We start from the raw sequence: 55,269 nt of genomic DNA, 5'->3' as shown, positions 1-55,269 counted from the left end.
TTGCAAAATACCCCACCGCCGCCGCCGCAGTGTTTACCTCGCTGCAACCGCAGGGCAGCTAGGCCCGTGTCAGCGACAGATTTGGGTCTATGCATTTCGAAAAGGACATTGGATGAGCTCTGCCTCCGAATTGCCGATCGATACCTCAGCTTCTGCCTGGCAGATGGCCAATGCCATGTTCGGCAACGGCATCGTCATCATGTCGGCTGATTACACCGGGGCAAGCTCGGCGTCGGGGATCTATTCCAACGGTGATTCGGCCGCCCCGGAGCTCACACCGTCGGACAGCGGGGTAATCCTGTCGACCGGCCGTGCGCAGGATGTGACCAACAGCAGCGGCGACGTGAACTCCCGTGCCAATACCACTACCCAGCACAAAACTGCGGGTGATTCCGATCTGTCGGAGATCGCTGGCGGCGCAACCTACGACGCCGCCGTCTTCGAAGCAGACTTTGTGCCGGCCGGGTCGGTGCTCTCGATGCAGTTCGTGTTCTCTTCCGAAGAATACCTCGAATATGTCAACTCCGGTTTCAACGATGCGGTCGGGGTCTGGGTCAACGGGGTGCCGGCGCAGCTGACAGTGGGAGAGGGCGACATCTCGATCGACAACATCAACAACGTGTCGAATTCCAACCTCTACGTCGACAACAGCCACAAGGACGACTCCTACAACACCGAGATGGATGGCTTCACCGTGACTCTGAAGCTCACGGCGCCGGTCAACCCGGGGCAGGTCAACACTATCAAGATCGGCATCGCCGATGCGGGCGACGCGAAATACGATTCCAATCTGCTGATCGCCGGCGATTCGATTCAGACCGAGGTGATCGCGGCAGACGATTGGGTTTCGGTGCAGGAGGGTGACAGCGAAATCATCGACGTATTGGCCAACGACACCCACGCCGCCGGCGGCACGCTCCACATTACTCATATCAACAACCAGCCGGTCACCGCGGGCGATACCGTCACCCTGGCCGATGGCGAGACAGTGACCCTGAACGGGGACGGCACCTTTACCGTCACCGGCAAGGAGGACGTCGCCAGCGACGAGGAGACCACTTTCACTTACACGGTGGCGGACGATGCGGGCACCTCGGACGTGGGCTTCGTCAAGATGACGACGACGCCCTGCTTCACCGAGGAAACGCTGATCGACACGGTGCACGGGCCGATGCCGATCCGGGAGATCCGCCCCGGCACCCTGGTGCTGACCCGTGACGACGGCCCGCAGCCGGTGCGCTGGATCGGCCGCAGCCGCCGTCTGGCGGAGGGGCGCGACGCGCCGGTGCAGATCACCGCCAATGCGCTGGGGCAGCACGACGCGATGGAGCTATCGCCCTGCCACCGGGTGCTGATCGCCTCGGGCAGTGCCGAGCTGATGTTCGGCGCGCGCCAGGTCCTGGTGGCAGCGAAGCATCTGGTCAACGGCACCACTGTCCGGGTGCGGGAGGACCGCCGGCCCGTCACCTATCTGCACCTCCTGTTCGACCGCCACCAGATCGTCCGCGGCAACGGGCTGGAGAGCGAAAGCTACCACCCCGGCGCGCAAAGCCTGGAGGGGCTGGACGAGGACACCCGGGCCGAGTTCATGGCGCTGATGGGCGGCAGCTGGCGCAGTTACGGGGCTGCCGCGCGGATGTCCCTCAAGGCGCATGAAAGCCGGCTGCTGGCGGCGGAGCTTCAGTAGCGGGCTTCAGTAGCGGGTCTGCATCCGGTAGCCAGGGTGGAAGGTCATCCGGGCAAATGTCACGGGCTCTTGCTGGAACCAGGTGGTGCGCTCCATCTGGAACAATGGCACGCCTTCGCCGCTGCCCAGGAACCCCGACAGCCGCGCATCCGCCGCCACCGCCGCCAGCGAGATCTCGGCGGTGGAGAAGGGCACCTCCGCCAGCAGCCATTCGTTCGGCCCCGTATTGTTAAAATCCGCCTCCGTCACATGCGGCACAGCGGCGGTGCTGATCCAGCGCTCCTCAAACTGGAAAGGACGGTTGTCGGCGTAATGCATGCACTGCAGGTGCAGCACTTCCGCCGCCGCGGGCAGCCCCATCTGCGAGGCAAGCCAAGGCGGCGCCGGCATCTCTTCCCGGTGCACCAGCGCATAGCGGTAATCGGCGTTCATCTCCTCGACCATCTGCCGCATCACCAGGATCTCCAGCTTGGCCTGGCGCACCGGGCTGACGGCTACCCGCGTGCCGCTCCTGCGCTTGCGGTCGATGATGCCGCGGGCGGCGAGCTCCTGCAGCGCGCGGTTCACGGTGGCGCGGGCGCAGCCGAATTCCTCCGCCAGCTCCTGCTCGGTCGGCAAAAGCGCGCCCTGCGGCCAGACCCGGTCCTGAATGCGCCGCAGCACCTCGTCGCGGACGTCCTGAAAGCTGGTTTTCTTCTGCTGCTGCACCGGGTTGCCTGTCCTGTTGTGCCGTTTTCCGGCTGGCGGGACTATGTCCGCCGCCCGTCGGGAATGTAAAGCCGCGCCGCCGGGGCAGCGCGGCGGTTCAGAGGCTGTCCAGGAGGTCCTTCACCGCCGTCCGGTAGGCCGCAATGATCTCCGCCCGCGCCACGTGGTGGCCGTCACGCACCACGTGCCGCCCGGCGCTCCAGACGTCGGTGACGGTGTCGTCTCCGGCGGCAAAGCACAGCCCGTCCAGCAGTTGCCCCGGCCGCAGCGCGCAGAGCGCGGGCGCGGAGCTGTCGATGGCCACCAGATCGGCCAGAGCGCCAGCTTCGATCCGCCCGGCATCGCGCCCCAGCGCCTGCGCCCCACCCGCGGTGGCGCCGAGGTAAAGCGTTTCCCCGACCGAGCCTGCGCCCGGTACCAGGACGTTGCGCGCAAGGTCGCGAAGGCGCTGCGAGTATTCCAGCGTCCGCAGCTCCTCCACCAGCGAGATCCGCACGTTGGAATCCGAGCCCACCCCGAAGGTGCCGCCATGGGCCAGATACTCCGGCCCGTTGAAGGGGCCGTCGCCCAGGTTCGCCTCGGTCACCGGGCACAGCCCCGCCACCGCGCCCGAGCGCGCCGCCGCCCGGGTCTCGGCACTGGTCATGTGGGTCGCATGAATGAGGCACCACCTGCCGTCCGCCGGGGCGTTGTCCAGCAGCCATTCCACCGGCCGTGCGCCCAGCCAATTGCGGACATCCTCAACTTCCTTCGGCTGCTCCGCGATGTGGATATGCACCGGCTGGCCGTCTTGCAGCGTCAGCACTTCTGCCAGATCCCCGGGGCAGGTGGCGCGCAGGGAGTGCGGTGCAATGCCCACGCGGGTGTCCGGCGGCAGGTCGCGCGCTGCAACCTCTCGCGCCTGCGTTACCAGTTCAGCGAACCCCTCGACGCTGTTGCCGAACCGCTGCTGCCCGCCGCTCAGCGCCTGCCGCCCCGCGCCGCCGTAGGTATAGAGCACCGGCAGATGGGTGAGGCCGATGCCCGCCCGCCGGGCCGCGGCAAAGACCCGTTCGCTCAGTTCCGCCGGAGAATCGTACCGGGCCCCTCCTCGCTGATGGTGCACATAGTGGAATTCGCCCACGGCGGCATATCCCGCCTCCAGCATTTCCATGAAGACCAGGGCCGCAATGGCTTCGTACTGATCGGGCGTGAGGTGGTCCATGAAGCGGTACATCAGGCTGCGCCAGGTCCAGAAACTGTCCTTCCCGGCTGCGCGTACCTCGGTCATGCCAGCCATCGCGCGCTGAAAGCTATGTGAATGCAGATTGCCAAGAGCGGGCAACAGCGTGTCCACCCTCCAGTCCCCGTCCTGCGCCGCAGCACCAGTTTCGACCGTGGCGATGCGCCCATCTGCAACCGTCAGGCGGAGGTTTTCGGCCCAGCCCTCGGGCAGGCGGGCGTGCCGGGCAAAAATCGTCTGCATCTGATCCTCATATGTATAGACATAATGAGTTTAATGGCATACTTTTCCGGCAGCAAGCTTTTTGAGGGAGTGAGATGCCCGAACCGTCTGAAACCGTTCTCCACAATGCCAATCTCGCCACGATGAATGAGGGCGGGCCGGCTTACGGGCTGATTCCCGATGGTGCCGTTGTTCTCTCGGACGGCAGAATCGCCTGGGCCGGGGCAGCGACTGATCTCCCGGCGGACTTCGCGGACTGGCCGCGCCGGAACCTTGGCGGGCGCCTGGTGACGCCTGCGCTGATCGACTGCCACACCCATATCGTCTTTGGCGGCAACCGGGCGATGGAATTCGAGATGCGGCTCAATGGCGCGTCTTACGAGGAGGTCGCGCGGGCCGGCGGCGGCATCGTCTCCACCGTCTCGGCCACCCGGCAGGCCTCGCTGGAGGATCTGGTGCGGGGCGCGCTGCCGCGGCTCGATGCGCTCCTGGCAGAGGGCGTGGGCACGGTGGAGGTAAAATCCGGCTACGGGCTCGACAACGACACCGAGCTTACCATGCTGCGTGCCGCCCGCCGCCTGGGAGAGCTGCGCCCGGTGACGATAAAGACCACCTTCCTCGGCGCCCACGCCACGCCTGCCGAGTACAAGGGCCGCGACGACGCCTACATCGACGAGGTCTGCATTCCCGCCCTGCGTGCCGCCCATGCCGAGGGGCTGGTGGATGCGGTTGATGGGTTCTGCGAGAACATCGCCTTTGCGCCCTCCCAGATCGAACGGGTGTTCAAGGTTGCTCAGGAACTGGGCCTGCCGCTGAAATTGCACGCCGAACAGCTGAGCCATCAGGGCGGCACCAAGCTGGCCGCGGCCTATGGCGCATTGTCGGTTGATCACGTGGAATACGCCACCGGGGACGACGCCAAGGCGATGGCCGCCTCCGGCTCCGTTGCAGTGATCCTGCCCGGTGCGTTTTATACCATCCGCGAAACCCAGGCGCCGCCGATTGAACACTTCCGAAGCCACGGCGTGCCGATGGCGCTAGCGACCGACTGCAACCCTGGCTCCTCGCCGCTGACCTCGCTGCTGCTGACCATGAACATGGGCTGCACCCTGTTCCGGATGACGCCGGAGGAGGCGCTGGCGGGCGTCACCCGCAGCGCGGCGCGCGCGCTGGGGCTTGCGGACCGCGGCCGGATCGCCGCCGACATGCGCGCGGACCTGGCGGTCTGGGACGTGGAAATGCCCGGAGAGCTGGCCTACCGCATCGGCTTCAACCCGCTTCACACCCGCATCTATGAGGGCAAACAATGATCGAGAGGATTCAGATGGTTCCGGGTACAGTGACTTTGGCCACGCTGGAAGATATCTACCGCAACCTGACCCCGGCCCGGCTGGATAGCTCGGCGCGTGAGCCGGTGGAGGCTGCAGCAAAAATGGTGGCGGATGCCGCGGCGGGCGAGGAAGCCGTCTATGGCATCAACACCGGCTTCGGCAAGCTGGCCTCGACCAAGATCGCGCCTGCCGACACCGCCACCTTGCAGCGCAACCTGATTCTTTCGCACTGCTGCGGCGTGGGTGAGCCGCTGCCGGAGGATAAAACCCGGCTGATGATGACGCTGAAGCTGTTGTCGATGGGCCGCGGCGCCTCTGGCGTGCGCTGGCTGGTGATCGAGCAGATCGAACAGATGCTGGAACGCGGTGTGGTGCCGGTGATCCCGTCGCAGGGCTCGGTCGGCGCATCGGGCGACCTGGCGCCGCTCGCGCATATGGCGGCGGCGATGATCGGGGCAGGGGAGGCGACGTTCGAAGGCACCCGCATGTCCAGCCTTGATGCCCTGAAAAAAGCCGGGCTGGAGCCTATAGTACTGGGCCCCAAGGAAGGGCTGGGACTGATCAACGGCACGCAGTTCTCGACCGCCTGCGCTTTGGCCGGGCTGTTTGACGCCTGGCGCATGGCCGAAGCCTCGATGGCAATTGCAGCGCTCTCCACCGACGCCATCATGGGCTCCACCGCGCCGCTGATTGCGGACATCCACACCCTGCGCGGACATGCCGGCCAGATCGACGTGGCACGGGAAATGCGGGCGATCATGGACGGGTCCGAGATCCGCGAAAGCCACCGCGAAGGCGACACCCGCGTGCAGGATCCCTACTGCATCCGCTGCCAGCCGCAGGTGGTGGGCGCGGCGCTGGACGTGCTGCGGATGGCCGCGAAAACACTGGAGACCGAGGCTAATGCCGTTACCGATAACCCGCTTGTGCTGGTGAATGAGGGCCGGATTGTCTCGGGCGGCAACTTCCATGCTGAATATGTGGGCTTTGCCGCCGACCAGATCGCGCTGGCAGTGGCCGAAATCGGCGCCATCGCGCAGCGCCGGGTGGCGCTGATGGTGGACCCGACGCTGAGCCATGACCTGCCGCCGTTCCTGACACCCGACCCGGGGCTGAACTCCGGCTTCATGATTGCCGAGGTGACCACCGCGGCGCTGATGAGCGAGAACAAGCACCTCGCCAACCCCTGCGTGACCGACTCGACCCCGACCTCGGCCAACCAGGAGGATCATGTGTCGATGGCCGCCCACGGCGCGCTGCGGCTGACAAAGATGAACGCCAACCTGTCGGTGATCCTCGGCGTGGAAATGCTTTGTGCTGCGCAAGGGGTTGAGGCGCGGGCGCCGCTGAAAACCTCCGAACGCCTGCAGGATGTGCTGGCGATGCTGCGCGTGGAGATCCCCGCGCTGGCAGAGGACCGCTATCTGGCGCCCGACATCGAAGCCGCCAGCGCCATGGTCCGCGCGGGCCGCGTCGCCAAAGCCGCGGGAGTGGAGGTGCGGGCATGATCGACGTCAGCCAAGGCGCCTCGCCGCTGGTGCTGGGGCTGCCCCACACCGGAACCGATGTGCCGCCGGACATCTGGGAACGCCTGAACGAGACCGGCCGGGCACTCGCTGATACAGACTGGCACATCCACGACCTCTACGCAGACCTGGTGGAGGAGGTGACAACCGTGCGCACGCCCATCCACCGCTATGTGATCGACGTGAACCGCGATCCCAGCGGCGCCAGTCTCTATCCCGGGCAAAACACAACAACTCTGGTGCCGCTGACCGACTTTGACGGGCTGCCGATCTGGCGCGAGGGACAGGAGCCCGACGAGGCCGAAACCGCCCGCCGCCGAGAGGCCTGCCACGCGCCCTATCACGCGGCGCTGGCGGCGGAACTGGAGCGGGTGAAGGCGATCCACGGTTTTGCCATCCTGTATGACTGCCACTCGATCCGCGGCGACATTCCCTTTCTGTTCGAAGGCCGCCTGCCGGATTTCAACGTCGGCACTAACATGGGCGAAACCTGCGATCCGGCGATCGAAGCGCTGACCATGGCCCATTGCGAGAAGGCAGAGGGGTACACTTCAACCTTGAACGGCCGCTTTAAAGGCGGCTGGACCACCCGCCACTATGGCCGCCCGGCGGAGGGGCTGCACGCCATCCAGATGGAGCTGGCGCAGGCCACCTACTGCCAGGAAAGCCCGCCCTGGACCTATCTGCCGGAGCGCGCTGAACAACTGCGCGCCCATCTCACCCGTATTCTCACTGATCTTCAGACCTGGAGGCCCGCATGAGCGATCCCCGCAAGAACACCCGCGACATCTTCCCGCCGACCGGCCCGGAACTTACCGCCAAGTCCTGGATGACCGAGGCGCCGCTTAGGATGATGATGAACAACCTGCACCCGGATGTGGCGGAAAACCCGCATGAGCTGGTGGTGTACGGCGGCATCGGCCGCGCCGCCCGCACCTGGAAGGACTTCGACCTGATCGTCGAGACCCTCAAAGGGCTGGAGGAAGACCAGACGCTGCTGGTGCAGTCGGGCAAGCCGGTCGGCGTGTTCCAGACTCACAAGGACGCGCCGCGGGTGCTGATCGCCAACTCCAACCTGGTGCCGCATTGGGCCAATTGGGACCACTTCAACGAGCTCGATAAGAAGGGCCTGATGATGTACGGCCAGATGACGGCCGGCTCCTGGATCTATATCGGCACGCAAGGCATCGTGCAGGGCACCTACGAGACCTTTGCCGAGGCAGGCCGTCAGCATTATGGCGGTGACCTCAAAGGCAAGTGGATTCTGACCGGCGGCCTCGGCGGCATGGGCGGCGCGCAGCCGCTGGCGGCTGTGTTTGCCGGCGCCTGCTGCCTGGCGGTGGAGTGCAACCCCGACAGCATCGATTTCCGCCTGCGCACCAAATACCTCGATGAGAAGGCCGAAACCTTGGACGAGGCGCTGGAGATGATCGAGCGCTGGACCAAAGCGGGAGAGGCGAAGTCCGTGGGTCTTCTGGGCAATGCGGCAGAAATCTTCCCGGAACTGGTGAAACGGGCCAAGGCAGGCGGCCTCCGCCCCGATATCGTGACCGACCAGACCTCGGCGCACGACCCGGTCAACGGCTACCTGCCGCTGGGCTGGACCATGGGCGAGTGGAAAGAACGCCGCGAGACCGACAAGAAAGCGGTCGAGAAAGCCGCCCGCGCCTCGATGAAGGTGCAGGTGGAGGCGATGTGCGCATTCCATGCAATGGGCGTGCCCACCGTCGATTACGGCAACAACATCCGCCAGATGGCACTGGAGGAGGGGCTGGAGAACGCCTTTGACTTCCCCGGCTTCGTCCCTGCCTACATTCGTCCGCTGTTTTGTCGCGGCATCGGCCCGTTCCGCTGGGCCGCCCTGTCGGGCGATCCGGAGGATATCCGCAAGACCGACGCCAAGATGAAGGAGCTGTTCCCGGAGAACGAGGGCCTGCACCGCTGGCTGGACATGGCGCAGGAGCGGATCGCCTTCCAGGGCCTGCCAGCGCGGATCTGCTGGATCGGCCTCGGCGACCGCCACAAGGCCGGCCTCGCGTTCAACGAAATGGTCCGCAACGGCGAGCTTTCGGCCCCGGTGGTGATCGGCCGCGACCATCTGGACAGCGGCTCGGTGGCCTCGCCCAACCGCGAGACCGAGGCGATGATGGACGGCTCCGACGCGGTCTCTGACTGGCCGCTGCTGAACGCGCTGCTGAACACCGCCTCGGGCGCGACATGGGTATCGCTGCACCACGGCGGCGGCGTCGGCATGGGCTTCTCGCAGCATTCCGGCGTTGTGATCTGCTGCGATGGAAGTGAAGACGCAGACCGCCGTATCGCCCGCGTGTTGTGGAACGACCCGGCCACAGGCGTGATGCGCCATGCGGACGCAGGCTATGACATCGCCAAGGACTGCGCGCGCGAGCATGGCCTGAACCTGCCCGGTATCCTCAAGGCGGAGTAAGGGGCGCTGCCCCTCGGCCTGGCGGCCTCACCCAGGAGTATTTGAGGAAAGATGAAGAAACGGGTCTTTCATCTTTCTGAAAATACTCTTGGGTCCGGGGCAAAGCCCCGGCCGCCGGAGGCATAGGAAAACGCGCCCCGAAGGGCGCGTTTCTTGATGGGGGGATCGGGCAGCGCGGCTCAGTCGCGCAGCAGCTCGTTAATGCCGGTCTTGGAGCGGGTCTTCTCGTCCACGCGCTTCACGATCACCGCGCAGTAGAGGCTCACGTTGTTCTTGGACGGCATGGAACCGGCCACGACCACCGAGTAGGGCGGCACTTCGCCGTACATCACTTCGCCAGTTTCACGGTCAACGATCTTGGTCGACTTGCCGATGAACACGCCCATGCCAAGCACCGAGCCCTCGCGCACGATGCAGCCTTCAACCACTTCCGAGCGGGCGCCGATGAAGCAGTTGTCCTCGATGATGGTGGGGCCTGCCTGCATCGGCTCCAGCACTCCGCCGATGCCGACGCCGCCGGAGAGATGCACGTTCTTGCCGATCTGGGCGCAGGAGCCGACGGTGGCCCAGGTGTCGACCATGGTGCCCTCATCGACATAGGCGCCGAGGTTCACGAAGGAGGGCATCAGCACCACGCCGGGCGCGATATAGGCGGACTTGCGCACCACGCAGCTGGGTACCGCGCGGAAGCCTGCGTCCTTCCACTGGCTGTCGCCCCAGCCTGCGAATTTGCTGTCGACCTTGTCCCACCAGCCGGAGCCCTGCGGGCCGCCGGACTGCTGTTCCATGTCCTTGATGCGGAAGCCCAGCAGCACCGCCTTCTTGGCCCATTGATTCACGTGCCAGTCGCCGTTTTCCTGCCGTTCGGCGACGCGCAGGGAGCCGGAATCGAGCGCGTTCAGCGTATCCTCGATGGCCTCTCGGGTTTCGCCCGTGGTGGCGGGGGTGATGGTGTCGCGCGCCTCCCAGGCGGCCTCGATCGCTGCTTCCAGCTGGGCGTTGGACATGGATGTTCCTCCGGCGTCGTTAGGATTCGCTGCTTTCTAGCGGCAAAAGCCCGCCCCGTCATGCGCGGAATGCGGCGAAACAGTTTCCCGCGCCGCCAGCCAAGGCCTGATCAGCGTACCCGGCGCAGGTGCCGGCGCAGGATTTCGCAGGCGGCGGCCGGGTCGCGGCGGGCCATCGCCTGCACGATGGCGGCGTGGTCGCTGTCCACCCGGCGGCTCCACTGGTGCTGCCAATTGGCAAAGAGGTGCCGGGCAGAGGCGATATGCAGATCGTCAATTGCCGACAGCAGCCGGGGCATCGCGCAGGGTGCGAGGATCACCCGGTGGAAAGCGCGGTTCAGCCGTTCCCATGTGGCCATGTCGGCGGCCGAGTCGCAGGCGGCGCGGGCGGCCTCGGCCGCAGCCACGTCGGCGTCACTGATACGGGCAAAGGCATGCGTCAGCGCGAGCACTTCCAGCGCCACCCGCATCTCGATCACCTCACGGATCTCGGCCGGGTCGAGCGCGCTGACCCTTGTGCCTCGCCTGGGTAATGATTGCGCAAGCCCATGTGCCTCCAGCCGCAGCAGTGCCTCGCGCACCGGCACGTGGCTGGTGTCGAATTCGCGCGCGATATGGTCCTGGCGCAGCTTTTCGCCCGCGGGCAGGGCGCCGGTGATGATGCGCTCGCTGAGGGCGCGGTAGATGGTATCGGCGATGGTTGCGGACATGGGTCTGGCGTCAGGTCTACGGCGCGCAGTAAGCGCTAACCGAGCGGGTCCGGGGCAATGTTGCCGCCGCAATTCAGGACCGCAACCCGTTCGCCGGCGGCGGGCCGGTAGGCACCGGAAATCAGCGCCGCCAGCGCAGTGGCGCCGGCCGGTTCCACGAGTATGCGCCGCTCCTGCCATAGCGCCTTTTGCGCCGCGGTTATGGCGCTGTCGGGCACGGTGAGCGACTGCACTCCCCGGGCTTGCGCGAGATCGAAGCAGATGCTGCCGATCCGCCGCGCGCCAAGCGCGTTGGCGGCAACGCCCGAGACATCCACGTCCACCGGCTCCCCGGCAGCCAGCGCCGCATGCAGCGCGCAGGAGGTTTCCGGCTCCACCGCGACGATCTTGCGGCGGCTGCCGAGCCAGGCCAGCGCGCCCGCAATCAGGCCGCCGCCGCCGACCGCGATCAGCACGGTGTCCGCATCGAGCCCCTGCGCCTCCCATTCGGCAAAGCAGGTGCCCTGGCCCGCGACGGTGCCGGGGGCGTCATAGGCGTGCACCTGCATGGCGCCGGTCTCCGCCTCATAGGCGCGGGCGGTCTCCAGCGCGTTGGCATAGGCGCCGGGCACCACCTGCAAATCGGCGCCGCTGTTCCTGATCAGGGCGATCTTGGCGGGGCCGGCCATTTCAGGGACATAGATCCGCGCCTTGTGGCCGAGCTGCGAGGCGGCATAGGCCACCGCCGCGCCGTGGTTGCCGCCCGAGGCGGCCACCAGCCCGGCGTCCGGCACCGGAGCGGAAAGCAGCGTGTTGAAAGCGCCGCGGGCCTTGAAACTGCCAGTGTGCTGCATGTGCTCGAGCTTTAGCGAGACCGGATAGTCCAGGCCGAAACCCCGGGCCTCCAGCACCGGCGTCTCCTGGATATGGCTCCTGATCCGTTCCGCCGCGCTTCTGATCTCGTCCTGCCAGTGCATCTCCATCCTCCCGCAACAGCCCGGCGCAGGTTAGCGGGGGCGGCGGCGGGCACAAGCGGTTTCGCGCAGAGGGCGCAGCGCGGCCGGGAGGCTTCAGCAAACTTGATTGGCGCTGCGCTCGAAGGAAGGGTACAAAGGTATTCCTGTTTTATCATTGTCTGGATTACTCATGAACGAAGACCGCCACAGCCGCTTCCGCGATGCCCATTCCGACCGGGACCGGGCCGAACACGTCCCCTCGACGCCGCAGAGTTCGTCGCAGGCCTATCGGCTTGCCTTTGCGGATGAGGAGTTCCTGTGCCGGGACGAGCTGCGGCCGGTGCGCCTGCAGTTGGAGCTGTTGAAGCCGCAGCTGCTGCTGGATGAGCAGGGCATCGACAGCACCGTGGTGATGTTCGGCGGCGCCCGCATCCCGGCGCCTGCGGAGAAGCACACGGCGCGCACCCAGACGCTGGCGGACCTGTCGCATTTCTATGACGAGGCGCGGGAGTTTGCCAGGCTGATGACCGAGACCTCGCTGAAGGACGGCGGCCGCGACATGGTGGTGGTGACCGGCGGCGGCCCCGGCGTAATGGAGGCGGGCAACCGCGGCGCGCATGAGGCGGGCGGGCGCTCGGTCGGGCTGTCGATCGTGCTGCCGCATGAGCAGGCGCCGAACAGCTATGTGACACCGGACCTCAGCCTGAACTTCCACTATTTTGCCATCCGCAAGATGCATTTCCTCATGCGGGCGCGGGCAATCACCGTCTTCCCCGGCGGCTTTGGCACGCTGGATGAGATGTTCGAGAGCCTGACCCTGATCCAGACCGGCCGGATGGAGCGGGTGCCCTTCCTGCTGTTCGGCCGCGCTTTCTGGGAGAAAATCATCAGCTGGGACGCGCTGGCCGATGCCGGTACCATCTCGGACCAGGATCTCGACCTGTTCCGCTTTGTCGAAACCGCGCAGGAGGCGGTGGAGATTATCGAGAACTGGGAGCCGGCCCCGCCGCGCGAAAGCATCCCGGGCCGAGAGGGCTGAACACGCGCCTGCGGGCGCGAATCGCGCCGCGCAGGGCCCACGGCGGCGGAGTTCCGCCCTTCGTACCGCGGCGTAGTTCGCGGTAGGAACCGGCTTTCGGTACATCCCCATCCAAGTGGAATGTCCATGGTCCTGCGGCGGTGGAAGTGACGTAGGATATAGAAATAAAACACTTTTTTGCGCATCTGCGGGCCGGGTTAACACCGGCCCGGCTGCTTGCGCGCGCAAGCAGGCTTGGCATCCGGGTGCAGCCGGGGATCCTGACCGGCGGGTTCCCGCCCGGCTGCAGGGGCATCATCAGCGAAAAGCTGCGTTTTGACTAAATTGCGTTTCTACTGGAACGGTTTCTGCCGCGAACCGGGCCAGCGTTGGCCACATTTGTGAACGAAGCATTGCGGGGCAGACGCAATGGAGTAGAGAGTATGACTGTGGTTTCTGATTACACCGCCCTTTTGCGTTACACTTCGGAAGGTGGAGAAAACGCCCGCTGGAACTCTCAGGTGCCGGTTGGGACACCGACGGTAGTCACCTACAGTTTCACCGAAACCGCCGGTCTCGCCGATGTCTCCAAAGATCCATATGGCGCAAACAGCTATTGGGCGTTCGACAGCACTCAGCGCGGTTATTTCCGGCAAGCGGCGGAGGCCTACGAGGAGGCCGCCGGCCTGCTGTTCGTCGAAGTTGACGGGCCTGCCATGATCAATGTGTTCGGCTTTACCGGCGGCACGGCGGGGGGGTGGGCCAATTACCCATGGGCCAGCCAATACTCCACCAGCCAAGGTGATCTGGCGATGGGCAGCAGCGATTTGGCGCCGGGTTCCTATGGGTATGAAACGCTGCTCCACGAACTGGGCCATTCGATGGGACTGAAGCATCCGCATGATGGCGGCCCGACGCTGGCGGAGCATCTGGATACTCAGCACAATACGGTCATGACTTATACCTACGGCGGGTACAACGTGGACCAGCTTGGCACTTTCGACCTGCAGGCACTGGAGCATATCTATGGCAGTGCTGCAGGCGCCGCGGGCTGGACTGCCAAGGCGATCCCGGGCGGGCGGGTGCTGATCCGGGCCACCAGAGACGCGGATACGGTGCTGGCAACGGACCAGAACACCGTGGTGAGGGCCAAGGGCGGGGATGATACGCTGATCGGCCGGGAAGCTGACGACCTGCTGCTTGGCGGCGGTGGGGACGATACGGTGTCCGGGAGCTACGGCGCGGACACGCTGGCCGGGGGCGGCGGGCATGATCTTCTGATCGGTGGCCTGACGAGCGATGCCTATTCGGGTGAAGCCGGGGAAAGCGATTTGCTGCGCGGCAACCGGGGCCGGGATACTCTCCACGGCGGCGAGGGCGATGACACGCTTGAAGGCGGCAACGGTGCCGACCGGCTGGTGGGCGGAAAGGGCTCCGACGTGCTGACCGGCGGCAAACACGCCGATGTCTTCGTCTTCGTGGTGGCCGATTATTGGGAGAGCGAGCGGGTCACGGATTTTGGCAACGGCCAGGACAAGATCGAGTTCGAGGATGCGTTCTTTACCGGCGGCTTCAGCGCGCTGACCGTGAGCCAGCAGGACGGAAATACCTACGTGTATTACAACGGTGAGCACGAAATCGAACTCACCGGCTTCACCGGCGAGCTCACCGCATCGGATTTCATCTTCAGTTAAGGCAGCCGAGCAAAGTGCTGGACGGGCGGGGGGCCGGGGTTACTTCACCCCGGCATCGGCCTCGATCTGCTTGCGGCTCTTGCGGGCGCGTTCGGTTGCCGACTTCAGCTGCCCGCAGGCTGCCAGGATGTCCTCGCCGCGCGGGGTGCGGATCGGGGAGGCATAGCCAGCCTGATATATGATGTTTGCAAACGCATGGATGCGGTTGTTCGAGGACCGCGTGTAAGGCGAGCCGGGCCATTCGTTGAACGGGATCAGGTTCACCTTGGCCGGGATGCCCTCGATCAGCTTGACCAGCCGGTGCGCATCCTCGTCGCTGTCGTTCACCCCGTTCAGCATCACGTATTCAAAGGTGATCCGCTCGGAGTTGGTCAACCGCGGATAGGCACGCAGCGCTTCCAGGAGTGCTTCGATGTTCCAGCGCTTGTTGATCGGCACCAGCTTGTCACGCACCTCGTCCGTGGTGGCGTGGAAAGAGACCGCAAGCAGGCAGCCGATCTCCTCGGCGGTGCGGGCAATTTCCGGCACCACGCCGGAGGTCGACAGGGTGATGCGGCGGCGCGACAGGGAAATGCCTTCGCCATCCATCGCGATCTTCATCGCGTCGCGCACGTTCTCGAAGTTGTAGAGCGGCTCACCCATGCCCATCAGCACGATGTTGGACAGAAGCCGGGTCTCGTCCTTGGGGGCGCCCGGCACCGGCCATTCGCCAAGATCGTCGCGCGCCATCATGATCTGGCCGACGATCTCCGCCGCGGTCAGGTTGCGCACCAGCTTCTGCGTGCCGGTGTGGCAGAAAGAGCAGGTCAGAGTGCACCCCACCTGCGAGGAGATGCAGAGCGTGCCGCGACCCTCTTCCGGGATGTAGACAACCTCGACCTCGTGGCCGCCGGCAATGCGCACCAGATACTTGCGGGTGCCGTCCGAGGACACCTGTTTGCTTACCACTTCCGGAATGCGGATTTCAAAAACCTCGGCCAGCTCGGCGCGGTAGGCCTTGGCAAGGTTGGTCATCTCTGCAAATTCGCGCTTGCCCCACTGGTAGATCCATTGCCAGATCTGGCCGACGCGCATCTTGGCTTGCTTTTCGGGCGTGCCGTGCTTGATCAGCACCTCGCGCATCTGATCACGGGTCAGGCCGACAAGGTTGATCTTGCCGCCCTCGGGATCCTTGCGGGGCAGGGTCAAAACGTCTTGGGTGATCGGCGCGCTGGCGGTCATGGCTTTCGGACTCGATGCTGGTGGGCGGATGCGGCTGTATATAGGATTCGCCGCCGGGATCAAAAGGATTCCTGGCGGGACGCCGGCCGGCGGGCGGCAGGCAGGTATGCGGCAAAGAAAAACCCCGGCGCCGGGCCGGGGTTTGCAGGATGGCCGCTGCGGCTCAGCTGCTGCAGCGTCTCTCGGCTTCCTCCACCGCAGCAGTGAACCCCAGGAGCGAGAAAGTATCCTTGGTCTGGGTGCCGCGGGCAGACCGCGCAGTGAGCACCGCATCAGCCCCGCGCTTCATCGCGGTGATGATCTTGCCATCATCGGCCGGTGTCGCAGGCCAGGCCCACTCGCCTTCCGTGAACAGCTCGAACTCGGAATCGCCGATCTTCAGGTTGACGGTGGACCCGGGCGCGAAGGGGTAGCCGCCGGTGAAGGAGACCGCGCCCTTCTTGTCGCTGTCTTTCGCATAGGTCACGAACAGCTGGATCGCGCTGCGTCGCACCGCCACGACGCGGCCATCGCGGGTGTTCACGGTTTCCTTCGGGGCTGAGACGCTCCAGCATTCGTTCGGGTTCTCCTCCTGGAAAACGCTCCAATCCACCTTTGCCGCTACCCGGTTGTCCGAGGTTTCCTGTGCGGTTGCGATGGATGCGAATGCTGCCAGACACAGGCCCGCTGCAATGCGGGCGGGTTTGAATGCCATTTGTCCCGACTCCAAGACTGTCTTTACCTCAATTGCCTAGGGGAGGCTGCAGCGCTGCCACCGCCATCTGATCCCGGCCTCCCCGCTTGCGCTACACAATCACACTCACGTAACAATCACCACGGGCGAATGTGCATTTTGGCAGGATTTCGCCCAGAAAAACGGGAGGAAAGATGGCAAAACCTGTACCGATGGCCGAAGTCTGGCGCGGCCCGCTCCTGGAGAGCCTGCACTTGGGCCATGCGGTGATTTGCGGCGCGGGCGGCCAGGTGGTGCGCAGCTGGGGCGATCCTGAGGCGGTGATCTACCCGCGCTCGTCGGTCAAAATGATCCAAGCGCTGCCGCTGATTACCTCCGGCGCCGCTGCGCGCTATGGGCTCGCCTCCGACCAGCTGGCGCTGGCCTGCGCCTCCCACAACGGCGCGCATATCCATACGGACCGCGTAAATGCCTGGCTCGGCCAGCTCGGGCTTGCGGAAGCCGATCTCCGCTGTGGCCCCCAGTTGCCCAACGATATTCCGGCGCGCAACGAGCTTATCAAGTCGGATGGCAGCCCCTGCCAGATCCACAACAATTGCTCGGGCAAGCACGCGGGTTTCCTCACGCTGAACCAGTACCTTGGCGGCGGTGCGGAATATATAGAGGTGGACCACCCGGTGCAGCAGGCCTGCCTCGCCGCCTTCGAGGAGGTCACTGGCGAGCAAAGCCCGGGCTACGGAATCGACGGCTGCTCGGCGCCGAATTTTGCCACCTCCGTCACCGGACTTGCCCGGGCGATGGCCTGGTTTGCCACCGCCGCGGAGCGCTCGGACCGGGCCTCGGAAGCAGCGCAGCAGCTCGTCGCTGCAATGACGGCCCACCCCGACTTGGTGGCGGGCGAGACCCGCGCCTGCACCAATCTTATGCGTGCAATGGGCGGGAAGGTGGCGATCAAGACCGGCGCAGAAGCCGTGTTCGTCGCGATCCTGCCGGAGCAGAAGCTGGGTGTCGCCCTCAAGATCGCCGATGGTGCCACCCGGGCCAGCGAATGCGCGATTGCGGCCCTTCTGGTGAGCCTCGGCGTGCTGGAGGCCGATCATCCTGAAACCCGCAAATACATGAATGCGCCGCTCTACAGCCGTCTGGGCCGGGAATGCGGGGCGATCCGTCCTGCGGCGGAGCTGCTGTTCTGACGGAAAATGCCCCGGCGCAGGACCGGGGCATTCAGATCACATCTCCATTTCGATCACTTCGGCCACCTCGACCGAGCCGTTGCCGGACTTGACCATCGGGCAGCCTTTGGCCATGTCACACGCCGCATCGATGCTGGCGGCCTCGACAACGGTGTATCCGGACAATGGATTTGCGCCGCCGTCATCTGCCACGCCCGAGGTGCTGACAGTCTTGCTCATGCCCACGGGATTGCCGGGAATGGCGACTGCGCTGCCCATTTCATCGAACCAGGACTTCCAGGCGGCCATTTCCTTCTGCCCTTCCTCTTCGGTCTCCGGGGCCTTGCCGCCGTGATAGGCAAAAATGAACTGTGGCATTTTCTCTCTCCCTTGCTGACGTGAAATCGGGTGTCGTGTGGTTATGCGGCCAGCGGGTCCGGCTCAGTCCGCAGCGGCGGCGATCTGGGCCTCCAGCTTGCGCAGGGTCGAGCTCCAGCCTTCCTCGTGGCGCGCAGCCGCTTCGCTGTCCGGCAGGTCGCAGTGATCAATCACCAGGAGCGCGCCGTCCTCCGCGGCGGCGACGGTAAAGGTGACATGGCTTTCTGCCCCCCGGGTGCCGTTCTCATCGTGCCAGGCCCAGGTGAAGCCGACCGATTGCGGCGGGGTCACATGCGTGACCTGGCCCGAGACGTGATAGCGCTCGCCGTCGCTGTTCTGCATGATGGAGTACCAGGGGCCGGTGCGGCTGAGGTCCAAATCATGCTCGGGCACGTGCAGGCCTTCCGGTCCCCACCATTTCAACAGTTTCTCCGGCGTGGTTACCCAGTGGAACAGGGTTTCCGGACTGACCGGGAAATGCCGTTGCAGGTTCAATGCGTTCATGCCTCGTCCTCCATCAGGGCCGCTTCCAGCATGTCCAGGCTCCCTTCCCAGAAGGCGCGCCGGGACTTGACCCAGTCGCCAATCAGCCGCAGCCCCTCGGGGCGTGCCGAATAAAGCCGGCGGGTGCCTTCGGCGCGCTGGCGCACCAGGCCGGCCTCGCGCAGGACCTTTAGGTGGCGCGAGATCGCGGGCGCCGAAATGCCCGATCCCTGCGCCAGATCGCCCGCCGGCAGCTCGCCGTCAGTCAGCAGCTGCTCGACGATTGAAAGGCGGGTTTCGTCCGACAGGGCGGCAAAGGATTTCAGAAGCGGTGTCATGTTTTATTTTTAGCACGTTTGTTAATTAATGGAAAGGTTAAGTTTGTGCTTGCTGGCGTCCAGGGCGGCGCGGCCACCAGGTACACTCCCGTCCGCCGTCAGGCTTTCGGGCAGAAACCCTCCGCCCGCTGGGCCGCCAAGCATCCGCACCTGAGCCGCGGGCGGGCTGCAGTGCGTTTTTTTGGGGGACGGGCAGGAGTGGGGTTTGTCTCCGCCGCTCAGGCCATATCCCAGAGCAGCTTGGCGGCCAGGCTCAGAGATGTCAGAACCAGCAGCGGCTTGATCAGCCGGGCGCCCTTGCGCTGGGCCAGCCGCGCGCCGGCCTGGGCGCCTGCGATCTGCGCCAGCCCCATCAGCAGGCCGGTGATCCACCAGGGTTTTGCCACCAGCGCAAAGGCTGCAAGCGCGCCCGCGTTGGAGGCGAGGTTCAGCAGTTTGGTATGCGCCGTCGCCTTCAGGATGCCATAGCCCGCAAGCGTGACGAATGCGAGCATGTAGAAGCTGCCCGCCCCGGGCCCGAGGAGCCCGTCATAGGCGGCGCAGAATGGAACCATGGTGGCGGCAAACACCGCCGGAGACAGCCTTCGCTGCCGGTCGAGATCTCCCAGCCCCTTCTTGAGTGCGAAGAACACCGCGATGCCGATCAGCAGCACCGGCAGCGCTAGCCGGATCCAGTCCGTCGGGAGCACGGTGATCAGCAGCGCCCCCACGATCGACGCCCCAAAGGCGATCATGGCCGAGCCCGCCTGGCTGCGCAGGTCCACGTGCCCGCCGCGGGCATAGGCCAGCGTCGCCGTCGCGGCGCCGAACAGCCCCTGGATTTTGTTGGTGGCCAGCGCCGTCACCGGTCCCGCACCCGCGATCACCAGCACCGGCAGGGTGATCAGACCGCCGCCGCCCGCAACCGCATCGATGAACCCGGCCACGAACCCCGCCGCCATCAGGAGCAGCAAGGTCTCGAACCCCACTTCCAGCATCATGGTGTGGGTCAGCCCGCGCTCGGGTCCGGCAGCGCGTCGCGGAAGTCTTCGCGGGCGTAGCCCTGGATGTAGAGCAGCGCAGTCAGGTCCCCGTGGTTGATACGGATCTCGCATTCTGCCGCCACAGAGGGCTTGGCGTGCAGCGCCACGCCGGCGCCTGCGCGTTTCAGCATGCCGAGGTCATTGGCCCCGTCGCCGACCGCGATCACCTCCTCCGGGCTGATCCCCAGCCGCGCGGTGATCTGCTCCAGCGCGTCCACCTTGGCCTCGCGGCCCAGAATCGGGCGCGCCACATCGCCGGTGAGCACCCCGTTTTCGGCCAGGAGGCGGTTGGCGCGGTTCTCATCAAAACCCAGTTGTGCCGCCACACGGGCGGTGAAGGCGGTGAATCCGCCCGAAACCAGCGCCGCATGCGCCCCGTGTGCCTTCATCGTCGCCAGAAGCTGAGGCCCGCCCGGCATCAGGGTGATGCGGCTGTCGAGCACCTTGGAGATCACCGCTTCCGGCAGGCCTTTCAGCAGGCCGACGCGTTCGGTCAGGGCGCCTTCGAAGTTCAGTTCGCCGTTCATCGCGCGCGCGGTGATCTCCTTCACGCGCTCGCCCACGCCGGCCTCGTCGGCCAGCTCGTCGATGCACTCCTGTTCGATCATGGTGCTGTCCATGTCGGCAAGCAGCATCTTTTTCCGCCGTCCGGCGCTGGCCTGGATCACAAGGTCGACCCCCGCCGCCTGAAGGTCTTCCCAGACTTGCCACTGGTTGTCCGGACGCTCCGCCAGCGCAAACTCTGCCGCGACCCCGGGATTCAGCCAGCGCAGCCCGCTGCCGCCCCAGGCGTTGTGCAGCGATTCGGCCAGGGCAGGCTCCAGGGAGCGGCTGAGAGGGTTGCCGAGCAGGGTGGCGGTATACATGGTCGGGCTCCGCGTTGTCAGGATTCGCTTTGTCTTAGCGGCGGCTTGGGCGAACGGCCAGCCCCGCTGGTGCCGCAGCGCGGCGCGGGGCCGCCGGCGGGTGGTCGCAGCGGGGCGCAGGTTTCCGAAAGGCGGCAAGCGAGGTCGCAAAAACTCCGCGATGCGCCGTTTTCCCCCAAAAATTCTATTGCCTGCCGCGCTGCAGCACCTTACGCCTGTCCGTGGGACACCCCTCCCCAACGAGGGGCGCTTATCTGGAAGGGTAGCACATATGGCTATTGCACAACCGTCCGCGCGGCCGGCCAATCCGCGTTTTTCCTCCGGCCCCTGCGCCAAACCCCCCACATTCGAACTGTCCAAGCTTGCGGGCGCGCCTCTGGGCCGCAGCCACCGGGCTGCCGCGGGCAAGGAAAAGCTCCTTGCCGCTATCGAAGGCACCCGCGAAGTGCTGGGCATCCCCGCAGACTACAAGATCGGCATCGTGCCTGCTTCCGACACCGGCGCGGTGGAGATGGCGATGTGGAACCTGCTGGGCGAGCGCAAGGCCGAGATGCTGGCCTGGGAAAGCTTCGGCGCGGGCTGGGTCACCGATGTGGTGAAGCAGCTGAAAATCGACGCCGAGGTGAAGACGGCCGAGTATGGCGAAATCGTCGACCTCGCCACCGTGGATCCGAAGAACGACGTGGTCTTCACCTGGAACGGCACCACCTCCGGCGTGCGCGTGCCGAATGGCGACTGGATCGCCGATGACCGCGAGGGGCTGACGATCTGCGATGCCACCTCCGCCGCCTTCGCGCAGGAGCTGCCTTGGGGCAAGCTCGATGTCACTACCTTCTCCTGGCAGAAAGTGCTGGGCGGCGAGGCGGCGCATGGCGTCATCGTGCTCTCCCCCCGTGCCGTGGAACGCCTGGAAAGCTACACCCCGGCCTGGCCGCTGCCGAAGATCTTCCGGCTGACCAAGGGCGGCAAGCTGATCGACGGGATCTTCACCGGCGCGACCATCAACACGCCGTCGATGCTGGCGGTCGAGGATTACCTGTTTGCGCTGGAGTGGGCGCGCTCGGTCGGCGGGCTGGAGGGGCTGATCGCCCGCGCCAATGCCAACGCCGCTGCGATCCACGCTTTCACCGAGGCCAATGATTGGATCGCCAACCTCGCGGAGGACCCGGCGACGCGGTCGAACACCTCGGTCTGCCTGAAGTTCACCGACGCGCGCATCAAGGACGGCGCGGCATTTGCCAAGGCGGTGGCCAAGCGGCTGGAAGCCGAAGGCGTCGCCTATGACATCGGCGCCTACCGCGACGCGCCTGCCGGCCTGCGCATCTGGTGCGGCGGCACAGTGGAGACCGCCGATATCGAGGCCCTTCTGCCCTGGCTCTCCTGGGCCTTCGAGGCCGAGATCGCCGCGCAAGGCTGAGTGATGCCGCCCGGCGGCACCGCCGGGCGCTCCCCTCGTTTCCAATTTCAGGCCGCACTCCGGCCACCGCACACAAAGGACCAGAACCATGGCTCCCAAAGTACTCATCTCCGACAAGCTCTCTGAAGCCGCCGTTCAGATTTTCCGCGACCGCGGCATCGAGGTCGACTTTCAGCCCAACCTGGGCAAAGACAAGGACAAGCTCGCCGAGGTCATCGGCCAGTACGACGGCCTCGCCATCCGCTCCGCCACCAAGGTAACCGAGAAGATCCTCGAGAACGCCACGAACCTGAAGGTGATCGGCCGTGCCGGCATCGGCACCGACAACATCGACAAAGAAGCCGCCTCGAAGCGCGGCGTTATTGTGATGAACACGCCCTTCGGCAACATGATCACTACCGCCGAACATGCGATCGCAATGATGTTCGCCGTTGCCCGCCAGATTCCGGAGGCTTCCGTCTCCACCCATGCGGGCAAATGGGAAAAGTCCAAATTCATGGGCACCGAGCTCACCGGCAAGACCCTGGGCGTGATCGGCGCGGGCAACATCGGCGGCATCGTTTGCGACCGTGCCCGAGGGCTGAAGATGAAGGTCGTGGCCTATGACCCCTATCTGAGCACCGAGAAGGCCGACAAGATGGGTGTCGAGAAGGTCGAGCTGGAGGAACTGCTGGCGCGCGCCGACTTCATCACCCTGCACGTGCCGCTGACCGAGCAGACCCGCAACATCCTCTCCAAAGAAAACCTGGAGAAGACCAAGAAGGGCGTGCGCATCATCAACTGCGCCCGCGGCGGCCTGGTGGACGAGGCCGCGCTCGCCGAGCTGCTGACCTCCGGCCACGTGGCAGGAGCCGCCTTTGACGTCTTCGGCGAGGAGCCCGCCAAGGAGAACCCGCTGTTCGGCCTGCCCAACGTGGTCTGCACCCCGCACCTGGGAGCGGCCACCACCGAGGCGCAGGAAAACGTTGCTCTGCAGGTGGCGGAGCAGATGTCGAACTACTTGCTCACCGGTGCGGTGGAAAATGCGCTCAACATGCCGAGCGTCACCGCAGAGGAAGCCAAGGTCATGGGCCCCTGGATCAAGCTCGCCGATCACTTGGGCAGCTTCGTCGGCCAGATGACCGACGAGCCGCTGAGAGCGATCAACATCCTCTATGACGGGGTCGCCGCCGGCATGAACCTGGAAGCGCTCAACTGCGCGGTGATCGCGGGCATCATGAAGCGGGTGAACCCGGAGGTGAATCTGGTCTCCGCCCCGGTCGTTGCCAAGGAGCGCGGCGTGCAGATCTCCACCACCAACCAGGACAAGTCCGGCGCCTTTGACGGCTACATCAAGGTGACCGCGGTGACATCCAAGCGCGAGCGCTCGGTGGCGGGCACCGTGTTCTCGGACAAGAAGCCCCGCTTCATCCAGATCAAGGGCATCAACATCGAGGCGGATGTGGGCGCGCATATGCTCTACACCACCAACGACGACGTTCCCGGCATCATCGGCACCCTGGGCCACACGCTGGGCGACAGCGGCGTCAATATCGCGAACTTCACCCTCGGGCGTTCCTCGGCGGGCGGCGAGGCGATCGCGCTGCTTTATGTCGACAACCCGGTGCCGGCCGAAGTGCGCGCGAAGCTGGCGGAAACCGGTCTGTTCAACCAGATCAAGCCGCTGGAATTTGACGTCGCCTGAGGCTCCCGCGGCCTTAGACCACACCGGAAACACCCCCGCCTTCAGCGGGGGTGTTTTTTTTGCCCGCTCAGCCCCGCAGCGCCGCGGTCCCCGCCGCCCGCCGGCCCCGCCAGACCACGGCGGCAAACAGCAGCATGGACACCAGCGCCACCATCGACCCCGCCTGGGCCAGCGCCTCGGTGCGCTCCAGGATTGCAAGCGGGATGCCGGGCACCAGCAGCAGCAGGGAAAGCACCGCGCAGCCCAGGTGGAGCCGCGGCAGCAGCCCGGCCTCGGCTTCGGGCACGAGGTGGTAGTAGAAGGCGAAGATCGCGCAGCTTACCCACCCCAAAAGGTTCAGATGCCCATGGCCCGGCGCCAGCAGGTGGTCCTTGCTGGCGGCCATCTGGATGCCCCAGACCATGCCGGCCAGCGCCGACAGAATGGCTATACTCATGAAAATCCGGCTGAGACCCGTCATCACTGTTTCTCCCTGCTAACTGCAACTGCGGCCCGGCCACCCCCGGCACCCGGCCGGCCGCGGCGCCAGAATACACGCCCTGGAGCGAAATTTACCGTAAAACCGCTGCCCCAGGCGGCGCCCGTCGGCCGTCCGGGAACGGATGATTCCCGCGCCGCTCTTTTCCCCGCCGCCCGCGTCAGGCACAAAAGAGGCAAGCAACGCCGGAGCCAGCGCATGACCGCCCCCCTCTATGCCATCGGAGACATCCACGGCCAGCGCGCCATGCTCGAGGCGGCGCTGGCCCTGATCGAGGCCGGGCGGCGCGGGTGGTGTTCCTTGGCGACTACATCGACCGCGGGCCCGACAGCCGCGGCGTAATCGAACTGCTGCTGCAAGGGCAGGCCGCGGGGCGCAACTGGGTCTGCCTCAAGGGCAATCACGACCGCATGTTCGAATGGTTCCTGGAAAACGTGCCCCGTCACGATCCGCACTTGCTGATTGGCCACCACTGGCTGCACGAGCGCATTGGCGGGGACAGGACGCTGGCGAGCTACGGTGTCACCTTCGATTCCCGCAGCCGCCTCTCCGAGGTGCATGCCAAGGCCTTGGACTTAGTGCCACCCGCCCATGCCGCCTTCCTGCGCGGCTTGCCAGCCCTCTGGGAGGCGCCGGGCATCGCCTTCGTGCACGCGGGCATCCGCCCAGGCATCCCCCTGCGCAGCCAGAGCGAAACCGACCTCCTTTGGATTCGGCAGGAGTTCCTTGGCCACGCGGAGCCGCATCCCAAACTGATCGTGCACGGACATACGGCGCTGCAGGAGCCGCGCCACTATGGCAACCGGGTGAATCTCGACAGCGGTGCGGGCTACGGCCGCCCGCCCACCGCAGCCGTTTTCGAGGACGGCAGGGTCTGGCGGCTCACCAGGGCGGGCCGGGAACCGGTCACCCCCTGAGACGCTGCCCGCCCGCTTCCTCTTGCCGAAAATATCCTGGGGGTGAGCGCCGACGGCGCGAGGGGGCAACGCCCCCTCCCTCTTTGGCCTGAGAAACCCGACGGGCAGGGCGGTCAGGTCCAGTCCAGCACCACCTTGCCGCTGCCGCCGGACTTCATCGCCGCAAATCCTTCGGCAAAATCGTCGACCGCGAACCGGTGGGTGATCACCCGGCTCACGTCGAGCCCGTTCTGCAGCATCGCGATCATCTTGTACCAGGTCTCGAACATCTCCCGGCCATAGACGCCCTTGATGGTGATCGCCTTGAAGACGATGCGGCTCCAGTCCACCGGCGACTTGCCGGGCGGGATGCCCAGGAGCGCGATGCGCCCGCCCATTACCAGGGCTTCCACCATCTGGTCGAGTGCCGCCTGGCTGCCCGACATCTCCAGCCCCACGTCAAAGCCCTGCTTCATGCCGAGCTCATGGATCACGTCCTGCAAATCCTCTTCTGCAGCATTCACCGGCCGCACCGAGGGCACCACTTCCGCCGCCAGCTTCAGCCGCGCGGGGTTGATGTCGGTGATCACCACGTGCCGCGCGCTCGCATGGCGCGCCACCGCGGCGGCCATGATTCCGATCGGCCCGGCACCGGTCACAAGCACGTCCTCGCCCAGCAGATCGAAGCTCAGCGCGGTGTGCACCGCATTGCCCAGCGGGTCGAGAATGGCGCCGATCTCGTCCGGAATGTCATCCGGCAGCGGCACCACGTTGAAAGCGGGCAGGCGCAGGTATTCGGCAAAGGCGCCCTGCTCGTTCACCCCTATGCCGCGGGTGCCGGGGTCGAGGTGGAACTTGCCCGCCCGCGACTGGCGCGAGTCGGTCTGGATCAGGTGGCCTTCGCCGGAACAGCGCTGCCCGACCTTGAGGCCGGTGACGTCGCGGCCGATTTCGACGATCTCGCCCGCGAACTCGTGGCCGGTGATCATCGGAACCGGGACGGTATGGGCAGCCCATTCGTCCCAGTTCCAGATGTGGATGTCGGTGCCGCAGATGCCGGTCTTCCTCACCTTGATCAGCACATCGTCCGGGCCAATCTCCGGCACCGGCGCGCGAACCATCCACAGCCCCTCGCGGGGGTGCGATTTCTCCAGCGCCTTCATCGTGTTGGGCAGGCTCATGCGATCACCCCCAGTTCCTTGCCGACCTTGCCGAACGCCGCAAGCGCCCGGTCCAGTTCGTCCCGCGTGAGCGCGGCGTTCATCTGCGTTCGGATGCGGGCCTGGCCGCGCGGCACGACGGGGAAGAAGAAGCCCGAAACATAGACGCCCTCGTCAAACAGCCTGGCAGCCATGTCCTGCGCGAGCTGCGCCTCGCCCAGCATCACCGGCACAATCGGATGCTCACCGGGCAAAAGATCAAAGCCCAGCTTCTCCAGCCCATCGCGCCAATACTTCGCATTCTTGAACAGCTGCGCGCGCAAACTGTCCCCTTCTTCCACCAGCCGGATCGCCTCCAGCCCGGCAGCAACAATCGATGGCGGCAGCGAATTGGAGAACAAGTAGGGCCGCGCCCGCTGCCGCAGCAGGTCGATCACTGGCTGCGGCCCGGCGATGTAACCGCCGATGGCCCCCCCAAGTGCTTTGCCCAAGGTCCCTGTGAGAATGTCTACCTCCACACCGAAATGCTCCGGAGTGCCGGCACCAGTCTGCCCCATGAAACCGGTGGCGTGGCAGTCGTCCACCATCACCACCGCATCATACTTGTCCGCAAGCGCCCGGATCGCCGGCAGCTTGGCCAGGTAGCCGTCCATCGAGAACACGCCATCGGTCGCGATCATGATATGGCGCGCGCCGTCCTCGCGGGCCTGTTTCAGCCAGGCCTCCAGGTCGTTCATGTCGCTGTTGAGGTAGCGGTAGCGCCTCGCCTTGCACAGCCGCACCCCGTCGATGATCGAGGCGTGGTTGAGGCTGTCGGAGATGATCGCATCCTCCGGGCCCAGAAGCGGCTCGAACAGCCCGCCGTTGGCGTCGAAACAGGCGGCAAACAGGATCGCGTCGTCTTTGCCGAGAAACTTCGCCAGCCGTTGCTCCAACTCGCGGTGAATGTCCTGCGTGCCGCAGATGAAGCGGACCGAGGCCATGCCGAAGCCCTTGGGCTCCATCGCGTCCTTCGCCGCCTTGATCAGGGCGGGGTGGTCGGCGAGACCAAGATAGTTATTGGCGCAGAGGTTGATCACCTGTCGGCCGCCAACCGTGATCTCGCCCCCCTGCGGGGAGGTGATCATTCGTTCGCGCTTGTAGAGACCTTCGGCCTCGATCTGGGCCAGCGTGTTGGAGATATCGGTCAGAAAAGCGTCGGACATGAGCAAACTCCCTCTTCGTGTCGAGTCGGACCTCTAGCATAGCGGACAAATATCCGGAATACAGGATTTCGCTATCCCGGAAAAAAATCCGTGAAACTGGACGCTCCGCCGTTCGCCTCCGGGCGCGTTTGGACTTCCGCGCCGCCGGGCTATCTCGCGGATCAAGCAGCGGGAGGGTGCGCGCATGGCGAGGGTAACAGGAATCGGCGGCGTTTTCATCAAGGCGCGCGGGGATGCCACGGCGCTGGCGGAATGGTACCGCGATCACCTTGGGCTCGAGCTCTCGGATTTCGGCGGCGCGGTGCTGAACTGGCGGGACGACACGGCCGGGGACGGGGGCCTCACGGTCTGGGCCACGGCGGAGGCAGACGGCGACTGGTTTGCGCCGAGCACGGCGTCCTTCATGGTGAACTACCGGGTAGATGACATGGACGGCATGATCACGCGGCTTGGGGATGCGGGCATCCCGATCCTGAAGGGCCCGGAGACCTTCGAGAACGGCTGCTTCGCCTGGATCATGGATCCGGAGGGCAACAAGGTGGAACTGTGGGAGCCAAAGCTCTGGGAGGAAAAGGGCAAGGGCTGAGCCCTCGAAACGCTATGTCCGGCGGCACCGCCGGGCGCCCAAGGCCGTTGCAACGGCCTTGCAAGGCGCTGTGAAGCGCCTGGGCGTGCCGTCTCAGGCGTTCTTCACGATCAGAAAGACCCGCGCGGCGCTATCCGGCGCGGTGATCGAATGCGCTACATCGGCGGCGTAGCGCGCGGTATCGCCCGCCTGCAGCCGGTCCTGCGCGGTGCCGGACGTGACCGCTATCTCGCCCTCCAGCACCGTCAGCTGCTCCAGCGCGCCGCGGGTGTGAGGCTGGCTGACCAGCGCCCCGCCCGGCTCGAAGCGGATGTCATAGACCTCGTGCCCCCCGGCCTCCTCGGGCGGGGAGAGGATGCGGATGCGGCAGCCCTGGCCCATATTGTCGATCTTCGGCACCTCGGCGGCGCGCAGCACCTCGATACGGTCCCGGGCGTCGCCTGCCTCCAGGAGGCCGGCAAAATCCACCTGCAGTGCGCGGGTGAGGTTCCATAGCGTCGCGATGGTGGGCGAGCTCTCGCCGCGCTCGATCTGGCTCACCATCGAGCGGCTGACACCGGAGAGGTTGGCCACCGCCTCCAGGCTCAAGCCTTGCGCGCGGCGGGCCTCTTTCAGCCGGGCGGGCAGCAGGGTCAGGATATCGTCTCTGGTCTCCGTCATGACGGAATCTCTGCGCCCGCGGAGCAGATTTGTCAAATGATCCGGAGTTTGGCCTGCGGAAGACCGGTGACGGCACGTAGCGGCAGACAGGCTTTTTCTGCGGGTGCATACTGCCGCCAAATCTGACGAGGAGAGACAAATGAGCGATATCGTGATCCTGGACGGCGCCCGCACCGCGATCGGCACCTTCGGCGGCGCGCTGGCAAATACCGCGCCCATCGACCTGGCCACCACCGTGTCGAAAGCGGCGCTGGAGCGCTCCGGCGTGGCGCCGGAGCAGATCGGCCACGTGGTCTTTGGCCACATCATCAACACCGAGCCGCGCGACATGTACCTGAGCCGCGCCGCGGCGATGCAGGCGGGCATCCCCGAGACCGTGCCGGCAATGAACGTGAACCGCCTCTGCGGTTCGGGCGTGCAGGCCATCGTCTCCTCCATGCAGTCGCTGGCGATGGGCGATGCGGAGTTCGCGCTGGCCGGCGGCGCCGAGAACATGTCGCGCAGCCCCTACATCATCCAGCAGAGCCGCTGGGGCGCGAAGATGGGCGACGTGAAGTCGCTCGATATGATGCTGGGCGCGCTGAACTGCCCCTTCGGCACCGGCCACATGGGGGTGACGGCGGAGAATGTTGCCGATGAGCACGGGATCACCCGCGAGCAGATGGACGAATTTGCCATGGCCAGCCAGACCCGCGCTGCCGCGGCGATTGAGGCCGGTCATTTCCAGAGCCAGATCACCCCGGTCGAGGTGAAGGTGAAACGCGACCTGGTGCCCTTCGAGGTGGACGAGCATCCGAAGGCGAGCACCCTGGAGGCGCTGGCGGGGCTCAAGGCGGTGTTCAAGAAGGACGGCCGGGTAACTGCGGGCAACGCCAGCGGCATCAACGACGGCGCGGCGGCGATGGTGCTGGCGACGGCGGACGCGGCGGAGCGCGCGGGGCTGAAGCCCAAGGCCCGCATCCTCGGCTACGCCCATGCCGGCGTGCGCCCCGAGGTGATGGGCATCGGCCCGGTGCCCGCGGTGCGGAAACTGCTGGAGCGCACCGGACTTTCAGCGGGCGATTTCGACGTGATCGAATCGAATGAGGCCTTCGCCTCCCAGGCGCTGGCGGTGAACAAGGAGCTGGGGCTTGATCCGGCCAAGGTGAACCCGAACGGCGGCGCCATCGCGCTGGGCCACCCGGTGGGCGCCACAGGCGCGATCATCACCCTGAAGGCGCTCTACGAGCTGGAGCGCATCGGCGGCTCGAAAGCGCTGGTCACCATGTGCATCGGCGGCGGCCAGGGCATCGCGCTGGCGATCGAGCGGTTGTAAAGCCTGGCAATGTTGGGGTGAGGGGGCCTTGCCCCCTCGCGCCTTTGGCGCTCACCCCCAGGATATTTGGGGCAAGAGGAAGAATGGGCCGGGCTGCGGGAACGCGGGCCGGCTTTTTAGTTGGAAAGCAGGGGAGGGGGCGCTGCCCCCTCGGCCTTTAGCCTTACCCCCGGGATATTTGGGGCCAGAAGAAGAGGCTGGCGCGCTAGAGCAGCAGGGTGAGCACGGCGGTGAGGCCCGCGCCGCCAAGCGCGCCAAGCACCACGGGCAGGGCCCAGCTTTCGGGCGCGAGACGGTTGCGGCGGCCTTCCTGGGCCTGGGCGATAAGCGCCTGCTCCACCAGCGCGGGCAGGCGCGGGCCGAAACGGGCCATCACCTTGGCGGTATCCACCAAGTCGTTGACCACGGCGCGCGGGCCGATGGATTTCTTGATGTAGTCCTCCACCACCGGGCGGGCGGTTTCCCAGATGTTGATATGCGGATCGAGCGAGCGGGCGACGCCTTCAACCACCACCATGGTGCGCTGAAGAAGGATCAGCTCGGTGCGGGTTTCCATGCCGAAGCGCTCGGTCACTTCGAAGAGGTAGTTGAGCAGCCGCCCCATGGAGATATGCGAGGCGTCCATGCCGAAGATCGGCTCGCCCACGGCGCGCAGGGCGCGCGCGAAGGCATCGACGTCGCGGTCGGCGGGGACGTAGCCCGCCTCGAAATGCACCTCGGCCACGCGCTTGTAGTCGCGCTTGATGAACCCGTAAAGGATCTCGGCATAGACCCGGCGGGTGTATTCGTCGATATGGCCCATGATGCCGAAATCATAGGCGATGAGGTCGCCGTTGGCGGCGACCTTCAGGTTGCCCTGGTGCATGTCGGCATGGAAAAAGCCGTCGCGCAGGGCGTGGCGCAGGAACAGGGAAAGCACCCGCTGGGCAAGCTTGCGGCGGTCGTGGCCGGCCGCGTCCAGCGCGTCGTTGTCGCCAAGCGGCAGCCCGTCGGCCCAGCCCATCGTCATCACCCGGCGGGCGGAATAGTTCCACAGGATCTCAGGCAGAACGAAGCCTTCGTCCTGTTCCGTATTTGCGGCGAACTCGGAGGCTGCGGCGCTTTCCAGCCGCAGGTCAAGCTCGCCCTGCACCACGCCGTCGAAATGCTCGATCACGTCAACCGGCTTCAGGCGGCGGGCCGCCGGTGCGAAGAGGTCGATGACGCGGGCGGCGAAGTAGAAGGCATCGACGTCGCGGTTGAAGGCGCGCTCGATCCCCGGGCGCAGCACCTTGACCGCGACTTCCTGGCCGGTCTCCACAACCCGGGCGCGGTGCACCTGAGCGATGGAGGCAGCGGCGATCGGGTCGCTGAACTCGGCGAAGATTTCGGACACCGGCCTGCCCAGCTCCTTCTCGACCTCGGCCAGCGCCTCTGCACGGGAGAAGGGCGGCAGCTTGTCCTGCAGCACCCGGAGCTGATTGGCGAGGTCCTTGCCGACCACGTCGGGCCGGGTCGAGAGCACCTGGCCGAACTTGATGTAGGCGGGCCCCAGCGCGTTCAGGGCACGGGTTTCCGGCGGCATCGAAGGGTCGCCCTTGTAGCCGAGCCATTTGAACGGCCAGCCCAAAAGCCGGGCCAGCACCCGCACAGGCTTGGGCGCATTGAAGGCCTCCAGCACCGAATGCATCGCGCCAGTGCGCTCGAAGGTGGCGCCGGTGCGGATCAGGCGGAGGATGTTGTGGGGGCCGCGCATGAATCAGATCTTCCAGCCGGAGTGCAGGGCGGCGATGCCCATCGACAGGTTGCGGTACTTGGCGTTTTCGAACCCGGCCTGTTTGACCATGCCCAGGAAGGTCTCCTGGTCGGGGAAGTTGCGGATCGACTCCACCAGATACTGGTAGCTGTCGTAGTCGCCCGCGATCAGCTGGCCCATGCGCGGGATCACGTTGAAGGAATAGAGGTCATAAAGCTTCTGCAGGCCGTCGTTGGGCAGCTGCGAGAACTCCAGCACCATCAGCCGCCCGCCGGGCTTCAGCACGCGGTAGGCCTCGTTCAGGGCCTCCTGCGGACGGGTTACGTTCCGTATGCCGAAGGAGATCGTGTAGACGTCGAAGGTGTTGTCCTTGAACGGCAGCGCCATTGCATCGCCGGTCACCCAGTCGAGGCTGTCTGCCATCTGCGCAGCCTCGGCGCGCTTGCGGCCTTCCTCCAGCATCGGGCGGGTAAGGTCCAGCACGGTGGCATGGCCGTGGCCAGCACGGCGCAGGAAGCGGAAAGAGATGTCGCCGGTGCCGCCCGCTACATCCAGCAGCCGCTGGCCGGGCCGCGGCGCCAGCCAGTCCATCATCGCGTCTTTCCAGACCCGGTGGATGCCGGCGCTCATCACGTCGTTCATGATATCGTATTTCGAGGCCACCGAGTTGAAGACCCCCTGCACGCGGCCGGCCTTCTCGCCCTCCGGCACGGTTTCGAAGCCGAAGTGGGTGGTTTTGTCTGATCTATCGCTCATGCGGCTTGCCGTTTCCCAAGGTTGGCCCCAGTTATAGGGCGCTGAGGCCGGGGCACAATGCTGCCCCTGCGGTCCCAGCGGTCCGAATGTCTTTCGCGTCAGGAGCGATGTAATGCCTGAACTGCCCGAGGTCGAGACGGTGAAGCGCGGTTTGGCGCCGGCGATGGAAGGTGCTGTGATCGCCCGCGCCGCGGTGAACCGGCCCGATCTGCGCTGGCCCTTCCCCGAGCGCATGGCCGAGCGGCTGACCGGCGCGCGGGTGAAGGCGCTCCGGCGGCGGTCGAAATACATCCTTGCCGATCTCGACACCGGGGAGACGCTGCTGATCCATCTGGGCATGTCCGGGCGGATGACGGTCTCCGGCGACCCGCTTGGTCAGTTCACGCATGAGCATCCGCAAGCTGAAAAGCACGATCACGTGGTGCTCGACATGGACAACGGTGCCCGCGTCACCTTTAACGATCCGCGCCGCTTCGGGGCGATGGACCTGATGCAGACCGCCACGGCGGAAACTCACAAGCTGCTGGCGGTTCTGGGGCCGGAGCCGCTGGGCAACGGCTTCAACGAAGAGCACCTGATCGCCGCCTTCAGGGGGCGCAACACGCCGGTGAAATCGGCATTACTCGATCAGGGAATCATCGCCGGACTCGGTAACATCTATGTCTGCGAAGCCCTGTTCCGGGCCGGCATCTCGCCGCGGCGCAAAGCCGGGCAGATTGCCCCGCGGCGGGTGGCGGCGCTGGTGCCGATCATCCGGGAGGTCTTGCAGGATGCCATCCGCGCGGGCGGCTCCTCGCTCAAGGATTTCAGGCAAGCCTCTGGCGAACTTGGGTATTTCCAGCACAGTTTCGATGTCTACGGGCGCGAGGGAGCGCCCTGCCGGCGGCCGGAGTGCGGTGGAATCATCTCCAGAATCACCCAGTCGGGGCGTTCAAGCTTCTACTGTGTAAAGTGCCAAAGATAACTTGATCGGACGTCCCCATTTGGTAAGGACTCGAATCTGAACGGAACAACCGAAAGAGAAATCATGGCCTACGAGACGATCAACGTCGATGTGCAGGACCACGTTTGCCTCATTAAACTGAACCGCCCTGAAGCGTTGAACGCGCTCAACCAAGAACTCCTCGGGGAGCTGTGCGCAGCCCTGGAAGAGGCGGATGCCAGCGACAAGGTGCGCTGCATTGTGCTGACCGGCTCGGAGAAGGCCTTTGCCGCCGGCGCCGACATCAAGGAGATGTCGGAGATGAGCTTCACCGACGTCTTCACCACCAACCTGTTCGCCGATGCCAACGACCGCATCTCCGCGATCCGCAAGCCGGTCATCGCGGCAGTGGCGGGCTATGCGCTGGGCGGCGGCTGCGAGCTGGCGATGCTGTGCGATTTCATCATCGCCGCCGACACCGCCAAGTTCGGCCAGCCGGAGATCAACCTGGGCGTTGTGGCCGGCATCGGCGGCACCCAGCGCCTGACCCGTTTCGTCGGCAAGTCCAAGTCGATGGACATGAACCTGACCGGCCGTTTCATGAACGCCGAGGAAGCCGAGCGCGCGGGCCTGGTGTCGCGCGTGGTACCGGCCAAGAAGCTGATCGAGGAAGCCACTGCGGCGGCGCAGAAGATTGCCGAGAAATCGCTGCTGACCGCGATGGCGGTGAAGGAATCGGTGAACCGCTCTTACGAGCTGCCGCTGAATGAAGGCCTTTTGTTCGAACGCCGGGTATTCCACTCGATGTTTGCGACCGAAGACCAGAAAGAAGGCATGGCCGCCTTCCTGGAAAAGCGCGAAGCGCAGTTCCGGGACAAGTAACACTGTGCCACGGCGGCGGGGGAGGCAGCCCCGGCACCGCGGCAGCATGAACGGGACGGCGGGCAGGCAGGCCCGCCGTTTTGCTTTCCGGGGACGGCAGCGGCCCTTGCGCCCCGGGCCCGATTTGGATAGAAGCCGCCCTCATACATGCGCGTGCAGCCCGCTCAGGCTAGAATCACACCGGTGTTCCGATCCGGGGCTGGCTGGCATTGCGTCCGATAGAAACAGAACCCGAGACAAGGTCCGACACCATGGCAAACACGCCCCAGGCAAAGAAGCGCGCCCGTCAGAACGAGAAGCGCTACGCCGTCAACAAAGCCCGCCGTTCGCGCATCCGCACCTACCTGCGCAAGGTCGAGGAGGCTATCGAATCCGGCGATAAGGAGGCCGCAGCCGCGGCCCTGCGTGCGGCTCAGCCCGAGCTGATGCGCGGCGTCACCAAAGGGGTGTATCACAAAAACACCGCATCCCGGAAAATCTCCCGCCTGGCCGCCCGCGTCAAAGCGCTGGGCTGAAGCCACGCCACCCGGGCCGCTCCGGAGCCCGAAAAAACGTCGAAAGGCGCTGCAGTTTGCAGCGCCTTGTTTTTTGGGCAAACCCCTGCGATCGCCTTGCTGGGCTGGGAGATTCTTTGCGGCCAAAGCCAGAGTCAACATCATAGTTTCGTTGCCGCTTCCCCTCCCGAATTGCTACTACGTCTTTAGCGATTCACTCGCTGGGGGGACAGGCTGCTCGCGGTAATCTTGACGGACATCAAGGTTGCCAGGTCGTCCGGAACAGGCAGGTATGTGTGTTTTTCCTGTGCTGTCCGGAGGCTGCTGCTGTGCCGTTTTTTGGTCGGCAGCCCTGTCCAATATGTGTGCAAAGGTTTGTGTCATCAGCACCGCCATCCAGGCGGGGTGCGGGGTGTTGCTGACCGGACGAAGAGCCCTCGGGCACTGCGGCCAGGCCACTGGTTCGCACACAATATCCCTGTGCGTGAACGCCACCCCCAGCTGCTTGGGGGGGTAAGGGACACGAATGGCCGGGGTATAAGGCCGCCGCTTTTGGGGATGCGTGAGGCACAGGATGACTGAAGAGAAATGGGGGCAGCTGAGAACGCGGCTGCTGAAGACTGTCGGGCAGAACAATTTCACAACCTGGATCGAACCCCTGGAATTCGACTCGGTGGAGGGCGGTGTGGCCGTCTTCCATGTGCCGACGAATTTCATGGGAAACTATGTGAGCCAGAACTTTGCCGACCTGATCCTGCATGAGCTGAACATGGCAGGTGAACCGGTGCAGCGCTTGTCTTTCAAGGTCGCCGCCAACAGCCCGGCACGGACCCCGGCGGCGGCCGCTGCGGAGGCGGGCTCCGCCCCCGCCACGGCGCAGGTGATCGATCCGGCCCCGGTCTACGGGCAGGGCCAGGGCTCGGTTGCGGCAGCGGCCAAGGAAACGCTGGAGGCGCTGCAGGCGGCGCCGCTCGACCCGCGCTTCACCTTTGACAGCTTTGTCGTCGGCAAGCCGAACGAGCTCGCCCATGCCGCTGCGCGCCGCGTCGCCGAAGGCGGCCCGGTGACCTTCAACCCGCTGGTGCTCTATGGCGGCGTGGGCCTGGGTAAGACCCACCTGATGCACGCCATCGCCTGGGAGCTGAAGGAGAAAAACCCGTCGCTGAACGTGCTGTATCTGTCGGCGGAGCAGTTCATGTACCGCTTCGTGCAGGCTCTGCGCGAGCGCAAGATGATGGACTTCAAGCACCTGTTCCGATCAGTCGATGTGCTGATGGTGGATGACGTGCAATTCATCGCCGGAAAGGATTCCACCCAGGAGGAGTTCTTCCATACCTTTAACGCGCTGGTCGACCAGAATAAGCAGATTATCATTTCCGCCGACCGCGCCCCCGGCGAGATCAAGGACCTGGAGGACCGGGTGAAATCCCGCCTGCAGTGCGGCCTGGTGGTGGACCTGCATCCGACCGACTACGAGCTGCGTCTGGGTATCCTGCAGACCAAGGTGCAGCAGCAGCGGGAAACCTACCCCGAGCTGCAAATCGCCGATGGGGTGCTGGAGTTTCTGGCGCACCGGATTTCGACCAACGTGCGCGTGCTCGAAGGCGCGCTGACCCGGCTGTTTGCTTTCGCCTCGCTTGTGGGCCGTGAGATCGACATGGACCTGACCCAGGACTGCCTGGCGGACGTGCTGCGCGCCTCCGAGCGCAAGATCACCGTCGAGGAGATCCAGCGCAAGGTGTCGGAGTACTACAACATCCGCATGTCCGACATCATCGGCCCCAAGCGCCTGCGCTCCTACGCCCGGCCGCGGCAGGTGGCGATGTATCTCTGCAAGCAGCTGACCAGCCGCTCGCTGCCCGAGATCGGCCGCCGTTTTGGCGGGCGCGACCACACTACGGTGATGCACGGGGTGAAGCGGATCGAAGAGCTGAAAATGACCGACGGCCAGATCGCCGAGGATGTCGAGATGCTGCGCCGGTCACTGGAGGCCTGAGCGCCTCCGCTCCGCACCCGGCCTCACAAACCGGTTTGCAAAGACGGCCCTGCACTGCGGGGCCGTTTCGCGTTTCGCACTCCGCCGGTCTGCCGGTCCGCCCCGTGCCCTTGCGCAACGTTTGCGGGTGTTTCGCCCCGCGCCTGGCCGGAGGGCCTTGACGCTGCCGGAATTCCTTTGGAGAAATCCATAAAAAGCCTTGTATGACAGGGGCGAACAGATAGGTTGCTTGTCCCGGCAGGTGACGGCGGCCAGACGAAGAGGACATCGGATATGAAGATCAGCATCGAACGCGGCACGCTTCTCAAGGCTGTGTCTCAGGCCCAGTCTGTGGTCGAGCGCCGCAATACCATTCCGATCCTGGCGAATGTGCTGATCGAGGCTGAGGGCGACAGCGTCCAGTTCCGCGCCACTGATCTTGACATCGAGGTGGTGGATCGCGCTCCGGCTCAGGTCGAGCGCGCCGGTGCCACCACCGTCGCCGCCACCACCCTGCATGAGATCGTCCGAAAGCTGCCCGACGGCGCTCTGGTAAATCTCACCGCCGATGCCGCGACGGGCCGTCTGACGGTAGAGGCGGGCCGGTCGAACTTCTCGCTGGCGACGCTGCCGCGCGAAGACTTCCCGGTGATGGCCTCGGCCGAGTACCATTCCAACTTCGCGGCCAAGGCGGCGGTGCTGCGGCGGCTCTTCGATAAGTCGAAATTCGCCATCTCGACCGAGGAGACCCGCTACTACCTGAACGGCGTCTACATGCATGTGACCGACGCCGCCGAGGGCGGCAAGGCGCTGCGCTGTGTCGCCACCGACGGCCACCGCCTGGCCCGGATCGATGCGGGCCTGCCGGTGGGCGCCGAGGACATGCCCGGCGTGATCGTGCCGCGCAAAACCGTGGGCGAGCTGCGCAAGCTGCTGGACGACGACGACATGGACATCGCGGTCTCGGTCTCGGAAACCAAAGTGCGCTTTGCCACCCCGAACATCACCCTGACGTCCAAGGTGATCGACGGCACCTTCCCCGACTACACCCGCGTGATCCCGGCCGGCAACACCCGCCGCCTTGAGGTGGATGCCGCCGAGTTCGCCCAGGCGGTGGACCGGGTGGCGACCGTGTCTTCGGAGCGCTCGCGCGCGGTCAAGCTGCAGCTGGAAGACGACCGGCTAGTGCTCTCGGTTAATGCGCCCGACAGCGGCGCCGCCGAGGAGGAACTGGCGGTGGCCTACAGCGACGAGCGGCTGGAGATCGGTTTCAACGCCAAGTACCTCCTGGAGATCGCCAGCCAGGTCGACCGCGAGAATGCAGTCTTCATGTTCAACTCCTCGGGCGATCCGACCCTGATGCGCGAAGGTAACGACGACAGCGCCGTCTACGTCGTGATGCCGATGCGGGTCTGACGCGCCTGACGGCGCGGCCTGCGGCGCGAGTATTTTTTGAAAGATGAAATAGGGAGCGCGCCGCGTGCTGGCCCTGACTGCCTTGACCATGTCCCATTTCCGCTCGCATCTGCGGGCGGAATTGCGTTTGGACGGGCGTCCGGTAGCCATCCACGGCGCCAATGGCGCGGGCAAGACCAATATTCTGGAGGCAGTCTCGCTGTTCTCGCCCGGCCGCGGCTTGCGCCGGGCCAGCGCGGCGGAGATGGCGCGCCAGCCCGGCACGCTGGGCTGGAAGCTGAGGGGCGAGCTGCGCGCACCCTCGCAGGCCTACGAGGTGGAAACTTGGTCCGAAGGCGGCAGCGCGCGGCAGGTGCGGATCGACAACAAGGCGGCCAGCCAGGTGGCGCTGGGGCAGATCGCGCGGGTGGTCTGGCTGATCCCGGCGATGGACCGGCTGTGGATCGAGGCGGCGGAGGGGCGCCGCCGCTTCCTTGACCGGATCGCGCTCAGCTTCGAGCCGGGACATGCCGAGGCCTCGCTTGCCTATGAGAAGGCGATGCGCGAGCGCAACCGGCTGCTGAAGGACCAGGTCCGCGATCCCGCCTGGTACAAGGTGCTGGAGGGCCGCATGGCGGAGGCCGGCCACCGGGTCCATGCCGCCCGGGTGCAGGCGGTGGAGCTGCTGCAGATGGCGCAGGCCGGGGCGGAGACCGCCTTTCCCGCAGCCGAGCTGGAGCTGATCCAGTCCGAGGGCAGCATGCCAATGAGCGAAGAGGGGTTCCGCGAGGTGCTGGCCGAGAGCCGCTTCCGCGACATGGCGGCGGGCCGCACGCTCACCGGGCCGCACCGCACCGATCTGATCGGCACCTACCGCGCCAAGGGCATCGCGGCCAAGGATTGCTCCACCGGCGAGCAGAAGGCGCTTCTGGTGTCGCTGATCCTCGCCAATGCGCGGGCGCTGGCCGAACGCGAGGGCGCGCCGCCGATGCTGCTGCTCGATGAGGTGGCTGCGCATCTGGATGCGGGCCGCCGCGCAGCACTTTATGACGAGATCTGCGCGCTTGGGGCGCAGGCCTGGATGACTGGCACCGGGCCGGAGCTTTTTGCCGGGCTGGGCGGGCGCGCCCAGATGCTGGAAGTGCGCGAGACGGACGGGCTCTCGGAGGTGCATGAGGCATGACGGTCACGCCTTGGGATCTGGCGCTTTATGCGGGCGCGCTGTTCATCCTGTTCCTGACGCCGGGGCCGGTGTGGCTGGCGATGATGGCGCGCTCGGTCTCGGGCGGGTTTCCTGCCGCCTGGCCGCTGGCGGTGGGGGTGGCCTGCGGCGACATCCTGTGGCCGCTGGTGGCGGTGGCGGGCATGTCCTGGATCGTCTCCGAGGTGGACGGGCTGATGGCGGTGCTGCGCTGGGTTGCCTGCGCGATGTTTCTCGGCATGGGCGGGCTCTTGATCCGCCACGCGGGCGACGGCGTGCAGGAGAACCGCGCCCTGACCCGGCCCGGCATCTGGGCCGGCTTCATCGCCGGGGTGGCGGCGATCCTCGGCAACCCGAAGGCGATCCTGTTCTACATGGGGGTGCTGCCCGGCTTCTTCGATCTGGGCGGCGTCAGCTGGCACGATGTGGCGGCGATCGTGGTTCTGTCCTTCCTTGTGCCGCTCGTGGGCAACCTGGCGCTGGCGGGCATGGTCCACCACGCCCGCCGTGCGATCACCTCGCCGCGCATCCTGCGGCGGATCAACCTCATCTCCGGCGCGCTGCTGATCGGCGTCGGGCTGGCAATCCCCTTCTTCTGACCGGTTTCTAGCGCGTATCCCCGGCAGGCGGCGCGAGCCAGGCTTCGAGATAGGGCGCCAGCACCGCGGCGGGCGCGGGCGTGTCCTCATGGGCGAGGCAAAAGCTCAGCGCCAGCACGTGGTTGAGGAACCCCTGGACCCCTTCGGCCAATAGCACGGCGGGCTGGTCCCGGCGCACGGTTCCGGCGGCCTGCATCGCCTCCAGCCAGACGGTGAGCAGCGTCACCTGGCCCAGGAAGCTCTGCGCCACCACGGCATCGGCCTCGGCCGCGGTGGTGCCGGAGTAGCGCAGGAGGAGGTCGAAGATCACCCGGTCCTGCGCCACGAAGTCCAGATGCGGGGCCAGGCGGCGGATGAGCGCGTCAATGCTTTCCGGTACGCCCGCGGCCTCCATCGCCTTGAGCAACTGCGTCACCTCGGCCCCGATCAGCACCGCAAGCAAGCCGTCCTTGTCGCCGAAATGGGCAAACAGCGTGCCCTTGGCAGCTCCTGCCCGCGCCGCCACATCCTCGGCCCGCAAGCCGGAGTAGCCCTGCTCCTTCACGATGGCCGCCGCGGCCTCGAGCAGCCTGGCCCGTGTTTCCAGCCGCCGTTTCTGCGGTGCGCGTGTCATGTCCGTGCCTCACGTATCCGTTATTGACCATGGTCAATTTATAAGTTGACCGTGGTCATTTTTGATTCAATAAAGTGACCGAGGTCAATTTAACTCACGGAGCCAGCCATGTCCCGCCGAAAAACACATGCCCGCAAGATCATCGTCCTGAACGGCCACCCGGGTGAAAGCTCGCTGTCGAAATCGCTCTGCGCGGCTTACGCGCAGGCGGCCGAGGCGAAGGGGCACGCCGTGCGCAGCCATGACGTATCGCAAATGCGGTTCGACATGGACTATGGTCAGAGCGGCTACGAGAACCCCAAGCCGCTGGAACCTGACCTTGCGGCCTTTCTTGCCGATCTGGAATGGGCCGACCACGTGGTTCTGGCGACGCCGCTGTGGTGGGGGGCGGTGCCTGCGAAGCTGAAAGGCGTGTTCGACCGGGCGCTGCTGCCGGGCCGCGCCTTTGACACCCGCAATACCAATTTTATGGGGCTCCCTGCGCCGATGCTGACCGGCAAGACTGCGCGTGTGCTGCTCACCTCGGACACGCCGGCGCTGTGGCTCAGACTGTTTTACGGCAACGCGGTGAAGACCTTCATCAGCCGCCAGATCCTCGGTTTCGTGGGCATCAGGCCGACCCGTTTCACCTCCTTTGCGCCTGCCACCGGCGCGGGCGCGGCGACGGTCGGGGGCTGGCTTCAAAGGGCGGCGGGCCTGGGCGCCAAAGCGGCCTGAATCTGCCAAGAAAAAAGGGGGGTTGCGCGTGACAATCCCCCCCGGAGACCGTATAAAATCCTGAAGCAAAGACAGGAAGATGCGAATGTCCGGAAACGAGCAGGCTCCCGCAGAATATGGCGCGGATTCCATCAAAGTTCTCAAAGGCTTGGAGGCAGTTCGCAAGCGCCCCGGCATGTATATTGGGGACACCGATGACGGCTCGGGCCTGCACCATATGGTTTATGAGGTCGTGGACAACGGCATCGACGAGGCGCTGGCGGGCCACGCCGACCATGTGACAGTGAAGATCCACGCCGACAATTCGGTCTCGGTCAGCGACAACGGCCGCGGCATCCCGGTGGATATCCACCAGGAAGAGGGCGTCTCGGCGGCAGAGGTCATCATGACTCAGCTGCACGCGGGCGGTAAGTTTGATTCGAACTCCTATAAAGTCTCCGGCGGCCTGCACGGCGTGGGTGTGTCGGTGGTGAACGCGTTGTCGGACTGGCTGGAACTTCGCATCTGGCGCAACGGCAAGGAGCATTTCGCCAAGTTCGTGCGCGGCGAGACCGCCGAGCATCTGACCGTGGTGGGCGACGCTGAAGGCCGCACCGGCACTGAGGTGCGCTTCCTCGCCTCCACGGACACCTTCTCGAACCTCGAATTCTCTTTTGAGACGCTGGAGAAACGCCTGCGCGAGCTGGCCTTCCTCAATTCCGGCGTGCGCATCATCCTGATCGACGAGCGCCCGGCGGAACGGCTGGAGGTGGAGCTGTTCTACGAGGGCGGCGTCAAGGAGTTCGTGAAATACCTCGACCGCCACAAGTCGCCGGTAATGGATGCGCCGGTCTACATCATCGGCGAAAAGGACGACATCGTCGTCGAGATCGCCATGTGGTGGAACGACAGCTACCACGAAACCGTCCTGCCCTTCACCAACAACATCCCGCAGCGCGATGGCGGCACTCATGTGGCGGGCTTCCGCGGTGCGCTGACCCGGACCATCAACAATTATGCCCAATCCTCCGGCATCGCCAAGAAGGAGAAAGTCACCTTCACCGGCGACGATGCCCGCGAGGGGCTGACCTGCGTGTTGTCGGTTAAGGTCCCGGATCCGAAATTCTCCAGCCAGACCAAGGACAAGCTGGTCTCCTCCGAAGTGCGCCCGGTGGTCGAGAGCCTGGTGGGGGAGAAGCTCGCCGAGTGGTTCGAGGAAAATCCCAACGAGGCCAAGCAGATCGTCGGGAAGATCATCGAGGCGGCGCTGGCGCGCGAGGCGGCGCGCAAGGCCCGCGAGCTGACCCGGCGCAAGACCGCGATGGACGTGAACTTCCTCGCGGGCAAGCTGAAGGACTGTTCCGAAAAGGACGCAACCAAGACCGAACTCTTCCTCGTCGAGGGTGACTCGGCGGGCGGCTCGGCGCAGACCGGGCGCGACCGGATGACCCAGGCGATCCTGCCCCTGCGCGGCAAGATCCTCAACGTGGAGCGCGCGCGCTTCGACCGGATGCTCTCCTCCCAGGAGATCGGCAACCTGGTGATGGCGCTTGGCACCGGCATCGGCCGGGACGAGTTCGACATCTCCAAGCTGCGGTACCACAAGATCGTGATCATGACCGACGCCGACGTCGACGGCGCCCACATCCGCACGCTGCTGCTGACCTTTTTCTACCGCCAGATGCCGGAACTGATCGAGGGCGGCTACCTCTACATCGCGCAGCCGCCGCTCTACAAGGTCGCCCGCGGCAAGTCCGAGGTTTACCTGAAGGACCAGGCAGCTCTGGACGATTACCTGATCAACCAGGGCGTCGATGGCGCGGTGCTGCAGCTCGGCAGCGGCGAGGAGATCACCGGCCAGGATCTGGCCCGGGTGGTAGATGAGGCGCGCCAGCTGAAGCGCGTGCTCGATGCCTTCCCGACGCATTATCCGCGCCACATCCTGGAGCAGGCCGCGGTGGCCGGCGCCTTCGTGCCGGGTGCTGTCGATGCCGACCTGCAGGGCGTTGCAGATCAGGTGGCCAAGCGGCTGGATGAGATTGCGCTTGAGTATGAGCGCGGCTGGCACGGCCGGATTACCCAGGACCACGGCATTCGCCTGGCCCGCATCCTGCGCGGCGTGGAGGAGGTGCGGACACTTGACGGCCCGATGCTGCGCTCTGGCGAGGCGCGGAAGACCGGCAGCTTCACCAAGAGCCTGCAGGACGTCTACGGCGCTACGGCAACACTGGTCCGCCGCGACCGCCGACAGGCGATCCACGGGCCGCTGGGCCTGCTGAAGGCAATTCTGGAGGAAGGCGAGAAGGGCCTTACCCTGCAGCGCTACAAAGGCCTGGGCGAGATGAACCCCGACCAGCTCTGGGAGACCACGCTGGACCCGGATGCCCGCACGCTGCTGCAAGTGCGCATCGACGACATGGTGGAAGCCGACGATCTGTTCACCAAGCTGATGGGCGACGTCGTGGAACCGCGCCGCGAGTTCATCCAGAAAAACGCGCTGAGCGTGGAGAACCTGGACTTCTGACCCCTGCCGCTCCGGCAGTTTCGAAGACGGCGCGCAAGGCTCCTGCGCGCCGTTTTCATGTCTGCGTAGGGCGTGGCATTCCAAACCGGAATGGACGCAGAACGCTTCCGTATTGGCCTTGGGCCCGCGGATCGGGGATAAAGGCGTTTGAAAACAACGCCGAGGAGTCCCTATGGACCGTGCCCAGATCGTACACCAGAACTTCCTGGACCGGGTGGCGGCCCAGGTCTTTCCCGAAGGGCGCGCGCCCGCAGGTCCGCTGGAGCCGCCGGGTGCGGCGGCCGTCTATCGCGCGCAAGTGCTGAGCCGGGCGCTCGATCTCACCAGCCGGGCGATGCAGAAGGCGGGGGAGGGGTTTTATACCATCGGCTCCTCCGGGCATGAGGGGATGGCGGCGGTGGCCCGCGCGCTGCGGCCCTCGGACATGGCCTTCCTGCATTACCGCGACGCCGCCTTCCAGATCGCCCGCGCCGACCAGGTGCCGGGCCAGCGCATCGCCTGGGACATGCTGTTGTCCTTTGCCTGCTCCAGCGAGGATCCGACCTCCGGCGGGCGGCATAAGGTTTTGGGCTCCAAGGCGCTGATGATCCCGCCGCAGACATCGACCATTGCCTCGCATCTGCCCAAGGCGGTGGGCGCGGCCTATTCCATCGGTGCTGCGAAGCGCCACAAGCCGGAGCACCGGGTGATGCCCGAGGACGCCATCGTGATGTGCTCCTTCGGCGATGCCTCGGCCAACCACTCCACCGCGCAGGGCGCGATCAACACGGCGGGCTGGACCTCGGTGCAGTCGACGCCGCTGCCGCTGCTGTTTGTCTGCGAGGACAATGGCATCGGCATCTCGGTGAAGACACCGAAGGGCTGGATCGAGGCGTCGATGGCCGGGCGGCCGGGGATCAGGTATTTCAAGGCCGATGGGCTTGACATCTACGACACCTACCGGGTGGCTCAGGAGGCGGCGGATTACGTGCGCCGCCGCCGCAAGCCCGCCTTCCTGCACCTGCGCACCGTACGGCTCTACGGACACGCGGGCGCCGACGTGCCCACCACCTACATGAGCAAATCCGAGGTGGAAGCCGACGAGGCCAATGACCCGCTGCTGCATTCGGTTCGGCTCATGCGCGACGCGGGCGTGATGGCGCCGGAGGAGGCGCTGAAGATCTACCGCGGCACCCGCGCCCGGGTGGAGCGCATCCGGGCCGAGGCAGTGACCCGCCGGCATCTGCAGACGGCAGACGACGTGGCTGCCAGCTTGATCCCGCCGAAACGCGCCTGCGCCGCCACCAATGGACCCAGCGAAGACGCACGCGCGGCGGCTTTTGGTGGCGATCTGCGCGCGATGGCGGAGCCGCAGCCGATGTCGCGGCTGATAAACTGGGCGCTCACCGACCTGATGCTGGAGCATGGCGAAATCGTTCTGATGGGCGAGGACGTAGGCCGCAAGGGCGGCGTCTATGGCGTTACCCAGAAGCTGCAGCAGCGCTTCGGGCCGGACCGGGTGATCGACACGCTGCTGGACGAGCAATCTATCCTGGGGCTCGCGATCGGCATGGGGCACAACGGTTTCGTGCCGGTCCCGGAGATTCAGTTCCTGGCATATCTGCACAACGCCGAGGACCAGCTGCGCGGCGAGGCGGCGACCTTGCCGTTTTTCTCCAACGGGCAGTTCGCCAACCCGATGGTGCTGCGGATTGCCGGGCTAGGCTACCAGAAGGGCTTTGGCGGGCATTTCCACAACGACAACTCGCTGGCGGTGCTGCGGGATATTCCTGGTCTGGTGATTGCCTGCCCCTCGGACGGGGCGGAGGCGGCGATGATGCTGCGCGAATGCGTGCGTCTGGCGCGGGAGGAGCAGCGGGTGGTGGTTTTGGTCGAGCCCATCGCGCTCTACCCGATGCGCGACCTCCTTGGCGAAAAGGATGGCGGCTGGATGCGGAGCTACCCCTCGCCGGACCGCCGTATTGGCCTCGGCGAGGTGGGTGTGCATGGGGATGGGAGCGACCTCGCCATCGTGACCTATGGCAACGGCCGCTACCTCTCCACCCAGGCGCAGGCCGAACTTGCGGCGCAGGGCGTGAAGGCCCGGATCGTGGATCTGCGCTGGCTGGCGCCGTTGCCGGAAGCGGCGCTGCTGGAGGCGGTCAAAGGCTGCAAGAACGTGCTGATCGTCGACGAATGCCGTATCACCGGCAGCCAGTCGGAAGCCCTGATGGCGCTGTTTGCGGAGCGGAGCGATATCCCGACGGCCCGGATCGCCGCCAGCGATTGCTTCATTGCAACCGGGCCGGCCTATGGTGCGACGCTGCCATCGAAGGACAGCATCGTTGAGGCCGCGCTGAAGCTGGCTGGAGGCAAAAAATGACCCGGACCGCTGTTCTGATCTGCCCCGGCCGGGGCACCTACAACAAGGCCGAACTCGGCTACCTGCACCGCCACCACGCGGGCAAGCCGGCGCTGTTTGCGGGCTTTGACGCGCAGCGGCGGGACGCCGGACAGGAAGAGGTCACGGTGCTGGATGGCGCCACCCGGTTTTCGGTCTCGAAGTATTCGCGCGGGGATGTTGCCTCGCCGCTGATCTATGCCGCGTCGCTCGCGGATGCGCAGTCGCTGGCGGAGGATATCGAAGTGGTTGCGGTGACCGGCAACTCGATGGGCTGGTACATCGCGCTTGCTGCGGCGGGTGCGCTGAGCGCGGCGGACGGGTTCAATGTGGTGAATACCATGGGCACGCTGATGCAGGAGCAGCTGATCGGCGGCCAGCTGGTCTATCCCTTTACCGGACCGGACTGGCAGAATGATCCCGCGCGCAAGGCAGAGCTGCTGGCGCTGGCGGCGGAAATCGATGCGCGTGAGGGGCACGCTCTGGCGCTCTCGATTGATCTGGGCGGCATGCTGGTGCTGGGCGGCAACGAGGCCGGGCTAGACGCGTTCGGGGCCGCGGTGCCGGTAGTGGATCAGCGCTTCCCGATGCGGCTGGCGAACCACGCTGGCTTCCATACCGCACTGCAGGCGCCGGTGGCGGCAGAGGGGCGCAGACGGCTGGCGGCGGAGATGTTCACCCAGCCGGATGCGCCGCTGATCGACGGCCGCGGGCAGATCTGGTGGCCGGGTGCCACGGACCGGGAGGCGCTCTGGGACTACACACTGGGCCACCAGGTGGTGGAAACCTACGACTTCACCCGCGCGGTGCAGAACGCGGCCTATGAGTTTGCGCCGGACCTGTTCATCGTGACCGGCCCGGGAACCACTCTGGGCGGCGCTGTGGCGCAGTCGCTGGTGCAGGCGCGCTGGCAGGGGCTGGCGGGCAAGGCGGATTTCAAGGCGCGGCAGGCGGAGAACCCATTGCTGATCTCGATGGGAGATCCGGAGCAGCGCGCCTGGGTCACCGGCTGAGCCTGCCGGCCGGGCCTGTTTCCCGTGAAACCGTGCAGGTACGGGGCAGGGGGAGGCTCCCGCGCCTGTTGCCCGCATCACAGAAGCGGTCAAAGCAGCCTTGGGAGCGGCACGGCCCTGCGGGCCGTGCGGGCGCGGGCCGCGGCGTGATACGCGCCTATTCCGCCGCCGCCTGCGGCTGCGGCGCGGCGGCGATGGCGTAACAGACCACCGGCCGCGAGACATTGTGCAGCCGCACCTCTCCCAGCGGCTCGGCCTCGGGCAGGCTGCCAAGCGCGTCCTGGCTGACTACAATCGGCCGGTCCGCCGACTTTCCGTAATCGCCGAGCCGCGCGGCCACGTTTGCGGCCTGGCCGATGACCGTGAAGTCGAGCCGCTCGCGCGAGCCGACGTTGCCGTAGGTCACCCGCCCGTAAGCGATGCCGATCGCGCATTCGCAGCGGTGCCCGCCGCCCTCCGCCGCTTCTTCCTCGGCCAGCTCCTCCAGCCGGTTGACGATGGCGCGGGCACTGGCCACCGCCTGGGCGCGGGCCTTGTCCGGGTCGCTGCCCGCCGGGAACACCGCCAGCACAGCGTCGCCGATGAACTTCAGCACCTCGCCGCCGTTTTCATGCACCAGGGTTGAGGCGGTCTCGAAAAACTGGTTGAGGAGCGCGATATAGTCCTGCCGGCCCAGATCCTCCTCCAGCCGGGTGGAGCCGCGCAGGTCGCAGAACATGATGGCCGCGTCGATCTCGTCGCCGTCGCCGCGGCGGATTTCGCCGCCGAGCACCCGCGCGCCGGTGCGCTTGCCCACGTAGGTTTCCAGCAGCGACTGGGCATTCTCGCGCTGCATGAAGACTTCGTAGTAGCGCGCGATCACGCCGGAACATTCGAAGATCAGCCCGAGGTCCGAGGTCGAAAACCCATCCGGCCGGTCGCTGGTGAGCGTGAGCACGTTAATGCGCCCGTCGGAGAAGCGCAGGGGCATCGCCACGTAGTCGGTCGCGCCCTCCTTGCGCAGGTCGGAAAGGATCGGGAATGCGTCATCGGACTGGCCGCGCCCGATCCGGTGGCGCACGCCGCCAAGCCCGTTGGAGACATGTCGCAGCGGGCTGGCGCGGTAGGCCGGGTGGTCGTGGATTTCGTAGGAGGGCGCATAGGTGGTGACTTCGCCGGTCTGGCGGCTCCAGATGAAGTTCTTGCCCGCGACCAGCGGGTGCAGAGACCACACCATGACCGAGAGGCGGGACAGCGGCACGCCGTGCTCCACAAATTTCTCCGCCAGCGCCGCGGTGAACTCGTCGGGAGAGGACAGAAGCACCGCCTCGCGCAGAACCCAGTCGATCACCGGGCCGGAGATGTTGCCATAATCCGGCATCTCCACCCGGTTCGGGCCGGGGTCGAAATCGGTGTAGGTGCCGGGCATGAAGGCGATGTGGCCCGAAATTCCCGCCGATTCCGGCAGCGCGTCGTCATAGGACCAGACTCCGTTTTCCAGCCGCTCGCCGGGCAGCAGGATGTCGCGGTAGCCGGCGGTGCCCTTGAAGGGGCAGAAGGTCTGCAGGCCGGTCGGCCCGGAGAGCGGTACCTGCACGTCCTCGAGCGGGAAATAGACCGCGGGGGGCAGGCGGGTTTCGTACATCACCTTGGCGCGGGTACTCTCGGCCAGGAGAACGTCCCCCCGGCGGAGGGTGACACGGCCTTTCAGTGGTTCGATGAGGATGCCGTATCCGGCCGGTGGCGGCTGCGTTCTTGCGTCCATCTTCGGGGTCCCTTCCGGTGCCGCGATGTTTCCCGGCGGGCTGGCGGCACAGCAGCGGTCTGGCCCGCAGGGCGTCCCGTCCGGTCAGGCGGAAGCGGGCGCGGCAGGTGCGGCCGGGCCTCAAACTATGTGTCCCGGCACGCGCGCTTGTCCACCCCGGCACACCGGATGGTGAGCGAAACGGAGCCGGGCGGCCTGCCAGGCGCGCGAAGCGCCTGCAAAATGCATGCCCGGCTGGCGCGGCACGTCAGACCATGCGGATCACGTCCTTGCTGATCGCCAGCACATAGCCGCGCTTGGCGATGTTCTTCACCAGAAGCTCGCTCACCATCTGGTTGCCGAGCGTGTCGCGCAGCCGCTTGATCCGCGTCGCGCCCGCCGCCTCCTCGCAGTCGCTGGCGTCGCGGCCGGAGATCACCGCCTCGATCTCGGCTCCCGACAGGACATCGCCGTCCAGCCGCGCCTCGGCCAGCACGGAAAGCGTCTCCATCGCCGAGGGCGTGAGTTTGAAACCCATGTTGTTGAGATAGAGCGTGTTTTCCTCGCGGCTGAGGAGCAGCTCGTTGACCTGGATGCCCGCGCGCTCGATCTGCGCCATGCGCCGGTTCAGCATCACCAGCATGCCAAGGACCGACAGCGCCGCCACCATCATCGCGGTGGCGAAGACCAGCAGGACAAAGATGATCACCCGGTAGCTCGCCAGCGTGTCGGAGAAGGCGGTGCCGGACTGCGCGAGAATCTCCAGGAGCCGGATCTCTCCCTGCGTGGTGAAATCCTTCTCGACAAACAGCCGTTCCACCCGGGCATTGAAGGCGTTGCCGTCGGGCAAGGTCAGGATCAGCAGTGTACCGGCGACGGCCAGCAGCGCGACAATGCCGGCGATGCCAAATGCGATCACCCGGCCGCCCGCTGCGCGCGCCTCAGAAACGGAGATAGTAGGGTCCGGCATTGGCCTTCCTCTGTTCGAGCCCCTCGGGTCCGAAAACCGACAGGACGTTCAGCAGGGTCCAGCCGCCGGGCGCGATCCGGGCCTGGATCTCGGCCTTGGCGGCCTGCTTTTTGCAGGGACCGGAGAGCTCGATCACGCCGTAATGCAGACGCAGCGGGCTGTCCTGCTTGGCCTTGTAATCGGCGTAGCAGTTCGCGGCCTGGGCAGGGGCCGCGAGGGTGAGGATGGCAGCCAGTGCGGCGGCCGGGACAAGGATCTGTTTCATGCAGCCATCCTGCTGTGGGCGGCGGTGAAATTCAATAACCGCAGGGGGTTGGGGCGGGTGATATCGGATAACGGAGGCGCGATATTGCTTGTCCCGCAGGGCAGGGCGCAGGCTGGAAACATCCGGCGCTCTGATGCGTCCAAAAGCATTACCGGAAAGGTCTTTGACATGGCCCAGACATCCCGCCCCAAACCGCACCGCAAATTCATTGCCCTGATCCTTGCCGTCTCGCTCGCTATCACCGGCTTCTCCGCGGCGCCCGCCCGCGCCAATGAGGATGTCGCCAAAGTGCTTGCGGGGCTCGCCCTGCTCGGAATCATCGGCGCCGTTATCAACGACCGGAAGGATGACCACCATAGCGTCTCACGCGCCTATACGGCAGAGCCTCAGTATGGGCACGGCGGCCATCACTACAACCCCAAGCCGCTGCCACAGACCTTCCGCAAGTACGACCTGCCGGCCCGCTGCCTGCGCCACTTCCCCGCCTACAGCAGCCGGCATGCGCTGGTGGGTCAGGGCTGCCTGGACCGTCACTACGGCTACAAGGCCCACTCGCTGCCCCAGTCCTGCCGGGTGACCTTCTGGAACGGCAAGCGGCACAAGTCAGCCTTCAAGCCGCATTGCCTGCGTGACCGCGGCTACCGCTTGGTGCAGCACTGAGCCCGCGCGCTCCCGCAGCAGGCCATTCCGGCCTGTTGCCGGGGCGCGCTCCGCGTGCCAGAACCGCTTGGGGCCGCCGGGGGGCTGTACGGGGGCTGGTCGGGCGCGAAGAGGCAGGAGCGGAATGGGCACACCGGATTTCACATTCGAACAAGCCGCGCTGCAGCGCGGCTATCTGCGCGTCGCGGGGGTGGACGAGGTCGGCCGCGGCCCCTTGGCCGGGCCTGTGACGGCCGCGGCGGTGATTTTAAACCCAGCCGCCATACCCCCAGGCCTCAATGATTCCAAGAAGCTAAGTCTCAAACGGCGCGAAGCGCTGGAGCAGGAAGTCGCCGCAAGCGCCGTCTTTGCCGTCGCCCATGCCAGTGTCGAAGAAATCGACGGTCTTAATATCCTGCGCGCTTCGCACCTGGCGATGGAACGTGCGGTGGCGGCGCTCGCTCCGCAGCCGGACTACCTGCTGATCGACGGCAATCTGATTCCGCGCGGGCTATCGCTGCCCTGCGAAGCGGTGGTCAAAGGCGACGCCCGCTCTTTCTCCATCGCCGCTGCTTCGGTGATGGCGAAGCTGGCCCGCGATCGGGTGATGGTGGATTTGGCGCAACAGTACCCGGGATATGGCTGGGAGAAAAACGCGGGCTACCCCTCGAAACAGCACAAGGCGGCGCTAGGTGAGATTGGAGTGACCCCTCACCATAGGCGGTCTTTCAAGCCCGTCCACAACATCTTGTATCAAGACTGAAGCGCAGGGTGTTGTTCCAAAAAACAAATTGACCTCGATTCCGCTATGGCCGATCCTGTGGACAACCAAATGAGCGCAAAAATGCGCCGCGGTTATGAGGCAGAGCAAATGAATAAAACCATGGCAAAGGGCGCGGCTGCGCTCCCTTTAAACGCGATTCTTGGTGGCGACTGTATCGAGGTTATGAACAGTCTCCCCGCCAATTCGGTCGATCTGATCTTTGCAGATCCGCCGTACAACCTGCAGCTGAAAGGCCAGCTGCACCGCCCCGACAACTCCAAGGTTGATGCGGTGGACGACGAGTGGGACCAGTTCTCCAGCTTCGCGGTCTATGACCAGTTCACCAGGGCCTGGCTGAAAGCAGCGCGCCGCCTGTTGAAGCCGAACGGCTCGATCTGGGTGATCGGCTCCTACCACAACATCTTCCGGGTCGGCTCGGCGATGCAGGACGAAGGCTACTGGGTTCTGAACGACGTCATCTGGCGCAAGTCGAACCCGATGCCGAATTTCCGCGGCAAGCGCTTCACCAACGCGCATGAGACGATGATCTGGGCCTCGAAGTCGGAAGGCGCCAAGTACACCTTCAACTACGAGGCGCTGAAGGCGCTGAACGAGGGCATCCAGATGCGCAGCGACTGGGTGCTGCCGATCTGCACCGGGCACGAGCGCCTGAAGGACGAAAACGGCGACAAGGCACACCCGACCCAGAAGCCGGAATCGCTGCTGCACCGCATTCTGGTGGGCTCCACCAACCCGGGCGACGTGGTGCTCGACCCGTTCTTCGGGACCGGCACTACCGGCGCGGTGGCGAAGATGCTGGGCCGCGAGTTCATCGGCATCGAGCGCGAGGAAGCCTACCGCAAGGTCGCCGAGAAGCGCATCAGGGAAGTGCGCAAATATGACCGCGAGGCGCTGGAGGTTTCCGCCAGCAAGCGCGCCGCGCCCCGAGTGCCGTTCGGCCAGCTGGTTGAGCGCGGTATGCTGCGCCCGGGCGAAGAACTTTATTCGATGAACCAGCGCCACAAGGCCAAGGTGCGCGCCGACGGCACTTTGATCGGCGCCAACATCAAGGGCTCGATCCATCAGGTCGGCGCGCATCTGGAAAACGCGCCCTCCTGCAACGGCTGGACCTACTGGTGCTTCAAGCGCGACGGCAAGACCGTGCCGATCGACGTGCTGCGCCAGCAGATCCGGGCCGAAATGCAGGCCTGATCCCCTACACAACCGATTGCACCAACCTGCAATGGGCGCCCGCGGCGGAAGCCGGGGCGCCTCACCTTGCCCCGCCGTTCAGGCGGGGTTTTTTGTCTCAGCGGCAATCGAGGGCCTGCGTTTTGCGCTTGCGGACATTATGGTCCGCACCGCAAGTGAAAGGATGAGCTGATGGCCGACATTGCCCTCTCCCCCCCGCAGACCGCCGCCGCCAACAAGGCGGGGGCCAAGCCCGCGGAGGGAAGTGACACCCGATATGCCGCCGCACTTCTGGAGGCCCACAAGCGGCGGGGGCTTCAGCTTGCTGTACGGGCCCGCTGGATCGCGCTGCCGCTCATCGCGGTTTTCATCGCCTTCCTGAACCCCAAGTGGAGCGTCATCTACTACCACGGGATTCTCGCGCTCCTGTGCCTGAACGGGTGGTTCATCAGCCGGATCGGCACGGTCGGCAGGTCGCGGGCGGAGCTGCTGCTGATCTTCCTGGACCTTGTCATCATGACCTTTGCTCTGGTCGTGCCCAACCCCTTCGACAGCCGCGACATTCCCGTGGCGATGTATTACCGGTTCGACAATTTCCAGTATTTCTTCGTCATTCTCGCGGCCGGCACGATGGCCTATTCCTGGCGCACCGTGATCGCGATCGGCACCTGGACCGCGATCATGTGGCTCGGGACCTTGGGGCTTGTGTGGTGGATCGTGGGTCCCGGTCCGGGGCTTTCCGACGCCGAGATTGCCGCCACCGGCCTTGGCGAGGACCTGTCGAGGTTCCTCGATCCCTACGATCTGGTGGTGGAGCTGCGGATCCAGGAGGCGGTGGTCTTTGTGCTGGTGGCGGTGACGCTGGGCTTTTCCGTGCGCCGTTTCGACCGGCTCTTGATGAGCAACGCGAGCCTTGCGCGGGAGCGCGCCAACCTGTCGCGCTACTTCTCGCCCAACGTGGTGGAGCAGCTCTCCCAGAATGACGAGCCGCTGAAACAGGTGCGCAGCCAGCAGGTCGCGGTGCTGTTCATCGACATCATCGGCTTCACGCGGATGACCGCCGAACGCCGCCCGCGCGAGGTGATTGCGCTCCTGCGCGAATTCCACGCGCTGATGGAGGCGGAGGTCTTCCGGCACGGCGGCACGCTGGACAAATACCTGGGCGACGGGCTGATGGCGACCTTCGGCACGCCTTTGGAAGGCGAGCGGGACGCCGCCGATGCGCTGGCCTGCGCGCGGGCGATGCAGACGGCGCTGGATGCCTGGAACCAGGACCGTATCCGCCGCGGCGAGGAGCCTGTGCGCGCAGGCATCGGCATCGACTACGGCGAGACTCTGCTGGGTGACATCGGCGCCAACCGGCTGGAATATGCGGTGCTGGGGATGCCGGTGAACATCGCCGCGCGGCTGGAGAAGATGACCCGCGCCCTGAACGCCCGCATCGTGATCAGCCAGCCCCTGGCCGACGCCGCGGCGCAGGCCGATGACGGCGCGGCGCTGCTCGACGGTTTCGCCGCGCACCCGGACCAGGTGGTGCGCGGGCTTGAGAAACCGGTGACGGTGCAGGCGCTGTCCTGAGGCGTCAGCGCGGCGCCGGGTTCAGCGCCTTGTTGTAGGGGTGCCAGTCGGTGATCTCGGGGTAATACTGCTGCCGCCAGCGCCGCACCCGCGGGTTCATCACCCGCCGCCACAAGGGCGGGATCAGCGCTGCCACCGTCATCACCGGATAGCCGTAGGGAAGCTGCGGGGCCTCCGTCTCGGTGTGGTTCTGCAGCAGCGGGAAGCGGCGGCTGGGCTTGTAGTGGTGGTCCGAATGGCGCTGCAGGTTGATCAGCAGCCAGTTCGACGCCTTGTGCGCCGCATTCCAGGAATGCCGCGGCTGAACGGGTTCATAGCGGCCATCACCCAAATACTTGCGGGTCAGCCCGTAGTGCTCGACGTAGTTCACCAGCTCCAGCTGCCAGACTGCGACACCCGCCTGAACCAGGAACAGCAGCACACCGGTCAGCCCGCCCAGGGCAAAGGCCAGCAGAAGCATCGCCGCCTGCAGACCCCAGTAGCGGAAGAACGGGTTGGAGCGGTCGGTCCAGGGCCGGTTCTTCCGGGCGAGCTTCTCTGCCTCAGCGCGGAAGGCGGAGTGCCAGCATTGCCGCAGCACCCGCGGGTAGTAGCGGTGGAAGCCCTCGTTGTAGCGCGCCGTCACCGGATCGCGCGGGGTGCCGACATAGCGGTGATGCACCAGGAGGTGCTCGGAGCGGAAGTGTGAGTAGAGCACCATGGCAAGCAGGATATCGGCCAGCCAGCGCTCGGCCCGGCTCGGCTGGTGCATCAGCTCGTGGCTGTAGTTAATGCCGATCGTGCCGGTCACCACGCCGACGCCGAGGAAGACCGCCACCTTCTCCAGGCTGCTCAGGTGCCCCGCACCGCTCACGTACCAGATCAGCGCAAACAGCATCACGAACTGCAAGGGCAC

Annotated in this window: 51 protein-coding genes (1 of these 51 cut by a window edge); 28 read left to right on the top strand and 23 right to left on the bottom strand. The window is 65.7% G+C overall.

The window, feature by feature from the left end; translation table 11 throughout:
- Positions 1–112 precede the first annotated feature (112 nt).
- Positions 113–1,687: a choice-of-anchor L domain-containing protein gene (locus ACOHWE_RS05915; protein ID WP_420664914.1), complete on the top strand. Its 1,575-nt coding sequence runs from the start codon at positions 113–115 to the stop codon at positions 1,685–1,687.
- 6 nt (positions 1,688–1,693) lie between these two features.
- On the opposite strand, the gene ACOHWE_RS05910 is transcribed toward ACOHWE_RS05915, so the two are convergent.
- Entirely contained in the window at positions 1,694–2,395 is a 702-nt protein-coding gene (locus tag ACOHWE_RS05910; RefSeq protein ID WP_420664913.1) for a GntR family transcriptional regulator, read from the bottom strand.
- Between the two features lie 97 nt (positions 2,396–2,492).
- Positions 2,493–3,860 (bottom strand): formimidoylglutamate deiminase, encoded by a 1,368-nt coding sequence (locus ACOHWE_RS05905; protein WP_420664912.1) that lies wholly within the window; start codon positions 3,858–3,860, stop codon positions 2,493–2,495.
- A 74-nt stretch (positions 3,861–3,934) separates the two neighbouring features.
- On the opposite strand from ACOHWE_RS05905, the gene hutI reads away from it, so the two are divergent.
- From hutI to hutU, 4 genes are read left to right on the top strand one after another with little or no spacing between them, the layout of a single operon-like run.
- Positions 3,935–5,149 (top strand): imidazolonepropionase, encoded by a 1,215-nt coding sequence (hutI, locus tag ACOHWE_RS05900; RefSeq protein WP_420664911.1) that lies wholly within the window; start codon positions 3,935–3,937, stop codon positions 5,147–5,149.
- Positions 5,146–6,678 carry a histidine ammonia-lyase gene (gene hutH / locus ACOHWE_RS05895; protein WP_420664909.1) on the top strand — a complete coding sequence of 511 codons (1,533 nt, stop codon included), beginning with the start codon at positions 5,146–5,148 and terminating at the stop codon, positions 6,676–6,678. The genes hutI and hutH overlap by 4 nt, the downstream gene beginning before the upstream one ends.
- Positions 6,675–7,457, top strand: a complete 783-nt coding sequence (hutG, locus tag ACOHWE_RS05890) for an N-formylglutamate deformylase (protein WP_420664907.1) — start codon at positions 6,675–6,677, stop codon at positions 7,455–7,457. Before hutH ends, hutG begins: the two co-directional genes overlap by 4 nt.
- Entirely contained in the window at positions 7,454–9,142 is a 1,689-nt protein-coding gene (gene hutU / locus ACOHWE_RS05885; RefSeq protein ID WP_420664905.1) for a urocanate hydratase, read from the top strand. Before hutG ends, hutU begins: the two co-directional genes overlap by 4 nt.
- A 179-nt stretch (positions 9,143–9,321) precedes the next feature.
- On the opposite strand, the gene dapD is transcribed toward hutU, so the two are convergent.
- The 3 genes from dapD to ACOHWE_RS05870 all read right to left on the bottom strand — a co-directional run bounded on the left by dapD (position 9,322) and on the right by ACOHWE_RS05870 (position 11,815).
- Positions 9,322–10,149 (bottom strand): 2,3,4,5-tetrahydropyridine-2,6-dicarboxylate N-succinyltransferase, encoded by an 828-nt coding sequence (dapD, locus tag ACOHWE_RS05880; protein WP_420664903.1) that lies wholly within the window; start codon positions 10,147–10,149, stop codon positions 9,322–9,324.
- A 110-nt stretch (positions 10,150–10,259) separates the two neighbouring features.
- Entirely contained in the window at positions 10,260–10,859 is a 600-nt protein-coding gene (locus ACOHWE_RS05875) for a GntR family transcriptional regulator (protein ID WP_420664901.1), read from the bottom strand.
- A gap of 35 nt (positions 10,860–10,894) precedes the next feature.
- On the bottom strand, positions 10,895–11,815 hold the full coding sequence (locus ACOHWE_RS05870; protein WP_420664899.1) for a threonine/serine dehydratase: 921 nt from the start codon (positions 11,813–11,815) through the stop codon (positions 10,895–10,897).
- 169 nt (positions 11,816–11,984) lie between these two features.
- Here ACOHWE_RS05870 and ACOHWE_RS05865 point away from each other — a divergent pair, with 169 nt between their 5' ends.
- Together ACOHWE_RS05865 and ACOHWE_RS05860 are read left to right on the top strand one after the other, a co-directional pair.
- The gene (locus ACOHWE_RS05865; protein ID WP_420664897.1) at positions 11,985–12,833 is read left to right on the top strand and encodes an LOG family protein; all 849 of its coding nucleotides are present in this window, start codon (positions 11,985–11,987) and stop codon (positions 12,831–12,833) included.
- 422 nt (positions 12,834–13,255) lie between these two features.
- Positions 13,256–14,506: a type I secretion protein gene (locus tag ACOHWE_RS05860; RefSeq protein ID WP_420664895.1), complete on the top strand. Its 1,251-nt coding sequence runs from the start codon at positions 13,256–13,258 to the stop codon at positions 14,504–14,506.
- 39 nt (positions 14,507–14,545) lie between these two features.
- Here ACOHWE_RS05860 and rlmN read toward each other — a convergent pair whose 3' ends face one another.
- Both rlmN and ACOHWE_RS05850 read right to left on the bottom strand, forming a co-directional pair.
- Positions 14,546–15,727: a dual-specificity RNA methyltransferase RlmN gene (rlmN, locus tag ACOHWE_RS05855; protein WP_420664894.1), complete on the bottom strand. Its 1,182-nt coding sequence runs from the start codon at positions 15,725–15,727 to the stop codon at positions 14,546–14,548.
- 163 nt (positions 15,728–15,890) lie between these two features.
- The gene (locus ACOHWE_RS05850; RefSeq protein WP_420664892.1) at positions 15,891–16,421 is read right to left on the bottom strand and encodes an invasion associated locus B family protein; all 531 of its coding nucleotides are present in this window, start codon (positions 16,419–16,421) and stop codon (positions 15,891–15,893) included.
- A 173-nt stretch (positions 16,422–16,594) separates the two neighbouring features.
- Here ACOHWE_RS05850 and ACOHWE_RS05845 point away from each other — a divergent pair, with 173 nt between their 5' ends.
- The gene (locus ACOHWE_RS05845) at positions 16,595–17,593 is read left to right on the top strand and encodes an asparaginase (protein WP_420664890.1); all 999 of its coding nucleotides are present in this window, start codon (positions 16,595–16,597) and stop codon (positions 17,591–17,593) included.
- 36 nt (positions 17,594–17,629) lie between these two features.
- On the opposite strand, the gene ACOHWE_RS05840 is transcribed toward ACOHWE_RS05845, so the two are convergent.
- The 5 genes from ACOHWE_RS05840 to serB form a co-directional block, all read right to left on the bottom strand.
- Positions 17,630–17,950, bottom strand: coding sequence for a YciI family protein (locus tag ACOHWE_RS05840; protein WP_420664889.1), 321 nt, complete (start codon positions 17,948–17,950; stop codon positions 17,630–17,632).
- 63 nt (positions 17,951–18,013) lie between these two features.
- Positions 18,014–18,454: an SRPBCC family protein gene (locus ACOHWE_RS05835; RefSeq protein ID WP_420664888.1), complete on the bottom strand. Its 441-nt coding sequence runs from the start codon at positions 18,452–18,454 to the stop codon at positions 18,014–18,016.
- Positions 18,451–18,771: an ArsR/SmtB family transcription factor gene (locus ACOHWE_RS05830; protein WP_420664886.1), complete on the bottom strand. Its 321-nt coding sequence runs from the start codon at positions 18,769–18,771 to the stop codon at positions 18,451–18,453. Before ACOHWE_RS05830 ends, ACOHWE_RS05835 begins: the two co-directional genes overlap by 4 nt.
- A 218-nt stretch (positions 18,772–18,989) precedes the next feature.
- Positions 18,990–19,748, bottom strand: a complete 759-nt coding sequence (locus ACOHWE_RS05825; protein WP_420665901.1) for a TSUP family transporter — start codon at positions 19,746–19,748, stop codon at positions 18,990–18,992.
- Between the two features lie 11 nt (positions 19,749–19,759).
- Entirely contained in the window at positions 19,760–20,659 is a 900-nt protein-coding gene (serB, locus tag ACOHWE_RS05820; protein ID WP_420664884.1) for a phosphoserine phosphatase SerB, read from the bottom strand.
- Between the two features lie 271 nt (positions 20,660–20,930).
- On the opposite strand from serB, the gene ACOHWE_RS05815 reads away from it, so the two are divergent.
- Entirely contained in the window at positions 20,931–22,076 is a 1,146-nt protein-coding gene (locus ACOHWE_RS05815) for a phosphoserine transaminase (protein WP_420664883.1), read from the top strand.
- An 88-nt stretch (positions 22,077–22,164) separates the two neighbouring features.
- Positions 22,165–23,760 carry a phosphoglycerate dehydrogenase gene (gene serA / locus ACOHWE_RS05810; RefSeq protein WP_420664882.1) on the top strand — a complete coding sequence of 532 codons (1,596 nt, stop codon included), beginning with the start codon at positions 22,165–22,167 and terminating at the stop codon, positions 23,758–23,760.
- Between the two features lie 67 nt (positions 23,761–23,827).
- Here serA and ACOHWE_RS05805 read toward each other — a convergent pair whose 3' ends face one another.
- A complete protein-coding gene (locus ACOHWE_RS05805; RefSeq protein ID WP_420664880.1) occupies positions 23,828–24,220 on the bottom strand; it encodes a hypothetical protein in 393 nt (130 codons plus the stop codon).
- 311 nt (positions 24,221–24,531) lie between these two features.
- Between ACOHWE_RS05805 and ACOHWE_RS05800 the strand changes: the two genes are divergently transcribed.
- Positions 24,532–25,155 carry a metallophosphoesterase gene (locus ACOHWE_RS05800; protein ID WP_420664878.1) on the top strand — a complete coding sequence of 208 codons (624 nt, stop codon included), beginning with the start codon at positions 24,532–24,534 and terminating at the stop codon, positions 25,153–25,155.
- A gap of 113 nt (positions 25,156–25,268) precedes the next feature.
- Here ACOHWE_RS05800 and tdh read toward each other — a convergent pair whose 3' ends face one another.
- The gene (gene tdh / locus ACOHWE_RS05795) at positions 25,269–26,297 is read right to left on the bottom strand and encodes an L-threonine 3-dehydrogenase (RefSeq protein ID WP_420665900.1); all 1,029 of its coding nucleotides are present in this window, start codon (positions 26,295–26,297) and stop codon (positions 25,269–25,271) included.
- 14 nt (positions 26,298–26,311) lie between these two features.
- On the bottom strand, positions 26,312–27,499 hold the full coding sequence (locus ACOHWE_RS05790) for a glycine C-acetyltransferase (protein WP_420664876.1): 1,188 nt from the start codon (positions 27,497–27,499) through the stop codon (positions 26,312–26,314).
- 184 nt (positions 27,500–27,683) lie between these two features.
- Between ACOHWE_RS05790 and ACOHWE_RS05785 the strand changes: the two genes are divergently transcribed.
- Positions 27,684–28,085 (top strand): VOC family protein, encoded by a 402-nt coding sequence (locus ACOHWE_RS05785; protein WP_420664874.1) that lies wholly within the window; start codon positions 27,684–27,686, stop codon positions 28,083–28,085.
- Between the two features lie 93 nt (positions 28,086–28,178).
- On the opposite strand, the gene ACOHWE_RS05780 is transcribed toward ACOHWE_RS05785, so the two are convergent.
- Entirely contained in the window at positions 28,179–28,745 is a 567-nt protein-coding gene (locus ACOHWE_RS05780) for a helix-turn-helix domain-containing protein (RefSeq protein WP_420664873.1), read from the bottom strand.
- A gap of 139 nt (positions 28,746–28,884) precedes the next feature.
- On the opposite strand from ACOHWE_RS05780, the gene ACOHWE_RS05775 reads away from it, so the two are divergent.
- Complete coding sequence (locus ACOHWE_RS05775; RefSeq protein ID WP_420664871.1) at positions 28,885–30,060, top strand: acetyl-CoA C-acyltransferase family protein; 1,176 nt, start codon at positions 28,885–28,887, stop codon at positions 30,058–30,060.
- A 205-nt stretch (positions 30,061–30,265) separates the two neighbouring features.
- Here the strand turns inward: ACOHWE_RS05775 and ubiB are convergent, their stop codons facing one another.
- Both ubiB and ubiE read right to left on the bottom strand, forming a co-directional pair.
- On the bottom strand, positions 30,266–31,795 hold the full coding sequence (ubiB, locus tag ACOHWE_RS05770; RefSeq protein WP_420664869.1) for a 2-polyprenylphenol 6-hydroxylase: 1,530 nt from the start codon (positions 31,793–31,795) through the stop codon (positions 30,266–30,268).
- A 3-nt stretch (positions 31,796–31,798) separates the two neighbouring features.
- Entirely contained in the window at positions 31,799–32,551 is a 753-nt protein-coding gene (gene ubiE, locus ACOHWE_RS05765; protein ID WP_420664868.1) for a bifunctional demethylmenaquinone methyltransferase/2-methoxy-6-polyprenyl-1,4-benzoquinol methylase UbiE, read from the bottom strand.
- Positions 32,552–32,663: 112 nt separating this feature from the next.
- Between ubiE and mutM the strand changes: the two genes are divergently transcribed.
- The 7 genes from mutM (at position 32,664) to ACOHWE_RS05730 (ending at position 40,019) form a co-directional block, all read left to right on the top strand.
- The gene (gene mutM, locus ACOHWE_RS05760) at positions 32,664–33,515 is read left to right on the top strand and encodes a bifunctional DNA-formamidopyrimidine glycosylase/DNA-(apurinic or apyrimidinic site) lyase (protein WP_420664867.1); all 852 of its coding nucleotides are present in this window, start codon (positions 32,664–32,666) and stop codon (positions 33,513–33,515) included.
- 63 nt (positions 33,516–33,578) lie between these two features.
- Positions 33,579–34,355, top strand: coding sequence for an enoyl-CoA hydratase (locus ACOHWE_RS05755; protein WP_420664865.1), 777 nt, complete (start codon positions 33,579–33,581; stop codon positions 34,353–34,355).
- Between the two features lie 251 nt (positions 34,356–34,606).
- Positions 34,607–34,870, top strand: a complete 264-nt coding sequence (rpsT, locus tag ACOHWE_RS05750; RefSeq protein WP_420664864.1) for a 30S ribosomal protein S20 — start codon at positions 34,607–34,609, stop codon at positions 34,868–34,870.
- A 553-nt stretch (positions 34,871–35,423) separates the two neighbouring features.
- Positions 35,424–36,845, top strand: a complete 1,422-nt coding sequence (gene dnaA / locus ACOHWE_RS05745; RefSeq protein WP_420664862.1) for a chromosomal replication initiator protein DnaA — start codon at positions 35,424–35,426, stop codon at positions 36,843–36,845.
- Between the two features lie 273 nt (positions 36,846–37,118).
- Entirely contained in the window at positions 37,119–38,240 is a 1,122-nt protein-coding gene (gene dnaN / locus ACOHWE_RS05740) for a DNA polymerase III subunit beta (RefSeq protein ID WP_420664860.1), read from the top strand.
- Positions 38,241–38,304: 64 nt separating this feature from the next.
- On the top strand, positions 38,305–39,402 hold the full coding sequence (gene recF / locus ACOHWE_RS05735; RefSeq protein WP_420664859.1) for a DNA replication/repair protein RecF: 1,098 nt from the start codon (positions 38,305–38,307) through the stop codon (positions 39,400–39,402).
- Positions 39,399–40,019: a LysE family translocator gene (locus ACOHWE_RS05730; protein ID WP_420664858.1), complete on the top strand. Its 621-nt coding sequence runs from the start codon at positions 39,399–39,401 to the stop codon at positions 40,017–40,019. The genes recF and ACOHWE_RS05730 overlap by 4 nt, the downstream gene beginning before the upstream one ends.
- Positions 40,020–40,026: 7 nt before the next feature.
- Here ACOHWE_RS05730 and ACOHWE_RS05725 read toward each other — a convergent pair whose 3' ends face one another.
- The gene (locus ACOHWE_RS05725) at positions 40,027–40,632 is read right to left on the bottom strand and encodes a TetR/AcrR family transcriptional regulator (protein ID WP_420664856.1); all 606 of its coding nucleotides are present in this window, start codon (positions 40,630–40,632) and stop codon (positions 40,027–40,029) included.
- Between the two features lie 108 nt (positions 40,633–40,740).
- Between ACOHWE_RS05725 and ACOHWE_RS05720 the strand changes: the two genes are divergently transcribed.
- From ACOHWE_RS05720 to ACOHWE_RS05705, 4 genes are all read left to right on the top strand, one after another.
- Positions 40,741–41,349, top strand: coding sequence for an NAD(P)H-dependent oxidoreductase (locus ACOHWE_RS05720; RefSeq protein ID WP_420664854.1), 609 nt, complete (start codon positions 40,741–40,743; stop codon positions 41,347–41,349).
- A gap of 85 nt (positions 41,350–41,434) precedes the next feature.
- Positions 41,435–43,852 (top strand): DNA topoisomerase (ATP-hydrolyzing) subunit B, encoded by a 2,418-nt coding sequence (gene gyrB, locus ACOHWE_RS05715; protein ID WP_420664853.1) that lies wholly within the window; start codon positions 41,435–41,437, stop codon positions 43,850–43,852.
- Between the two features lie 172 nt (positions 43,853–44,024).
- Positions 44,025–46,214: a dehydrogenase E1 component subunit alpha/beta gene (locus ACOHWE_RS05710; protein WP_420664852.1), complete on the top strand. Its 2,190-nt coding sequence runs from the start codon at positions 44,025–44,027 to the stop codon at positions 46,212–46,214.
- Positions 46,211–47,245 carry an ACP S-malonyltransferase gene (locus ACOHWE_RS05705; RefSeq protein WP_420664850.1) on the top strand — a complete coding sequence of 345 codons (1,035 nt, stop codon included), beginning with the start codon at positions 46,211–46,213 and terminating at the stop codon, positions 47,243–47,245. Before ACOHWE_RS05710 ends, ACOHWE_RS05705 begins: the two co-directional genes overlap by 4 nt.
- 157 nt (positions 47,246–47,402) lie before the next feature.
- Here the strand turns inward: ACOHWE_RS05705 and ACOHWE_RS05700 are convergent, their stop codons facing one another.
- The 3 genes from ACOHWE_RS05700 to ACOHWE_RS05690 all read right to left on the bottom strand — a co-directional run bounded on the left by ACOHWE_RS05700 (position 47,403) and on the right by ACOHWE_RS05690 (position 50,203).
- Positions 47,403–48,989, bottom strand: a complete 1,587-nt coding sequence (locus ACOHWE_RS05700; RefSeq protein WP_420664848.1) for a DUF427 domain-containing protein — start codon at positions 48,987–48,989, stop codon at positions 47,403–47,405.
- 247 nt (positions 48,990–49,236) lie between these two features.
- Positions 49,237–49,938, bottom strand: a complete 702-nt coding sequence (locus tag ACOHWE_RS05695) for a winged helix-turn-helix domain-containing protein (protein WP_420664847.1) — start codon at positions 49,936–49,938, stop codon at positions 49,237–49,239.
- On the bottom strand, positions 49,910–50,203 hold the full coding sequence (locus tag ACOHWE_RS05690; RefSeq protein WP_420664846.1) for a hypothetical protein: 294 nt from the start codon (positions 50,201–50,203) through the stop codon (positions 49,910–49,912). Before ACOHWE_RS05690 ends, ACOHWE_RS05695 begins: the two co-directional genes overlap by 29 nt.
- 168 nt (positions 50,204–50,371) lie before the next feature.
- Between ACOHWE_RS05690 and ACOHWE_RS05685 the strand changes: the two genes are divergently transcribed.
- From ACOHWE_RS05685 to ACOHWE_RS05670, 4 genes are all read left to right on the top strand, one after another.
- The gene (locus ACOHWE_RS05685; RefSeq protein WP_420664845.1) at positions 50,372–50,863 is read left to right on the top strand and encodes a hypothetical protein; all 492 of its coding nucleotides are present in this window, start codon (positions 50,372–50,374) and stop codon (positions 50,861–50,863) included.
- Positions 50,864–50,987: 124 nt separating this feature from the next.
- Positions 50,988–51,605, top strand: coding sequence for a ribonuclease HII (locus tag ACOHWE_RS05680; protein ID WP_420664844.1), 618 nt, complete (start codon positions 50,988–50,990; stop codon positions 51,603–51,605).
- A 108-nt stretch (positions 51,606–51,713) separates the two neighbouring features.
- Positions 51,714–52,817: a site-specific DNA-methyltransferase gene (locus tag ACOHWE_RS05675; RefSeq protein WP_420664842.1), complete on the top strand. Its 1,104-nt coding sequence runs from the start codon at positions 51,714–51,716 to the stop codon at positions 52,815–52,817.
- Positions 52,818–52,988: 171 nt separating this feature from the next.
- On the top strand, positions 52,989–54,374 hold the full coding sequence (locus ACOHWE_RS05670) for an adenylate/guanylate cyclase domain-containing protein (RefSeq protein WP_420664841.1): 1,386 nt from the start codon (positions 52,989–52,991) through the stop codon (positions 54,372–54,374).
- Positions 54,375–54,378: 4 nt separating this feature from the next.
- On the opposite strand, the gene ACOHWE_RS05665 is transcribed toward ACOHWE_RS05670, so the two are convergent.
- Positions 54,379–55,269, bottom strand: partial view of an alkane 1-monooxygenase gene (locus ACOHWE_RS05665; RefSeq protein WP_420664840.1) — the 3' portion only. Its footprint extends 243 nt past the window's final position; 891 of the gene's 1,134 nt are visible here — the last part of the coding sequence; its start codon lies beyond the right edge, outside the window — the gene reads right to left on this strand; it ends in the stop codon at positions 54,379–54,381.

Source organism: Cribrihabitans neustonicus (assembly GCF_048820895.1).
Classification (GTDB): Bacteria; Pseudomonadota; Alphaproteobacteria; order Rhodobacterales; family Rhodobacteraceae; genus Cribrihabitans_A; species Cribrihabitans_A neustonicus.
This window is presented reverse-complemented; position numbering and strand designations above follow the sequence as displayed.

Excerpts from the sequence above, each read along its gene's own strand:
- serB (WP_420664884.1), bottom strand. The coding sequence starts at position 20,659 with ATGTATACCGCCACCCTGCTCGGCAACCCTCTCAGCCGCTCCCTGGAG.
- ACOHWE_RS05850 (WP_420664892.1), bottom strand. The coding sequence starts at position 16,421 with ATGGCATTCAAACCCGCCCGCATTGCAGCGGGCCTGTGTCTGGCAGCA.
- ACOHWE_RS05915 (WP_420664914.1), top strand. The coding sequence starts at position 113 with ATGAGCTCTGCCTCCGAATTGCCGATCGATACCTCAGCTTCTGCCTGG.
- ACOHWE_RS05685 (WP_420664845.1), top strand. The coding sequence starts at position 50,372 with ATGGCCCAGACATCCCGCCCCAAACCGCACCGCAAATTCATTGCCCTG.
- ACOHWE_RS05675 (WP_420664842.1), top strand. The coding sequence starts at position 51,714 with ATGAATAAAACCATGGCAAAGGGCGCGGCTGCGCTCCCTTTAAACGCG.
- ACOHWE_RS05875 (WP_420664901.1), bottom strand. The coding sequence starts at position 10,859 with ATGTCCGCAACCATCGCCGATACCATCTACCGCGCCCTCAGCGAGCGC.
- hutH (WP_420664909.1), top strand. The coding sequence starts at position 5,146 with ATGATCGAGAGGATTCAGATGGTTCCGGGTACAGTGACTTTGGCCACG.
- ACOHWE_RS05670 (WP_420664841.1), top strand. The coding sequence starts at position 52,989 with ATGGCCGACATTGCCCTCTCCCCCCCGCAGACCGCCGCCGCCAACAAG.
- dnaA (WP_420664862.1), top strand. The coding sequence starts at position 35,424 with ATGACTGAAGAGAAATGGGGGCAGCTGAGAACGCGGCTGCTGAAGACT.
- ACOHWE_RS05755 (WP_420664865.1), top strand. The coding sequence starts at position 33,579 with ATGGCCTACGAGACGATCAACGTCGATGTGCAGGACCACGTTTGCCTC.
- ACOHWE_RS05720 (WP_420664854.1), top strand. The coding sequence starts at position 40,741 with ATGTCCCGCCGAAAAACACATGCCCGCAAGATCATCGTCCTGAACGGC.
- ACOHWE_RS05690 (WP_420664846.1), bottom strand. The coding sequence starts at position 50,203 with ATGAAACAGATCCTTGTCCCGGCCGCCGCACTGGCTGCCATCCTCACC.
- serA (WP_420664882.1), top strand. The coding sequence starts at position 22,165 with ATGGCTCCCAAAGTACTCATCTCCGACAAGCTCTCTGAAGCCGCCGTT.
- ACOHWE_RS05815 (WP_420664883.1), top strand. The coding sequence starts at position 20,931 with ATGGCTATTGCACAACCGTCCGCGCGGCCGGCCAATCCGCGTTTTTCC.
- ACOHWE_RS05705 (WP_420664850.1), top strand. The coding sequence starts at position 46,211 with ATGACCCGGACCGCTGTTCTGATCTGCCCCGGCCGGGGCACCTACAAC.
- ACOHWE_RS05790 (WP_420664876.1), bottom strand. The coding sequence starts at position 27,499 with ATGTCCGACGCTTTTCTGACCGATATCTCCAACACGCTGGCCCAGATC.
- ACOHWE_RS05835 (WP_420664888.1), bottom strand. The coding sequence starts at position 18,454 with ATGAACGCATTGAACCTGCAACGGCATTTCCCGGTCAGTCCGGAAACC.
- hutG (WP_420664907.1), top strand. The coding sequence starts at position 6,675 with ATGATCGACGTCAGCCAAGGCGCCTCGCCGCTGGTGCTGGGGCTGCCC.
- ACOHWE_RS05695 (WP_420664847.1), bottom strand. The coding sequence starts at position 49,938 with ATGCCGGACCCTACTATCTCCGTTTCTGAGGCGCGCGCAGCGGGCGGC.
- ACOHWE_RS05725 (WP_420664856.1), bottom strand. The coding sequence starts at position 40,632 with ATGACACGCGCACCGCAGAAACGGCGGCTGGAAACACGGGCCAGGCTG.
- ACOHWE_RS05830 (WP_420664886.1), bottom strand. The coding sequence starts at position 18,771 with ATGACACCGCTTCTGAAATCCTTTGCCGCCCTGTCGGACGAAACCCGC.
- hutU (WP_420664905.1), top strand. The coding sequence starts at position 7,454 with ATGAGCGATCCCCGCAAGAACACCCGCGACATCTTCCCGCCGACCGGC.
- ACOHWE_RS05785 (WP_420664874.1), top strand. The coding sequence starts at position 27,684 with ATGGCGAGGGTAACAGGAATCGGCGGCGTTTTCATCAAGGCGCGCGGG.
- ACOHWE_RS05825 (WP_420665901.1), bottom strand. The coding sequence starts at position 19,748 with ATGCTGGAAGTGGGGTTCGAGACCTTGCTGCTCCTGATGGCGGCGGGG.
- ACOHWE_RS05780 (WP_420664873.1), bottom strand. The coding sequence starts at position 28,745 with ATGACGGAGACCAGAGACGATATCCTGACCCTGCTGCCCGCCCGGCTG.
- ACOHWE_RS05905 (WP_420664912.1), bottom strand. The coding sequence starts at position 3,860 with ATGCAGACGATTTTTGCCCGGCACGCCCGCCTGCCCGAGGGCTGGGCC.
- hutI (WP_420664911.1), top strand. The coding sequence starts at position 3,935 with ATGCCCGAACCGTCTGAAACCGTTCTCCACAATGCCAATCTCGCCACG.
- dapD (WP_420664903.1), bottom strand. The coding sequence starts at position 10,149 with ATGTCCAACGCCCAGCTGGAAGCAGCGATCGAGGCCGCCTGGGAGGCG.
- ACOHWE_RS05710 (WP_420664852.1), top strand. The coding sequence starts at position 44,025 with ATGGACCGTGCCCAGATCGTACACCAGAACTTCCTGGACCGGGTGGCG.
- ACOHWE_RS05680 (WP_420664844.1), top strand. The coding sequence starts at position 50,988 with ATGGGCACACCGGATTTCACATTCGAACAAGCCGCGCTGCAGCGCGGC.
- rpsT (WP_420664864.1), top strand. The coding sequence starts at position 34,607 with ATGGCAAACACGCCCCAGGCAAAGAAGCGCGCCCGTCAGAACGAGAAG.
- ACOHWE_RS05870 (WP_420664899.1), bottom strand. The coding sequence starts at position 11,815 with ATGCACTGGCAGGACGAGATCAGAAGCGCGGCGGAACGGATCAGGAGC.
- ubiB (WP_420664869.1), bottom strand. The coding sequence starts at position 31,795 with ATGCGCGGCCCCCACAACATCCTCCGCCTGATCCGCACCGGCGCCACC.
- ACOHWE_RS05840 (WP_420664889.1), bottom strand. The coding sequence starts at position 17,950 with ATGCCACAGTTCATTTTTGCCTATCACGGCGGCAAGGCCCCGGAGACC.
- tdh (WP_420665900.1), bottom strand. The coding sequence starts at position 26,297 with ATGAAGGCGCTGGAGAAATCGCACCCCCGCGAGGGGCTGTGGATGGTT.
- ACOHWE_RS05865 (WP_420664897.1), top strand. The coding sequence starts at position 11,985 with ATGAACGAAGACCGCCACAGCCGCTTCCGCGATGCCCATTCCGACCGG.
- ACOHWE_RS05730 (WP_420664858.1), top strand. The coding sequence starts at position 39,399 with ATGACGGTCACGCCTTGGGATCTGGCGCTTTATGCGGGCGCGCTGTTC.
- ACOHWE_RS05700 (WP_420664848.1), bottom strand. The coding sequence starts at position 48,989 with ATGGACGCAAGAACGCAGCCGCCACCGGCCGGATACGGCATCCTCATC.
- dnaN (WP_420664860.1), top strand. The coding sequence starts at position 37,119 with ATGAAGATCAGCATCGAACGCGGCACGCTTCTCAAGGCTGTGTCTCAG.
- ACOHWE_RS05805 (WP_420664880.1), bottom strand. The coding sequence starts at position 24,220 with ATGACGGGTCTCAGCCGGATTTTCATGAGTATAGCCATTCTGTCGGCG.
- mutM (WP_420664867.1), top strand. The coding sequence starts at position 32,664 with ATGCCTGAACTGCCCGAGGTCGAGACGGTGAAGCGCGGTTTGGCGCCG.
- rlmN (WP_420664894.1), bottom strand. The coding sequence starts at position 15,727 with ATGACCGCCAGCGCGCCGATCACCCAAGACGTTTTGACCCTGCCCCGC.
- ubiE (WP_420664868.1), bottom strand. The coding sequence starts at position 32,551 with ATGAGCGATAGATCAGACAAAACCACCCACTTCGGCTTCGAAACCGTG.
- ACOHWE_RS05775 (WP_420664871.1), top strand. The coding sequence starts at position 28,885 with ATGAGCGATATCGTGATCCTGGACGGCGCCCGCACCGCGATCGGCACC.
- ACOHWE_RS05845 (WP_420664890.1), top strand. The coding sequence starts at position 16,595 with ATGGCAAAACCTGTACCGATGGCCGAAGTCTGGCGCGGCCCGCTCCTG.
- ACOHWE_RS05860 (WP_420664895.1), top strand. The coding sequence starts at position 13,256 with ATGACTGTGGTTTCTGATTACACCGCCCTTTTGCGTTACACTTCGGAA.
- gyrB (WP_420664853.1), top strand. The coding sequence starts at position 41,435 with ATGTCCGGAAACGAGCAGGCTCCCGCAGAATATGGCGCGGATTCCATC.